Genomic DNA, 52884 nt, shown 5'->3' with positions numbered 1-52884 from the left:
CCGGGTGGTGACGTACGACGCCCGAGGCCACGGAGCGAGCACGCGCCGACCGCCGGATATGACGCGGGCGGCGTGCGTACGGGACGCGGTGGCCGTGATCCGCGCACTGGACCTCGCCCCGGTGACGCTGCTCGGCCAGTCCCTGGGCGGCCACACGGCCCTGCTCACCGCGGCCGCGCACCCGGACCTGGTCCACGCCCTGATCCTGGTGGAGGCGGGCCCGGGCGGCCCGAACCCGGAGCTCCCGAAGCAGATCGGCGACTGGCTGGACGGCTGGCCGACTCCCTTCAAGTCCTTCGCCGAGGCGGAACAGTTCTTCGGCAACGAGGCCTGGGCGCGAGGCCTGGACGAGCGCCCCGACGGCTGGCACGCGCGCGTGGACCGCGACGTCATGGTCGCGGCCGTCGCCGAACTCGCCACGCACGCGTACTGGGACGAATGGGAGCGGGTGCGGTGCCCGACGCTCGTCATACGGGGCGCGCAGGGCACGATGCCGGAGGCGGAGACGGCCGAGATGCGGGAGCGCCGCCCGGGGATGACACAGCTCGCGGTTATCCCGGACGCGGCCCACGACGTACACCTGGACCAGCCGGCGCGGCTGCGCGCCGCGGTTACGGTTTTCCTGCCCGGTGCCGAAGGCGCCAAGGCACGAGACGGTGCGCGAAGGAGTGGCAGTGAGTGGGAATCCTGAGACGGCGGCGCTCGCCGAGATCGTGCCGACGGCACAAGGGGTGGACGAGCAGATCGATTGGGGTGAGCTTGAGGAGATATGGGGGACCCGCTTTCCGACCGACTACGTCGCCTTCATGGAGACGTACGGGGCAGGCCTGCTCAGCGAGGAAATCGTCATACTGCTGCCAGTTCCTCGCCCCGATTCGTATTCGGACGGGACCGGCCTACGGAACGAGACCCTCAACGCCCGCGGCACCTGGGAGATGCTCGGCGGGAGAGTGGCCCTCGACGTAGACCCCGATTCCCTCCTGGCCTGGGGCGTAACCAGCGGCGCCGACATCTACTGCTGGCTGACCACGGACGACGACCCCGACCGATGGCCCGTCCTGATCTGCGGGCGGCACACGGATCCGACTTTCCAGATCCACCCTTTCGGCATGGCGGAGTTCCTGCGCAGAGTGCTCACCGATGAGGAATTCCAGGAGGAGACGATCAGCGTCGTCCTTCCGGAAGAACACTCCTTCATCAACTGGCGTGAGCAGAAACGGCGATTGGATGCCGACCTGAACCCCTCTACGGGTAAGCCCTGGTATTAGCAGCTTCAGGAGCCGTGGGGTACGTCTGCGTGGCGGACTGACCGATGGCGTAGGGCAACCGTTCAACCGACCTAGGAGTCACTTGTGTGACCACAATCCCAACATGAGGTGAAGAGGGACGACTTGCGAAGAAGACTTCTGGCTGCCACCGCTGTGGCTGCGATGACGGCCGGCGGCCTGGCCCTGCCCCTCGCCGCTCCGGCCGCCGCCGTCGGCGCCACCGCCGACGACTTCAACGGTGACGGCTACACGGATCTGGTGGTCGCCACCCCCAAGGCCAAGGTGAACGGACAGTCACAAGCGGGGCAGTTGACGGTCCTGTACGGCTCGGCGTCCGGCGTTTCGACGAGCCGTTCCGCCCTGATCAGCCAGAACACCGCAGGAGTGCCCGGCGCGGCGGAGGCGTACGACAAGTTCGGCACGTCCTACGCCACGGGCGACCTCGACGGCGACGGCTACACCGACCTGGCTGTCGGCGTGCCGATGGAGGACTCGACCGCTTCCGACATAGGCATCGTCCAGATCCTGTGGGGCGGCTCCAGAGGACTGGTGAACGGTGGGCTGACCGTGTACGGAGCGCCGGACTCGCGTTCCGCCTACCTGTACGGCTCCAACCTCGCGGTCGGCGACTTCGACGGCGACGGCCGTGACCAGCTCGCCGTGACGGGTTACGCCGGAGTCTCGGTGTTCGACGACGGATTCACGCGGTCCACGGCTCCCGCCCGGACCGAGTTGTCCACCGGTTCCCCCAATGTGTACCGGGGCACCGGATCGATCGTGGCGGGCGACTTCGACGGCAACGGCGCCGACGATCTCGTGGTGAACGGGGACAGTGACATCGAGGACGACGACTCCACGGCCCTGTGGCTCGGCTACTACGCGGGCGGCTCCGACGGCATGACGTTCACCGAGAACCCCGCAAGCGTGCCGCTCGATGCCGCGAGCGGCACGGCTGCGGGCGACTTCGACAAGGACGGGTACGACGACCTGGTCACCTACGGGCGGGGCTCCTCCGGAGCGGGCACCATCGCCGTCCACTACGGCGGCACTGGTGGCATCCCTGGCAGCTCGCGCAGCCAGCTGATCGACCAGAGCACCTCGGGTGTCCCGGGCGTGAACGAGTCGGGCGACGCATTCGGCGCCAGCGTCTCGGTCGGCGACGTCAACGGCGACGGCTACCAGGATGCGGCAGTGGGCGCGCCCGGCGAGGATGTCGGCACCCGCGAGTACGCCGGAGCGGTCTGGCTGCTCAAGGGTTCGGCCTCCGGCCTGACCGGCAGCGGCGCCCAGTCCTTCACCCAGAACACCACGGGTGTGCCCGGCACCGCCGAGTTCATGGACCAGATGGGATCCGCTGTCCGGCTTCAGGACCTGAACGGCGACGGCCGCGCGGACCTCACCGCCGCCGCCTCCGGCGAGGACGTCTTCGACGACGACGTCCACTACCACGACGGTGCCGACTGGTTGCTGCGCGGCACCGCCTCGGGCCTCACGACGTTCGGCGCCGTGTCGTTCAGCGAGAAGGCGTTCGGCCTGACCTACCGCAACAAGTCCTTCGGATCGGTACTCGGAAGCTGACCTCGGCCGAGGCCCTCGACGAAGGTTCGCCAGGCACCGGCCCGGAAGGCGACGACCGGGCCGGCCGCCTGCTTGGAATCGCGTATGAGTGTGCCGTCGACGGTGTGCGCGCACTCCACGCATTCGCCGCCTGCGCCGTTGCTGTACGAAGACCTGAACCACAAAAGGTTGTTCCCGAAAGTCGACTCTGCACTGGTCATCGTGTGTATTCCTTCAGAACGGACTTGATCAACTGGGTGGAGCGCTGAGGGCTGAGAGCCGCGGCCCGCAGGCCGTCGAAGGCCCTGGTGTACTCGCGAACGTGGTGTTCGCCTTCCAGATAGGTAGCGTCGGTGATGCCGTCCCGGTACACGATGTCGGGGTCTTCCGGATCCGGGAAGCCGAGCATCGTGAACGAGCCCGTGGCCGGATAAGTGCCGGAGTCGAAAGGCAGAACCTGCAAAGTGACGCTCGGCAACTCGGCTGACGCCAGGACCTGCTCGAGTTGCTCGCGCATCAGTGCGTGACCCCCGATGACATTTCGGAGAGCGCCTTCGTTCACGATGAACCAGGCGTCCGGGGCGTCGGGTCGGGTGAGCATGTCCTGGCGCTCAAGGCGTACGCGAACTGCGCGATCGATGTCCTCCGCCGACATATGGGCACCGGTTGTGTGGAGCTCCCGGGCATACGCGGCTGTCTGCATGAGGCCGGGCAGCAACTCGCACTGGTATTGACGGAACGTGGAAGCGTCCTGCTCCAGACCGATGTAGATGTTGAACCACTCGGGCACGCCGGAGCCGTGGACCTGCCACCAGCCGCGCGTCTTGGCCTGCCTGGCCAGAGACTTGAGGAACTCCCGCAGCTCGGCGCTGGTGCCGTAGAAACGGCACAAGGCCTCGACGTCTGACGGCTGGACCCTTCCGCTGCCCGTCTCCATGCGGTTGACCTTGGAGCCACTCCAGTCCAGCGCCTCACCGACCTGGGCACACGTGAGGGCGTTCTTCTCACGGAGCTTCTTCAGCTCGATCGAGAGGCGACGACGGCGTGCCGTCGGTGAACCAGCCATCTCAACCTCCGTCTTGCTAGCGGGTGTTCAGTCTCCGCGCCAGGAGGTGTGCTTGCCAATCACCCGATGGTGCGAATCCCGTCGTGCACATTGCATGACGGGATGTGTCGCCATCATTCTGGCTAAGCGCTACGCACCGTATGGATAGGTAACGCTGCGCTGTCTTGCCGGGGACCTGGCGGACGTCGAGAGGAGCTGGGCGTGGTCCAACAAGCGTGCATGTCGAGGAAGCCGTGGGATCTGGCCTTCACGGCCGCACCCGCGGAGGTGTCGGCCCTGCGCCGCATCATGCGAACGCACCTGGGCCTGTGGGGTCTCCATGAGGCGGTCGAGGCCGCCCAACTCTGCGTGAGCGAGCTCGTGTCCAACGTCATCACACACGTAGGGCCGGGCACCCCGACAACCCTCGCTGTCTCCATGAGCGGCACATACGTACGGATCGAGGTGCATGACCCCGACACCCGAGCCCTGCCGACGCTCCTCAACGCGGCCACGGACTCTGAGTCAGGCCGCGGCATGGCGCTCGTCGAGGCCGTCGCTGACCGTTGGGGCGTCCAACTCCGCGCTGACCGGAAGGTGGTCTGGTGCGAGTTGGCGACCGGGCTGTGCTCGTCCGACGGCCATAGCGGCGGCGCCCGTGTGACACGGGTCGAGGCGATGCTCAGCCTCTACGAAGCGGCAAAGCTGCCTCGCCCGGCGGGACCCAACCGGAGTCCGGTGAGCGTGGTCGTAGCAGAGGCGACGGCGGTCGACGCCATCGCCGATCTACTCCACTGGCTCCGGGCACACGGCTGTGATCCGGACGAGGCATTGGATCGGGCGCAGATTCACTTCGAAGCGGAGGTGGGTCTGTCGGCCGACATGGTTCAGTCGCGTAGGTAAGCGTGGATCGCAGAGGCGATGGCCGTGCCGAGAGGGATGGGTACAGCGTTGCCAATCTGTGTGGCGATGTCCGTCTTTGAGCCACACCAGCGGAAGTCGAGGGGGAATCCTTGTATGCGGGCAGCCTCGTAGTGGGTGATCGGGCGGGAAGCCGTTGGGTGGAGGTAGCGCCCCTTTTCCGGCTTAAAGAATTCGGTGCGGATGGTGACCGAGGGCTCGCCCAGGCGTAGACGACCCATGACGTCGCCCGTACCGGTGTTGTGATTGTCCCAGCTTGTGGTCGAGAGGTATTTGACCGGTGTCCTCACGCCCGGAGGGTTCGGGGTGTCGAAGATGTGAACCTCGCCGCATTCATCGACCGTGTACCACTTGTTGCGCAGATCCTTGCGGTTTCCACCCGGAGGGATGGCGAAGTAGCGGGCTATCGAGAGGGGCGCCGGGTTGCGGCCGAAGTGGAGATCCGGAGTGGTGAAGACACCCGGGACGACAGCGTCTACCTCAAGAATGTGATCTTTGCTGTCCGGAAGTTCAGTGCCGCGGATCGCGAGCCGTGACGACTCGTCGAAAACGCTGTCCACGGCTCGCCAGTACGCGGTCCCCACATCGAGACCGTGGAGCGGCTGAGTGGGGATGCCAGTATTGCGCTTTGGGCGACGGATATGCGTTCTGGTGGGGTACGCCAATGTTCGGCCGTTGTCGACATCGCGGCGCACGCCGATGACGATAGCTCGCCTGCGCGCTTGGACCGCACCGTAGTCGGCGGCGTTAAGAAGGTACCGCTTGATTCTGATTTCCTCGGTGTCGATTGATTCGTGACCAGGAGGATCAACGAGCCGGTAGTCTGCCAGCAGACCGTTCTTTTCTACCTGGCTGAGCAGGTTGCGGAATTCGTTCGACTTGAGGAATCGGTCGACGTTTTCGATGACGAAGACCTTGGGGCGAATTGCTGCAACGATCCGCACATATTCCTCCCATAGGCGGTTGCGGTCGCTGCCCTTCTTCTCACGGTTCAAGGCCGAGAAACCTTGGCAGGGAGGTCCTCCGACTACTACGTCCGCGTGGAGGGCATCAGGAGTCGGTTTCCAATCCTCGATGTCTCCGACGTGGATGTGGGCAGGAGGGAGCGTCTTGTCCGAGCGGCCGCTGCCGAAATTCACGGCGTACGTGGCAGCAGCAGCGGGGTTGTGCTCGACGGCCGCGATGCTGTGGAAGACCGGCCCACCGTCCTTTGCCCCCTCCGGTCGGAACTCGTGAAACCCCTGGGTGAAGCCACCGCAGCCGGCGAACAAGTCGACGACTGTGATGAGCGTGGGGTCGAGCGGGCGGGGCGTGTGCATGGGGTGATCTTAGCTTCGGAGAGCGGCTGCGATGGCCCGTCCGACAGCTGCCGCGAGCGGTGGTGGCATTGCATGGCCGATCTGACGATACCTGGATGTCTTGCCGCCGAAGAAACGCCAGTCGGCGGGGATGGACTGGATCAGCGCGGCCTGATCGACAGTCAGCTTGGGTAGGCCGTCCTCCGGGAAGTCCAGGTCCGGCGGTTCGTCGCCGAGGCTGTTGCCGTTCACGCCGAGCGCGGCCCAGGCCTTCTTGCTACCAGTAGGCCCGAGGTCCGCACCGCCCCGCCGGTCAGAGCCCCCGACGAGTGCGGGCGCGATGCGGTCGGCCCTTTTAATCCAACGTTCCGCGCCGCGCCAGCCATGCGCGGACATGGATCGTCCGAGAACCTGGCCAACGGTCGGTGCCGGCTGCTTGTCCGGTTCCGGCCAGGAAAATCGAGAATGGTACGGTTCCCGCAGTGCGACCAAGAAGCCGCTGCTGCGGTTCTGCGGCACGCCGTAATCAGCGGCATTGAGGACTCGCCAGCTCGAGCGGTAGCCCGCATTGTGGAGTTGGGCTTCGATCCAGAAGCGGTCAACGTCGAAGTCCGGGCTTTCGACGAGGCCGGGGACGTTCTCCAAAAGCACGGCCTTCGGCTTGATGCTGCATGCCAAGGTGATCGCGGCTTTGAGGACTCCACGCTCTTCGACGTCCTCGGCGCGGCCGACGGTGGCCGGGGACTTCACGCGTGGCAGTCCACCGCTGAGGAGATCAACGCCCAGCGTCTCCGGGCGCATGCCCGGGTGAAAATGGACGAGATCCATACAGACGACGTCCCACTCGGGCCGGTTGAGGTCGATGGTGAAGCATGCGTCGGCCTTGCTGTCGATGAGCAGTACCGGGTCGAATCCGGCGCTTTCGAGGCCAAGAGCCTGCGCTCCGGCGCCGGCGCAGATTTCCACGGACCTGAAGCGACGGGAATCGTCCCACACAGGCGAGGCGGATCGGGGGGTTGGTACCCTCTCCTCGGCCAGCGCGACAAGAGATGAATTACCGGCAACATTGCGTCGTTCCGTGTCCTGCCCGGCCTGCACGGTCTCGTCCACGGTCGCCGAGGACGCGAAGCGTTGGGCATCGACGGATTCCTGGGCGACCGCGCGCAGTTCGTGATCCAGGGCCTCCTCTTCGATACCGTCAAAGAGCACGAACGGCGCTAGTCGCAGCAGCCTCTTCAGGAAGTCGCGGAGCGTCTCGCGTTCGTTGAGACCGCTCAGGTCGAGGTCTTTCCAAACGCGGAGGATGGCCCGGACCATGTGAGGACTTCCACCGAGGGCGGCACGGCGTGCGTAGATCTGGTCGAACGCGGCCTCACCGAGGATCTTAAGAGCGTCGTACGGCTCAGGGGCGTCCGACGAGCGCACGAGTTGTGCCCGCCACCACAGTCGGCCAAAGACGTGTCGGGTGAGGTCCGTGCCCAGGACACGGTCCTTGGGAGGCTGGGGGTAGCGCCAAAAGGCAACGTCCGGCAGCAGCACCAGCGCGAGGAAGGCCCAGACGTCACGAGAGGCGGCCTCGGCGGGCACCATGCCCATCTCGGCATGCAGCAGGGCAGCAAGCCGGAGGTCGAAGTCGGCATTGCGCGTGCGGTCGGAGTCGTCTGGGAAGCCAGAACGCTTGGCGAGGTCGACGACGCCTGAACGCAGGTCCTGGAGTTGAGAGGGGGAGACTCGGTCGCCGCCGGTGGCCACGTATACCGCCGACTCATGAGAGACGTCTACTCGACTGCCCAGTTCAGCGATTGTCAGATGCCGGTACTGCTCGAAGAGTGGCCTGGCCTGCTCGGCGAGCAATCGCGGGTAGAGGAAGCTCATCATGACACCTCGAATATCTTGACCGCCGCCTGCAGATCAGAGGCGAAAAGAGCTGGTGACTGTCGTTGGCGCAGACGGATGTCAGTGATCGACTGGCCCGGGAAGAGTTGGTCGAACAGACTCAGCATGGTGGCCCCCAGCGAGCCGTCCGGGAAGTCGGCGTCCTCGGCGAAGTCACCGTTGCCGAGCGCGTGCTCCATCATGATCCGGGCAGCGTCCGCGTACACCGCGGAGAGCACGATTCGATCCACGGGGCGGGGCTTGCCAGCGTTCTCGAATGCTGTGGCGGTGACCGTGTTCCGCTCGTTGACGAGCAGGAGCAGGGAGCCCATGGTGGCGCTCTCCAGGCCACCGCTGATCTGCAGGTGCCACGCTGCCTCGTCGGGAAAGGACGTCCGAGCGAAGTCGATCACAGCCATGGGGAACTGCGGTGCGTCGCCCTGTAGCCTCAGCGACTCACGATCGCTCCACAATACGGAGCCTGCCCGACGGGGTGAGGAGGGTCGGGCGTCGCTTCGGCGTTCGGCCAGTACGAGGGCGGTGTCGAGGAGTAGCAGGCCGCCCAGATCAGCACCCTTCAGTCGGATATCGAGCTCAACTTTTCTGGTGCCGCCCTCGACCAAGCGCACATGTTGCGCCGGCCCGCTCAGATTGGACCCCGTGGCCGTCCATACGGCCGCGAGCATGAGAGCCGCGTCGGTCGGAAGCCCCGACTGCACGCGCGCCCGATCCAGGTCGACGCTGACGGTCCTGCGCAGGTGCAGGTCCATTTGGTAGTCCCAGTCCGGCAGCGCCTCGGGCATGGTGACCTCGCCGTCCTCGGTCACCAGCAACCACTTTTGGGCGGTAAGCACGTCCTCGGACGGGATGCGGTAGGGAAGAATGCGCCGAGTCACGGGGTCTTCACCGCCTCGACCTTGATACCGATCTCCGTCATGGTGTCAGGGGCCGGACGTACGAGAGCGCGCCATATGGATTCGCCGCCCTCGATCACGTATGCCTCGGAGGAGTACAGCCGACCCGCTCCGTCTTCCCAACCGATCAGCTCGGGCATGCTTGCCCCGATGGGCGGATCTGTCTCGCGCCCGCCAGTACCGGGGAGTGTGACGGCCAGATCGATCCGGACCCGCTGTGGCCCGGACACGGGCAGCCGGAACTCCTGGACAAGTACGGAGGCGTCCCCGCGATCGTCGTAGTAGGGATCGCCCACGTACTGCACTCGCGGACGACGGCGCATTGTGCCAGTTCGGTCGGTCTCCGAAGTGTTGGCGAATGGTTGGCTGTCGGCGCTGGACCCCTCGTGTCCCGCAGTTCCGTCGGCGGCGGTCCGTGCGGTACCGGAGGCTGCCGTCCCCGGGACGCGACGGTCCAAGGCGGGACGCGTCGTATTTTCCTCCATGTCCTCCGACTTCGAGCCCCGTGGGGCAGTGCTGCCTGGCTTGGAGTAGGCGGTGGCTCCGCCGATTCCCCACACTCCGCCGACCAACCCGGAGAAGAGAGAGCTGGCCGCACCCAATGCGATGTTGCTGGCTCCTGGGCGGGCGACGCCGCCGAGGGAGAGCAGACGGTCCAGGGATTCGGTGATGCGCCGGAAGGTCGTGTGCACGAAGGTGCTCTCGGGCCTTTCGAGCGACTGGGGGTTCCAAGCGTCATGTGTGGGTGGTTCGGCCTTCGCGTAGATCTCATCCATGGCCTCGTCGGCTCGGAAGACCCCGGCATACCCCTGGTTCGCACTCGGGGGCTTCGGCCCGGGCCGATAGGTAACCACGAGCTCTGCGGGGCGCATCAAACAGACGTGATGGACGAGATCCTCGATGTCGAGCATGCGGGATGCACGGCTCGGCTCCAGCGGCGGCATGATTCTCTTCACCAAACCGAGGCGCCCGAGGTATCGCTTGGGCTTCATGCACTCCAAACCGATGCCGTCCGGCCCGGTCATCATCTCGTAGGCGGCAACGAACATGTTGAGCGGACGGGTCTCCCGCGGATCCGGTACGAGGTGTTCGACACCGTCGCAGGTGACGGAGAAGCGCATGGCGGGTGGTTTGCCGGCAGCGGAGATCATCTTCGGCCAGAGGTGCCAGGCGATGGTCTCAGCCAAGTAGTCAGCAGCGTCGGCCGACTCGAGGTCGTCAAGGTTCGGATCAACGACGACGATGGTCGTCCCTGTCTCGTGGGGACCGAAGGGCCTGAGGCCCAGACGCTGAGCTGTGCCCTCCGCCTTCTGACCGACCAGGGGTTCGACAACATCTCCCGAAGTGTCGCCCCACCAGTGTCGACCGGTGTAACGACGGTCTCCCTGCGGCTCGGCCGCCACATAGCTCTTCCAGAGGGTGCAACCGATGAGCCGGGTCTCATACCCTCCCTGCGCAGTTCGGCAGCGGGAGTGCACCAGGACGGTGCCGGACTTGGAGAGCAGGTAGAAAATGCCCTTGCCGAAGCCGTAGGTACCTCCGCCCAGCGCCGTGTCACGCGGTTCACCTATGTTGCGTATGAAGGAGACGAAGTCGCGGTCGGGCCCAACTGCGTCGTCAGCGCGGGTGGGCCCTCCGAGCCCTCGAGTACCGCGGTCGGAGATGGCGAGGACCCGAACCGAGCCACGCCTGAGGGTCTCGCGCAGCGGAAAGTTCTGCGCGCCGGCGGGTGCCCCGTCGAGCAGGAGCTCTCGCCAGGCGCCGGTGTGGGCCGGACTCACCGTCCACATATCGATGCGGTAGTCGACCGGAGCGGACGCCGGCACAAGACGGGCGTCCCAGCTGTTCTGCGCGGACTCGCGCACCAGAATGGTGAGCAAGTCGAGTTCCGGGCGCCCGAGCTGGTTGCGGATGCCCTCCGCGGCGCTCGCGCCTTCCGGAGGATAGGGCTGGGAGAACCAGCGGGGCTCCGTCACGCGTACTCCTGGATCATGCTGTCGATCATCTGGGTCACCTGGCCGGGCGCCAGAGGGACGGGCGTTTCACCCGATAGGTCGATGGTGTACTCGACGTCCAGTACCGACACCGGCACGCCGGCCGCGACGAGTGCCTGGCCCGTCAGCCCCGGGAAGCCAGGGTCGACGCGATACCACCTCTCCTCGCCAATCACGAAGCGGACATCGCGGTAGCGGTCGGCATCAGATGGGCGGTACCCGGCTTCTGCCAGCAGTTCGAGAAGGGCTCCCTCGTCATCGCACATACGCAGTGCCCGGTCGACCAACTCCACGAACGCGGGGCCAGAACCGTTCACAGTGGTGGGATGCAGGCGGAACCACGCTAGAGCAAGCGTCCCGCCCTCCGGCCCTTCAAGTTGATCGAGACCATGGATCCGTGGCTTTCGACCTTCGCGGGCGGTGCTGGACTTCACCTCGACGGCGATGGTCCCAGCCGAGAAGTCGTGGCGATGCCCCTCTGGGCCGCGCCAGAGCCGGTGGGCGCTCGAGTCCGTCTCGAGAAGCCGGTTGAGCACCATCAATTCGCCGAAAAGTCCGGCGAGTTGCTCCGGACCCAGTGGCGTTCCCTGCGTTCGGAAAAGGGCCTTCCAGCGGTCGAGAACGCGGTAGAGGGCTTTGACAGGGTTCTCGGGTAGCTCTTCGGCTGCGCCCAGCACATCCACGCATAGTTCCGTGAACAGATCGCTGAGGTCGTTGCGGAGGCAGGAGAGGTCGGCGTATTGCTGATAGGTCTCCTCATCCTCCAATGCCCTTTTACGCAGCCGGAGGACCGGCCCCTCCATGCCCGGACGTATCTTGCGATTTGCGTGGACCGGCACCAGGACATGGCGGTGCCCCTCGTAATCGATGGCCACCGCCAGCGGGCCGCCCTCGGTGATCACAGGAAGTTGCGCGACCCGTAGGCGATGCTCTCCTGTGGTCTGCTCGGCCTCCAGCGCGGTCCAGTGCTCCTCAACAAGCCTGCGGAGCGTGTCCTCGTTCATGCGTCCTCGCTGTCGAGGAGGCTGTAGTCCTCGTCCTCGATCCGTACGTTGGCCAGGTTGGCGGATATGTACTTCTTCACCGTGCTGTCCATGTCCCTGGGCTTAGGGAAGACCAGACCGACTCCGATGACGTGCTCTTCGGCGTTCAACGGGGCACGCAGCTTCTTCGTAGGATTCGGCTCGGACACCTTGTCGATCGGATAGAGAACCAGCAGGCCGGTGTCCGGAAGCTGGACGCGTCGCAGGTCCGTAATCTCCTTCTCGGTCAGCTTCGCCGTGTCACCTGTCAGGTCCACCGCGGCGTCACGACGGCTCATCAGCGTCTTGATATCGGCGAAGTCCGGGGCGGCATTGGGGATTTCGAGGCGGGCACGGACATTACGGCCGACGGTCACGCCAGAGGCAAAGGTGAAGTCCTCGCCCTTCGGATTGCCAACGATCGCGACGTTCCACCGACCCAGCGAGCCCGCCGTGGCGACTCGTTTCCGGATGTAGTCGATGATGAGGTCCGCGTCGTTCTCCGGGGACTTCTCATGAAACTTGTAAGTCGCGAGGAAGTCGGTGACGACATCGTGCGGCACGTCACGGAAGATGTACCGCCCCTCTTCGGGTCGTTCCTCGGTCCTGACCGCGCTCGCGACAGACGCCGCAACCAGAGCCCTTGAGGCGTCGATATTCCCGCGCAGCCAGTCGGCGTTAGTGTGGAAGTAATGCGTCTGGACCCGCTGCCCGCCGTAGGCCGAGGCCGCCGTAACGGCGTCGCGCATCTTTGCAGCTGCAGTCACGCGTAGGGCGGGATGTGTACGCAGTCGCACGGCGAACGTGAGGGGCGTCTCGTCCTCGGTCATGTAGATGTCGATGTCGCGACGCATCTCCGTCTCGACCGTGGCCAAGTGCCGGAACCACTCGGCCAACTCGTCTGTCATCCAGATGCGGGGCAGGTCGGCGTAGCCGTTCCGGAAGCCGAACCAACGCCCCATCTGCAGCAGAGTGTCATACGCCGAGACTGACCGGACGAAGTAGCTGACCGACAGGCCCTCAAGGGTCAGCCCCCGCGAGAGCGTATTGCCGCCCACGGCGATCGCCACAACGGGACCGTTCTCGTAGTCGAGGCGCGCCTCGCTGCTGGAGTTATCCATGATGACCCGGCAGCTGTCGAGGACTCCCGGCAGTTCGGGCACCAACCGGTCGAACGAAACTTTCGTCTCACCGAAATCTTCGGCAGCAACCCGTTCGGTTTCGCCCTCCCATAGGTCACGCAGTCGGGACAGGAAGTTGGCGTCCGACAGGGACCGCGCGGACCGGTCGCGCAGATGCGCCAGTGGCGCCTCGAAACTGTTGTGCACCGCGGTGTTGACACTGGTGTGGATCAGCATTGTGCTGTGCGGATTGCCGGTTCCGCGTACTCGCCTGGCTGCCGTGACCAGCCAGAAGTACTCGACTGCCCTGCGAAGGGTCTCGGTGATGACAGGCTCGAAGCCCTCGACGTCGGCTCTCGTCTCAGGGCGCACGCACGGCACGTCGTCCTCGGGAATCGAGCGGATCATGTCGTAGCCGTCGTCAACTTGCTCAGGGTCCTCACCGTCCAGCGCGTAGCGCCCGAAGAGAACCTCGGTACCGAAGTGCCCCATGGGTTTGGGAAGGTTGACGACGAAGTCCTTGGGGTACAGGTCCTCGGCGCTCGGGTCGATCAGCAGGTTGGCGAACGGCGAGGCCGTATAGCCGACGTAGGCGCACCTCGGCAGGCAGCTCATCATGCTGAGGATCAGAGGATTGATCGACTTCGTCGCCACGGTGGCCTGGTCGGCCTCGTCGTCGATGATGAGCGCAGGGCAGTCCTTGAGATAGTCCGATGCCTTCTCGAGCCACCGGGCTAGCTTGCGAAGGACCGTCGCATTCTTCTTCACCACGCACAGCACGTGCGTCTTGTTGTTCTTCCCGAAGTACGATGCCGGGTTCTCTTGCGGCGTGAAATCCTTGTCGAGCCCGGTCAGCTGGGACCACATGGCGGGATTCGGCTCCACGAGCTGCTGCACAAGACGCGCCTGGGTCTGGCGGCGCAAGCCATTGTGGATGCCGGCTAGGACGATGAACAGCTTGTAGCCGCGGTCCGCAGCCTTGGCCATGACCGAGGTGAAGTTGGTCGTCTTGCCGGACTGTACGTAGCCGACGACGAGGCCCCGAGTTGAGAACGCCTTCTCCTTGGGATGGTTCAGCAGCGAGACCACGCGCGTGGAGGAGTCGTCGAGGGCGCTGATCGCTGGTTCCTGTGGCCAACCGTCCTTGCGAAGCAGGTCCACGATCGCGGGCCAGCACTTGTCCTTGGCCTGTGGGCCCGTGTACCAGGTGTCGCGATTGCCTAGAATCACCGCTTGAGGTTCTTCGAGTTCCTTTATGCGGATCGTCTGCTGCTCGTGTCGCTCACGGATTCGCTGGACGACGTCCGGGCTGATGCCGAACTGCTCCAGCCGCTTGACCGATTCCGAAGGGGGAAACGCGTCCAAGAGCGCCTTGAACGTCTCGTACATGTCGTCGAATTCGTCGGTCATGGAATCGACTGCCCCCGGGCTCTCGTTCGCTGCAATCGGTCCCCAAAGCTCTTGTCATCGCTCATGGCTTCTGAGCGAGGCAGGCGCTTGCGGCACACGACGGCACGCCACTCATGTGTGCAACGCCTACACACTATTGGGTGAGTGGGGCACGGATGCACGAAAACGAGATCACGATCGGTCTTCGGGCCCCGGACTATGGAGTTCCGCGGCAGGCGTCGTCTGCCCTACTGGTCGCGCACGGAGACCGGGACGCTTGGTGTCGGGTGCAGGCGACTCGAGTCAGGAGCCGCCGAGGCCGACCGTCTGGACATCACAGTGGCAGTGATCCGGCGCGCAACGTCCTCGACCGATTCGTGCTCCCAGAACCTGAGGACTGTCCAGCCTGCGACAAGCAGGTGATCGGTCGTCTCGCGGTCCCGGGCCATGTTGCGGTCCAGCTTTTCCCGCCACCAGTCTGCGTTTGCCTTTGGGTGTGTGGCGTGTTCTGGGCAACCATGCCAGAAGCAACCGTCCAGGAAGATCGCGATTTTTGCTCCTGGGAAGGCAATGTCGATCGTCCGCCGCGGCATGCCCGGAACCCGTACGTGGAGGCGGTACCGGAGGCCGGCGGCGTGGAGCATTTTGCGCACGGCCATCTCGGGTGTGGTACCCCGACTGGTCTGCCGACTCATGCGGGCTGAGACAGTAGGGGAGGAGGGCCTCATGGTGGCCATGGTGTTCCTCCTTGTCCTCGACCCGTTTCACGGAACGCGCTAGGCGACGGTTCGAACGCAACTAGTTACCGCCACCGTGGATCGTCACGAAGTTGATGGTACGCACCCGCGTAGTCCGGATGATGTCCGGGACCGAAACGGCAGCAGCAAACGGAAGGCCGTGAGCAGTCCGATTCGCCAGGATCACCAGCGTGAGGCGGACCACGAACAGCGGGCGAGGGCCAGACGGGCCGTACCGCAGCACGACATGGAAGCTGTGGCGCAGTTCACGTCACCCGTCGGACCCGTGACACTCCCCATAAACCCGCCCCGACCCACACCAACACCCCTCATCCCCCCGCGGCGGCCAAGCCACCGCCCGGCCCCGGGCCGCCAGCGTCGTCGCGTACTGCGGGAGCAGCGACGCGTCCGACGGGGACGAGGCCTCCGAGGCGGCGAAGGCCTCGTACGACGGGACCGTGGCCGTGACGATGCCGAGGTTGGGGGTGCCGGAGGCGGCTAGTTCGCGGAGGGAGGTCTCCACTGTGGCGAGGTGTTCCTCGTGGGAGGGGTACTCCGACGTCAGGGCCGGGTATGCCGTGAGGAGTTCGGTGAGTTCGGCGGCCGGCCAGTGGAGTACCGCGACCGGGAAGGGGCGGGAGAGGGCCTCTCGGTAGGAGCCCAGCTCCGCCTGCAGGCGGGAGATCTCCGCGCGGAGCTCCGCGGGGTCCTCGGAGCCCAGGGACCATACGCGCTTGGGGTCGTGGAGTTCGTCCAGGGACACGGGGGCGGCAGCCGAGGCGGACGTGTGCGCCGTGTGCAGCTCGTCGGCCAGCGTGTCCCACTCGTCGTGCGGGGCGCCGAGCATACGGCGGACCCGGTGGCGGCCGAACAGGACCGGGTGCACGCCCTGCCGCGGCTCCGGGTCGCCCGCCAGCAGGAGGGCGACCGCCTGCGTGAACGTTTCCTGGGCCGCCTCCAGCTCGTCGTGCGACTCGAGCGCCTCGGCGACGATCACCCACGGTGCCGGGTCCTTCGGCGCCGCGGCCCGTACGCCCTCGATGATCGCCCGGGCCTCCGCCTCATGGCCGTACTCCCAGAGGTTGGCGGCCTTGAGGGCCTTCACCAGGTGGGGGTTCTCCAGGGCCGCTGGGGAGGACGACGAGAGCAGGCGGTCGTAGAGCGTCGTCGCACGTTCTCGGTCCTCGGCCAGTTCGAGGTGGGCCGCGGCCTGCAGCAGCAGGTGCTCCGCGTCCTCGGGGTAGAGCCCGGCCGTGCGCACCATGCGCTCGGCTTCGGCGATGTGGTCGACATGGTCGGCAGGCGTGTCGGGGCGCATGGGGGACACCGTACTGCGGTCAGGTGGCCGTGAAGAGGCATGTGTGCGTCAGTGTGGGCGGCGGCGCGTGATCTTTGGGCTGTCCCATGTCCCGGTCTGTGCGCCGCCTGTCCTGGTCTGTGCGCCGCCCGACCTGTCCCCGCCGCTTCGCGGCCCTGGTCACTTGAAGGCGCAGCCCCTATGGTGCGGGCCGATGCGAGCCGGTGCGGGGCGATGCGGGCCGGCGGAGGGAGAGGCCGTGCGGGTGTGGTGGCGGGCGCGGGTTCCGGTGGTCGTGCAGGGGCGGCTCCGTCGGCGTGCGGCGGCTGCCCGGGTGCTCTGGGCCGGCGCCGAAGTCGCCGTCACCGTCGGACTCGTCCTGCTCCTCCTCGTCGTACACCAGCTGTGGTGGACCAACCGGCAGGCGCAGCAGGCCGCCGACCGCACGGTGCAGGCCCTGGAGCAGGAGTGGGGGAGCGGCGGTACTCCGGGCGGTGAGGACAGCACGGGCAGCGGGGACAGCACCGGCAGCACGGACAGCGCGGAGTCCGCGGGCGGCGACGGCGGGCAGCAGGGCGCGGACGATGACGGTTCCGCCGCCGCGGGCTCGTCCTCCGGCGCCGGTACCCGAACGCGGCCCGCCGCCGCACCCCGCTGGGACCAGGCCTACGCCGTCCTCGCCATTCCCCGCCTCGGCCTCCGCGTCCCCGTGGCCGAGGGGGTCAGCAAGGGGGGCGTCCTCGACAAGGGGTACGCGGGGCACTACCCCGGTACCGCCCAGCCCGGCCGCGCCGGGAACTTCGCCCTGGCCGGGCACCGCAACACGCACGGTGAACCGTTCCGCTACATCAACCGCCTCCAGCGCGGCGACGAAATGCGCGTCGAGACGAAGACGGCCGTCTACACGTACGTCGTCGACAAGACCCTGCCGCAGACCACCGCCCGCGACGGCAGCGTGATCGCGAGCGTGCCGCGCAGCCAGGTCAGGACCGGATACGGGTACCGCGAACCCGGCTACTACCTGACGCTGACGACCTGCACTCCCGAGTACACGTCCAAGTACCGGCTGGTGGTGTGGGGAAAACTGCAGTCCATGCGGCCGCGCTGACCGGGACCGTTCCTGTATAACGGCGGGGAAGCGTATGAACGCCTGTACGGGCACATGGCGCCGCGTACGGCACATGCCGCGTACAGCGCCTGGTCCGTACGGCACACGGTGAGCGGGAGAGGAGGAAGCACCGCACATGATCGCAACGTGGTCCTGGTCGACACTGCGTCCGGCCGCCCTGCTGCTCTTCCTCCTCGTCGAGACGGTGCTGGCCGACACCGGCAGCCTCACGGCCGCCGTCGCCCTCGCCGCCACCGCCGCGGCCGGCTCCGCCTTCGCCGCGTGCTCCCTCATCGCCTCGCGCTGCGCGCCCGCCGTACCGCCCACCCGGGTGCGCACGGCCATCCGCGACCGTGAACACCGCACGGCGTTCCTGCCGCAGCGGGACCCCGACGCGTCGGGGCGCCCTCGGCCCCGGGCACCGGGCCGTTCCCTCCTGACGGCCGCGTAAGCGACCCGCTCCCGCGCACGCTGCGGGGCGCGCTTTCTCATCGCGCGGTCGTCATGCCGACCTCTCATCCCAGGCCGGCCGGCTCACCGGCCGTACCGAGCCGTACCGGCCTTTTCCCGGCACGATGAGACCCCTCGGAGGGCTCCCGCATGTCCGTCTTCTCGGTTTTCGCCGATCTCGTCGAGCAACTCGCCGACCTGCTCCAGCCGCTGTTCCACGCCTCGGCAGCCGCCGCCGCGATCGTCCTGTTCACGGCGTTCGTACGACTCCTCGTGCACCCCCTGTCGCGGGCCGCGGCGCGCGGGCAGCGCGCCCGGGCCGAACTCCAGCCCCGGATCGCCGAACTGCGCAAGAAGCACGGAAAGGACACCGAGAAACTGCAGAAGGCGATCATCGAGCTGCACAAGGAGGAGAAGGTGTCGCCGCTCTCCGGCTGCCTGCCCAGCCTGTGCCAGGTGCCCGCCTTCTTCCTCCTCTACCACCTGTTCTCCAACACGACGATCGGCGGCGAGCCGAACGCGCTCCTCGGCCACGCGCTGCTCGCCGCGCCCCTCGGGGACCGGTGGGTGGACGCGCTCGCGCACGGCGGGATGTTCGGCGCGCGGGGTCTGGTGTACGTCGGGCTCTTCGCGGTCGTCGCGGCGGTGGCCACGTTCAACTACCGGCGTTACCGGCAGCAGATGGCGGCCATGCCGATGCCGGTCGTCGGGGGCGGAGGGCCGGAGGCCGGCTCGGGGCAGCAGGTCCCGGGCCTGGGCGCGATGACCAAGGTCATGCCGCTGATGTCGTTCCTGACCCTGTTCACCGTGGCGGTGGTGCCGCTGGCGGCGGCGCTGTACGTGGTGACGAGCACCACCTGGAGCGCGGTCGAGCGGGCCGTCCTCTACCGGGGCATGCCGGGGATGGCGGGGACGGCGGGGACGGCGGGGGAGGCGGCGGGGACCCGGAACGCCGCCGGGGCCCGGCCCGCTTCCGAGGGGCCATTGAAGGCGCAGTCGGGTACGTGAACAGGCGCTTCGTGACGGTCCAGTACGTGAACCGGGTATTGCGGACTCCACGCCGAGATCGGAGGATCAACCAGTCCTCCGATGGCTGCGTGTGCGTACCGTCGGCTGGGCTGGCCGCAACCAAGGGAGATGGACAAGCATGAAGCTGCTGCGTGTCGGTACGGCGGGGGCGGAGCGCCCCGCACTGCTCGATGCCGACGGGACCCTGCGGGACCTGTCGGGGATCGTCCAGGACATCGACGGTGAGCTGCTGGCCGACGAAGCAGCGCTCGGCCGTGTCCGGTCCGCGGCCGGCTCCGGTGAGCTGCCCGTGCTCGACGCCGCAGGGCTGAGGGTCGGGCCGCCCCTCGCCCGTATCGGCAAGATCGTGTGTATCGGGCTGAACTACCACGACCACGCCACCGAGACCGGTGCCGAGCCGCCCGCCGAGCCGGTCGTCTTCTTCAAGGCGGCCGATACGGTCGTCGGGCCGTACGACACCGTGCTGGTGCCGCGTGGCTCCGTGAAGACCGACTGGGAGGTCGAACTGGCGGTCGTCATCGGGCGTACCGCCCGCTACCTGGAGTCGGAGGAGGAGGCGCTCGCGCACGTCGCGGGGTACGCGGTGGCGCACGACGTGTCCGAGCGGGAGTTCCAGATCGAGCGCGGCGGCACCTGGGACAAGGGCAAGAACTGCGAGACGTTCAATCCGCTGGGGCCCTGGCTGGTGACGGCCGACGAGGTCCCGGACCCGCAGGCGCTCGGCCTGCGGCTCTGGGTCAACGGCGAGCTGAGGCAGGACGGGAACACGTCCGACCAGATCTTCTCGGTCGCGGAAGTCGTCCGGTACGTCAGCCAGTTCATGACGCTGTACCCGGGCGACGTCATCAACACCGGTACGCCGGCGGGGGTTGCGCTCGGGATGCCCGAGCCGAAGCCGTTCCTTCGGGCGGGGGATGTCGTGGAGCTGGAGATTGAGGGGCTGGGGCGGCAGCGGCAGGAGTTCAAGAACGCGTAGTGCCTCCGGCGGAGAGCGGGGGTGACGGGCCCGGCCACTCGGGGGGTGCCCCCCCGGTTGGCCGGGCCACTGTCATGTGAGGCGGTGCCCGCCGTCGTGGGGCTGTGCCCACCCTCCCCCAGCTACCGCTGGGAGGTGCCCCCAGCCCTGCGGAACGATTGCCCACAGCCGCGCCGGTTAGCTTTTGAAGCGTTCCAGGGCTTCCACCACCAGGGCGTGGTCCTCGATCTGTGGCAGGCCCGAGACCACCACCGTGCCGATGACGCCTGCGCCCTCGATCGTGATCGGGAAGGCGCCGCCGTGGGCCGCGTACACGTCGGGGTCCAGGCGGGAGGAGTCCTCGAAGGTCGTGCCCTTGGCGCGGAAGCGGGAGCCGACCAGGTAGGAGGAGCAGCCGTAGCGCTCCACGACGCGGCGCTTGCGGTCGATCCAGGCGTCGTTGTCGGGGGTCGAGCCGGGCAGCGCGGCGTGGAACAGCTGCTGGCCGCCGCGGCGGATGTCGATCGCGACCGGCGCGTTCCTCGAGCGGGCCAGCTCCACCAGCAGCGTGCCGAGGGCCCATGCGTCGTCGTACGTGAACTGCTTCAGGACCAGGCGGCGTTCCTGGTCCTCGAGTTCCGCGATGTCCGGGGCGCCGTTGCTCGCGGTGCTCACAGGCTCACCGCCACACCGTCGCGGGCCGAGCGGCGCGCCGCCTCCAGCACGTCCAGGGCCGCCGCGGCCTCGTGCGCGGTGACCGGGTTGGGGCCCTCGCCGCGCAGGGCTGCGGCCACCGCCGCGTAGTACGCCGGGTAGTCGCCGTTCAGCGTCGGCACGGGGTTTCCGCCGCCGGTCACCGGGGACTCACCGGAGCCCAGCCGGCCCCACAGCGACTGCGGTTCGGCGCCCCACTCCGTCTCCGTGGCCGGGCGCTTGCCCTCGCGCAGCGCGGCCTCCTGCGGGTCGAGGCCGTACTTGACGTAGCCGGCTGACGAGCCGAGGACCCGGAAGCGCGGGCCGAGCTGGGCCGCGGTCGCGGACACGTACAGATGCGAGCGCACGCCGCTCACGTGCGTGACCGCGATGAACGTGTCGTCGTCGGTCTCGGCGCCCGGCCGCCGCACGTCCGCCTCGGCGTACACCTGCACCGCGGGGCCGAAGAGCACCAGGGCCTGGTCGACGACGTGGCTGCCCAGGTCGTACAGGAGACCTCCGATCTCTTCGGGGTCGCCGGACTCGCGCCAGCCGCCCTTGGGGTGCGGCCGCCACCGCTCGAAGCGCGACTCGAAGCGCCATACGTCGCCCAGCTCGCCCTCGGTCAGGAGCTTCTGGACCGTACGGAAGTCGTTGTCCCAGCGGCGGTTCTGGAAGACGGACAGCAGCAGGCCGCGGTCCTCGGCGAGCGTGGCGAGCTCGCGCGCCTCGGCCGCCGTACCGGCGACCGGCTTGTCCACGACGACCGGCAGTCCCGCCTCGAGGGCGGCGGTCGCGAGCGGGACGTGTGTCTTGTTCGGCGATGCGATCACGATCAGGTCGAGCTCGCCGGAGCGGGCCCACAGCTCGTCGGCCGCGGCCGCGAGGCGCACCTCGGGGAAGGCGGCGGCGGCCTGCTTCTGCCGGTCGGGGTTGGAGGTGACGACCGTGTCGAGGACCAGGCCGTCGGTCGCGGCGATCAGCGGGGCGTGGAAGACGGAACCCGCGAGGCCGTAGCCGATGAGGCCGACGCGCAGGGGGGAGGTGCCATTCATGCCCTCCACTAAAGCAAAGGGGGGCGGGGGCCGCGTTGCCCGGGCCGTCCCCGGCTCACGGCAGCGGGATCTGCCCACCCCCCGCAGCGGGGTCTGCCCGGCCCTCGGCAGCGGGATCTCTCCAGCCCCCGACAGCGGGACGCCCGGCCCCCGGCAGCGGGATGCCCGGGGCGTATCGCTTTCGTCTGATTTCCGGCTGATCGGGCGGACTTTGGCGGCCGATCGGCCCTGGCGGCCGGTGTCGGTGCACGGGCCGCGGTCGAATGGCAGGACTCCAGCCGTTGCTCGTCCCGCGATCAGCAAAGGCCCTCCATGCGACTGTGCAGGTCCCTCGCGTCCGGCGGCCGTGCCGCCACCGCTGCCCTCGCCGCCACCGCGGTCATGCTCACGCCCGCCACCACGCTCACGCTCCTCTCCGCCAGCCCCGTGGCGGCGGCCACGAACGACAGCTCCGTCGCCCTGCAGCCCACCTGCGCCACCGCGAACAGCGGCGACTTCCCGATCGACACCCGCATCCACGGCGGCCCCGCCACCTACCAGGCCGGCGGCGGCCGGCAGGAATGGCTGATCGACCTCACCAACACCACCGGCGAGTCCTGCGGCAACATCCACCCCGTCGTCGTCCTCGTCGACGAGCGGAGGTCGCTGCAGCCGGGGCAGGTGCGGCTGGAGTTCGAGGACAGTACGCGGCAGAGGGCCGTCACTTTCGAACACACTGATGCCGACGAGAACGTCGGCGTCTTCGGCGACGACTTCGCCGGATTCACGGTCGCCCCCGGCGCGACCGTCACCGTCAAGGTCCGGCTGTCCTTCACCGCCGACGCCCAGCCCGGCGGCGTCGTCGCCAATGCCGCGATCGTCCAGCGCCAGGACGACGACGGCGACTGGGTCGGCGAGTCCAACGACTACGCGTTCACCATCGACCCGGCCCTCGAAACGCCCAGCCCGAGCCCCAGCACCGCGCACCCCGATCCCAGCCCCAGCACGGCCACACCGGACCCGGACAGCTCACCGTCCGCCCGCGAGCCGCAGGGCAAGGAGAAGGACGTCGACGACGAACTGGCCGGAACGGGGCGGCGCCAGCGCGCCCTCATCACCCTGGGCGTCACCGCGGGCGCCCTGCTCCTCGGCGGCATCGCACTCGTGCTCACCGTCCGCAGCGTCGTCCGGCTGCGCAGGCGCTGAACCGGCTGGCGCGTCTGGCTGCGCAGGCGCTGAACGGGCCGCCGCGTCTGGCTGCGCAGGAGCTGAACGGGCCGGCGCCTCCGGCCGCGCACGCGCTGAACCGGCCGGCGCGGCCGCTGGCTACTCTGGGCGAGATCGGACAGAGCAGGCAGAATCACACCCGCTGGCACATCGCGCAGCACCGCGTACGGCAGGAGACGGCATGGCAGAGCGCAAGCCCATCGAATCGTGGCTCACCGACATGGACGGTGTCCTCATACACGAGGGTGTGCCGATTCCCGGCGCCGACGCGTTCATCAAGAAACTCCGGGAATCCGGCAGACCCTTCCTCGTCCTCACCAACAACTCGATCTACACCCCGCGTGACCTGCACGCCCGCCTCGCCCGCATGGGCCTGGACGTACCGGTCGAGAACATCTGGACGTCCGCGCTGGCCACCGCCAAGTTCCTGGACGACCAGCGTCCGCGCGGCACCGCGTACGTCATAGGCGAGGCCGGCCTCACGACGGCGCTGCACGACATCGGATACGTCCTGACGGACCACGACCCGGACTACGTGGTACTGGGCGAGACCCGGACGTACTCCTTCGAGGCCATGACGAAGGCGGTCCGGCTGATCAACGCGGGCGCCCGCTTCATCTGCACCAACCCCGACGAGACCGGCCCGTCGACCGAGGGGCCGCTGCCGGCCACCGGCGCGGTCGCCGCGCTGATCACCAAGGCGACCGGCAAGGAGCCGTACTTCGCGGGCAAGCCGAATCCGCTGATGATGCGCACCGGGCTCAACGCGATCGGGGCGCACTCGGAGAGCAGCGCGATGATCGGCGACCGCATGGACACCGACGTGCTCGCCGGTCTCGAGGCCGGGATGGAGACCATCCTCGTCCTGACCGGCCTGACGACTCCCGAACAGATCGAGAGGTACCCGTTCCGGCCCTCCTCGGTCGTGGACTCGATCGCGGATCTCGTCGACCGCATCTGAGCTCGTCACCTCCCGGCCCGATGACGCTCCGTAACCCCTCGTTCGGCGCAATCGTGCGCCCGCTGCGGATGCGTGGCGGGCGCGCGCGGAGGACCCTCCTGTTACAGGAGGTTCACCATGGGCTCACTGCGACTCACTCTCAGTGCCGGGGCGGTGGTCGCTGCCGCCGCGACGCCGATAGTCGCCGGGGCGGCACATCCGGCACACGCAGAGGACACGGCCGCCGGTGTCTCCGTCAGCCCGTCGGGCCCGGTGCCCGGCAGTGACATCGAGCTGCAGGCGCGGGGATGCACGGGCAGGACGGCCGTCGCCCGGTCTGCCGTGTTCGTCGCCGATGCCCAGCTGACCGTGCGGGAGGGCGTCGCGAGCGGCGACGGCAGCCTGCTCTACGGCGAGACCACGATCAGGTCGACGGTGACCGCCGGGACGTACGAGATCAAGATCGCCTGCGACGGGCGCGAGGACAAGGCCAAGGGTTCGGTCACGGTGGCGGAGCGCTCGGCCGCGACCACGGGCCCCGCGGCCCCCAGCGTGCCTCCGTCGCCGACCGCGCCGGTCAGTGCCGGCGGTGGCGGTGCCGCGGCGCAGCTCGCGGCCTCCCACCCGGACGTCGAGGAGGCCGCCGGACCCGGCAAGGTGCAGGCGGTGGTCGGCCTGGTGCTCGCCGCCGTCGCGGCGGTCGCCGTGGCGTTCCGCAGCGTCCGGCGCCGCCGCTCGGAGTAGGGGCGCACCGCCATGGCGGGCGAAGAGCGTTCTTCCTCTGGCACCGGACGCCTGTTCACCGGAGTCGCCTGGGTGGTACTGCTGCTCGGACTCTGGCTGTGGGGCCGTGAGATCACCGATGTGCCCAGCGGCCTGTCGGCGCCGACCACGGGCGACGCGGCGGCGGTCGGACGGCCGCTCGGCGTCGAACTCCCGCAGGCACTGAAGCCGTTGCCGGCCGCGAAGCCCCTGCGTATCGACGTGCCGTCGATAAGGGTGCAGGCGCCGGTGGTGCCCCGCGGGCTCAGCCCGGACGGGGCGGTCGAGGCACCGTCCTACGAACAGGCCGGGGCCGTGGCCTGGTACGCGGGCGGCACGCAGCCCGGAGCCGCCGGTGCCGCGGTGTTCGTCGGCCATGTCGACACCGAGTCGCGGCCCGCGGTCTTCTTCGACCTCAGTGCGATGCGGCCGGGGGACAAGATCTGGGTGAGCCGGGACGACGGGACGGTGGCCGAGTTCACCGTCGACGATGTGCAGGTCCTCACGCGTGAACGGTTCGATGCGCGGCAGGCGTACGGGGTGCGTCAGGCTGGGCGGGCGGAGCTGCGGCTCATCACGTGTGGGGGTACGTTCGACAAGGCTCGGCGTACGTATACGGCGAACGTGGTGGTGTCCGCGTACCTGACGGGCCAGGGGCCCTGAGGTATACGCGGACACCCCCGTTGCACGGTGCTGGGGTTGTGCGTCGGGTTACCCGACGTCGTGGTGCTGTGCCCACCCGTTCCGCCCTGCGGAACGATTGCCCACAGCAGTAGCAAAGGCGCCAGCTACAGTCGCGGCTCGCAAGCCCAGTGCTCCGAACACCGCCCCGAACACCCCCCACAGCACCGCGTGGGACGCCAGGGACAGTACGCGGAAGTTCCACAGGAGGGTTGCGTCGACGGGGACGTCGTCCGGGTTGCCCGGGAGGGCGAACATGGCCCCCAGGACGGCGATCACGGTGAGGGCCACCGCGGTGTGGCGGACCGGCGCCGGGCGTTCGGCCAGCCGTACCGACACCTGCCAGGCCAGCAGCATGCCGAGCACACCGATCACGATCGACGCCAGCCACAGCTCCTGGCGATCGGAGACCGTGCCGGAGTCGCCGACTCCCGGCGGGTTCGCCGGATAGCGCAGTCCGGGCAGCAGCGACACCGCGAGGAACGCGGCCGCCGAGAAGACCAGCGCGCGCCGCCACGGTGCCGCCTGCGGAGTACGGCGGTGGACGAGGGCGTACGCGATGGCGAAGAGGACGCCGAGCGCCAGCCCGGCGATGATCCCGGTGACGACGAGGCCCGCGTGCTGCGTGGAGCGCGAGAAGAGCTCCTCGTGGTGCTGCACGGCGGCGGCACCCTCATGCGAGTGTGCCGAGCGCGCCTCCTCGTCGCGGATCGCACGGTCCATCAGGGGCTCGGCGGCCAGCAGCGAGAAGAGGCCGGCCGCCAGACCCGCCGCCCCTCCCGCCGCCAGCCCGCGCCCGAGCAGGGCGAGTACAGGATTGGACATGGTGGATACGGCCGATCAGTGGCAGGGAGCGCCGAAGAGGTGCCGGCCGTCGTGCGCGAACTCGTGCAGGTAGTTGCCCGTCGCCGCGATCACGGTGCCGTGGTCCATGAAGACCGCGTAGAGCGCGATCAGCGCGACGATCGCCGCGGCGGACGCGATGAGCCAGTCGCGGGTGCTGGTCGCCGCGGACGTGACCGCGGTGGTGTCGGTGGTCGGTGCGCTGTGCAGAGACATACCGGTGGGCCTCCTTCTGGGGTTTCCACGCCCCATGGCAGGAGGACGACGGGTCAGTTCCTGACTTCCGCGCGCGGGATGCGCGCGGTCACAGTGGCGGGACCGTCCCGGAGTCGCACCGGGTTCCTGTCAACCGTCGCCTCTTTGTATGGACTTGTCGTCCCGGAGAGTCCCAGTTGCGCAGGGACCCTGTCAACGGCGCCTATGTCACACGCTCAGCCGCATGCCTGTGGCGGTACAGGCTCCTGCCGCCACCCGGCCCGGCCGGCGGCCCGCTCCCCCATGGAGCCGCCGACCGGGCTGGTCCTCGACCGCGCGCGCTCGGGCCGCGGGAGAAACCCGGCGCCGGCGCGGGAGGTTCAATGGCCGGTCCCGGACACCCGATGATCAGCGCCCCGGACACCGGGTGATCACGGTCCCGGGCACCCGGTGATCACCGCCCCGGACACCGGGTGATCACGGTCCCGGGCACCGATGATCGCGACCGGTCCAGACCTGAGCCGACTCTAGAACGAACCGCGGGCTGGGACAGAGACGATTTGACGCCAAGTCGCTTAACCGTCTCTCTCCGTACACAGGCGACCGGCGACCGGCGCGGCCGAGGTCCGATATCGGCACACCGCGGCCCCGTAACAGCTCTCCGACGATGCCGGAGCGATCTCGTGGGCCGTGGGGCACCTATGTCACGATTGAGAGCCAGACTGTGCACCCAAGGGGGAGTGGATGTACCGCAATGCAGGCATTTTCCGGGGGAGTTCGGGGAGCTCTCCGGAAGCCCGCGGATCGTGGCTCGGGGCCGGGGTTCCCAGGGGGGTGAGGGCGTCGGCGGCCGTGGCGGGGGCGGCACTGCTGCTGGCGGGGTGCTTCTCCTCCGGTGGCGAAGAGCCGAAGAAGGGCGCGGCGAAGACGCCGGTCCAGCAGCAGCCGAAGGACGAGGACCCGTTCTGGGTCAATCCGGAGGGCAATGCCGCGAAGCAGGTGGCGGCGTACGAGAAGGAGGGCAAGGACGAAGAGGCCGAGCAGATCCGGAAGATAGCCGAGCAGCCCACGGGCCAGTGGATCGGCACGGAGAGCCCGGAGCAGGAGGCGCGCGGTTTCACCGAGGCCGCCGAGAAGGCCGACCGGGACGCGATCCTCGTCCTCTACAACATCCCGCACCGCGACTGCGGCAACTACTCCGGCGGCGGTGCCGCCGACGGCAACGCGTACCGTGCCTGGATCGACGGGGTCGCCAGAGGCATCGGCGACCGGGGCGCCACGGTGATCCTGGAGCCGGACGCGGTGCTGCACCTGGTCGACGGCTGCACGCCCGGCGAGTTCCACGAGGAGCGGTACGACCTCCTCAAGGGCGCCATCGCGAAGCTGAAGTCGCTGAAGAACACCAAGGTGTACCTGGACGCGGGCAACGCGGGCTGGGGCAAGCCGGACCAGATCTTCGAGCCGCTGAAGTGGGCGGGCGTCGAGCAGGCCGACGGCTTCTCGGTGAACGTCTCCAACTTCTACACGACCCAGGACAGCATCGCGTACGGCAAGGAGCTGTCCGCGAAGGTCGGCAACAAGCCGTTCGTGATCGACACCAGCCGCAACGGCAAGGGCCCGTACACGGAGGGCGCGGCGGACGAGCGCTGGTGCAACCCGCCGGGCCGCGCGCTCGGCGAGGCACCCACGACCAAGACCGGCGACGACCTCGTCGACGCGTATCTGTGGGTCAAGCGCCCAGGCGAGTCCGACGGCACATGCAAGGGCGGCCCGAAGGCGGGCGAGTGGTGGCCGGAGTACGCGTTGGATCTGGCCAAGGCCTCCGAATAGCAGCGATCCCCGCGCCCCAAAAGGGGCGCGGGGAACTGCGCGACCAGCCACAACGGACCCGCACCCGAACACGAACGGCGCGGAGCGCTACGGCACCCGGACCCACACCGCCTTGCTCGGCGTCCCCTGGTCATCCGTCACAAACAGCATGTACCACCCGGACTGAACCAGATTCCGGTTCTTCGGAATCGTCACCGTCACCCCGTCCGCCGTCTTCTTCAGATCCAGCGCGATGGAGCGCTGGTCGACATCGGTGACGTGTGTGGAGGCGCTCGGCCGGATCAGCCGTGCCGTCTTGATGGACGACGCGTGCTTGGACGCGAAGGTCGCCGACTCACCGCGCGCGATGGTCTCCTGACCGCCACTCAGCGACGGCCGCGAGTCCCGGTACAGATACGGCGGCGTGTAGATCTCGATGCGCTGCTCGAACGTGCCCGGCTTGGTGTTGGCCTTGTCGGCGTAGAGCGAGTCCGAGCCGAAGAACATCACGCGACCGTCGGGCAGCAGAAGCGAGCCGGAGTGATAGTTGCGGCCGACCAGCGGATCGGCGACCCGCCTGAGGCTGTTGGACTTCCCGTCGTAGATCCGCGCCTCGAGGATGTTGGAGTCGCCACGCCCGCGGTAGTCCTCGGAACCGCCCGACACCAGCACGGTGTCGTCGGGCAGGATCGAGGACTGCGGGTAGCGGGTGCCCTTCTCCAGCTCGGGACCGTCCACGAACTTCGGGTCGTCGGCCAGCAGGTCGATGATGCGCGTCTTCTTGCTGGACTTCTTGGACTCGCCGACCCCGCCGCCGCCGATCACCATGTACTTCTCGTCCTGCGCGGGCGGCAGCAGCACCGTGCCTGCGGTCTCCAGCAGCTTCTTGTCGCTCATGCCGGGGACCTTGGTGAACTTGTTCGTCTTCAGGTCCCAGATGCCCGGGTCACGGCCGACGTCGTCCGGGCCGTAGCCCGCGTTCGCCCCCGAGTAGAACATCCGGCCGTCCTGCATCAGCGAGATCGCCGGATACGTCGGGAACTGCCGGACGTCCTTGGTGTACGTCCACTTCTTGGTCTTGGGGTCGAAGACCTCGTTCTTGCCGGGGACCAGCTGGCCGATCTCGTCCAGGCCGGAGAGGCTGAGGATCCTTCCGTCGCTCATCGTGGTGAGCGTCGGATACCAGCGCGCCTCGTTCATCGGGTCGACCTTGATGTACTTCTCGGCGACCGGGTCGAATTCGTAGGCGTCCTTGATCCCCTGGAAGTCCTTCTTGTCCAGGGCGAGTTTCTGTGCGATGCCGTAGGTGTTCCGTGCATCGGCGCCGGTCAGGCCCTGCACTCGGTAGTTGTCCTGGGTGCCCGTCTCGTATTTTTCGCCGCTCTTCTGTGCCTCGACATAGATACGGCCCAGGCCCGGGTCGTTGCGCAGGAACTTGCCGGTCTTCTTGTCGAAGACCTTCTTGGCGCGCGGGACGAGGATCGGGTCCTTGGAGACGAACGTCTTGCCGTTCTCCTTGCCGGTGAACCTGGTGCCCGCCGGCAGCGTGATCGGCTTGTCGGGGTTCTCGTTGTGGACGATCATCAGGCCGCCGGCCTTGGTGACGTCGCCCCTCAGTTTCTCGTACCGCTTGGTGCCGCCCGCGATCAGCAGATTGCCGTTGGCGAGCTGGGTGTGACCGGTGCAGAAAAGGTCATTGGGAGTGGGGATCTTCTTGATGGTGTTCTTCACCGGGTCCCAGAGCCGGGTGTCGAACTTCTTCGCGTCGAAGTTCTTCTGGTTGTTTCCCGACCCGGCGACCAGAAGGACCTTGCCGGTGTGCAGCAGCGCCGCGTGAATCGTGTTCTGCCGGTACTGCTTCGGGAACTCGACGATGTCCCAGTGGCCGTTCTCGGCCTTGTACTCAGGTCTGTTGATCTTGTACTGGTGGTACTGCTCCGAACCGAACCGGTAGAGGGCCGGTCCGTTCATGCCGGCCAGCGCGAGAACCACCGCCGTGCCTATCGCAATGCGGCGGGCGCGGCGGCGGCTGGAGTGGTCCTTCACTTCTTACGTCCCCCAAGGGCGATCTGCATGGTCTGATCCGGGGCGGCCGGCTGGTCGGGGCCGGTCGCCTGGCGGTCGGAGCCGGACGCCCGGTCGGCGGCGGCCCAGCTCGGCTTGTGCTGCGGCGCGTGGGGGCCGTGCGGAGCATGCGGGGCGGCCGGGGCCGCGGCGCCCGGTGCCGGGGCCTCGGCGGGCTCCACTGCTCCCGGCTCCTGCGCCGTGGTCCGCTTCTTCTTCTCCGCGCGCAGCATCCAGCGCCAGGCGAAGATCGGCGTAGCGGTGATCAGCATCGCGAACGACGCCCAGATGATCATCGCGGGGTGGGAGTGGCCGAAGTAGAAGCCGGCCCCGATCGAGGCGCCGAAGATCAGGATGAAGTACCAGTGGTACCGGAAGGTCCCGAACCAGCGGTCCGGACTCGCCGAGTCGCCCTTGGGGGTGACCACGAACTTGCTCTTGCGGCGCAGTACGGAGTCGATCAGCGCCTTCGCGTACAGCGGCGCCGACAGCGCGGACATGACCATGCCGGCCACACCGCCGGAGCCCTCCGGCTCGTGCGGCGAGACGTTGTGGCGGCGGTTCCAGACGTAGAGACCGATCTGCAGGGCGGAGGCGTTGCCGTAGAGCATCAGCCAGATCGTCGGGTCGATGTTCACGCCTGAGGCACCCAGACCCAGGAACAGCGCACAACTCAGCGCCGCCAGGATCCAGTTGAGGGCCGACATCGGGTAGAAGATGATCATCATCGTGTAGTTGAAGAGCTTGGTCGGCGGCAGCGAGAACCAGCCCTTCCAGTACTGCTTGAGGATCGTCTCGTACGTCCCTCGCGACCAGCGCATCTGCTGGGTGAAGAAGTCCGTCCAGGCGCTGGGGCCCTCACCGACGGCGAGTACGTCCGGGGTGTAGACCGAGCGCCACTTCCGGCCCGTCGCCGGGTTCTTGGCGCGGTGGATCTCGAAGCCGGTCGCCATGTCCTCGGTGATCGAGTCGTACAGACCGCCGATCTGCTTGATCGCCTTGATCCGCACGGCGTTCGAGGTGCCCACGAACATCGGCGCGCCGTAGCGGTTGCCGGCGCGCTGGATCAGCGCGTGGAAGAGGAACTGCTGCGACTCGGCGGCCTTGGTGACGAAGTTGTCGTAGTTGCCGTACACCTGCGGGCCGATGACGAAGCCGACGTCCGGGTCGCGGAAGAAGCCGAGCATCCGCTCCAGGTAGTTCGGCAGCGGGACGTGGTCGGTGTCGACCGAGGCGAAGTAGTCGTAGTCGTCGCCGTGGGCGTCGAGCCAGGCGTTGTAGTTGCCGTGCTTGGTCTTGGCGCGGTGCGGGCCCTTGGCCTGGTTCCACTTGGCTATGCCCTTGCGGGAGAAGTGGTGCACGCCCAGGCGCTCGCAGACCGCCTTGACCTCCGGGTCGTCGCCCTCGTCGAGGAGCCAGATGTGCAGCAGCCCGCGGTGGCGCAGCTTGACCGCGGCCTCCAGCGTCTTCGTCACCATCTCGAGCGGCTCCTTGCCGGGCACGAACGAGGTGAGGAAGGCGACGCGGGTGCCGGTCTCGGGCACCACGGGGATCGGATCGCGGGCGACGAGCGTCGCGTGCGCGTTCGACACGACGTTCATGACGCGGAAGAACTCGATCAGGCCGATCGCGACGAGCATGACGACGTCGAGAGCCGGCAGGAAGTCGTACGCCGGATAGTCCCGTTCGGTCCAGTGCTGGGGCTGCAGCAGCCAGGCGAGCAGGACCAGGGAGAGCAGCGGAGCCGCGCCCAGCATCAGGGCCGCGCGGATGCGGTGCGGCTCCTGCGAGAGCAAAGATCGGTACCGCACCTTGTACGGCTTGGTCGGATCGGGTTGAGTAAGGGGACCGGCGAGCCTGCTGTAGTGCTCGTAGTCGTATCTCGGAAGGCTTTTCTTGAGCCGGAGAAAGCCGCCCGTCCGCTGCGACATCACCCTGAGCTGGGTGGTCTGGGACGGGTCGAACTGCTGCCGGGCGCCCGTTGGCGTCGACGTCATGAGTCATCCCCCCACACGCGAGTCACCGCGTGTTCGTTGTTCCGAACGCCCGCTCCGGTCCCCCTCGACCTTCCCGGACGCGTCAGTGGCAGGCCACCGTCACCTGAGACATGGAACAGCGACCTTCCGGTTGCATGATGCCCCCCTCGGCATCCGTTCGTGAACGGGGCCCCTTCCCCGCCCTCCCCGGCAACCGGTACGGGCCTCCAACTGGCCTGTACCTGCTGTCTCATAGGAGCCAATAGCTCGCAGCAAGGGTTCTACGCCGTTCATCATGATCGCAAGAGCACTTCTGGTCGTATCGGGCGCCCCGTGCTGACTCCGGCGCGGGCGCCCCTCTGGGCCGGGGGGCGCTGCAGGAACGTTTGCCCAGGTTGTGGGCAGAGGTACCCGCCGTCGTGGTGTTGTGCCCACCCTCCCCCAGCTACCGCTGGGAGGTGCCCCCAGCCCTGCGGAACGACTGCCCACAACGGAACAACGGAACGACTGCCCACAAGCGGCCAGGCAGCGCGAAGGCCCCTCGCTTCTGCGAGGGGCCTTGCTTGTCTGTGCGCCGCCAGGGACTCGAACCCCGGACCCGCTGATTAAGAGTCAGCTGCTCTAACCAACTGAGCTAGCGGCGCCTGCTGACCCGGAGAACTCTACCCGAGTCCGGAGCGTGCTCCCGACCACGCCGTGCCGGAGGAAAGCCAGGAAGGGCACGGTCGGCCTATCCGAAGGGGGCCCGCTCCATCATTCGGACCGTCAACATGCGGTATCTCCACACAGTTGAGAAACTGACGATCGTGCAGATGCGTGGACATTTCTTTCAGGGGTGTGAGGGAAATCTCATGGTCGCTCCGGTATTCGAGGAATTCGATCCCGCGAGCGGCTGCGACTGCCCGGGCTGCGTTCATTGGCGGCGTGTCGCGCCGCATTCCCTGCCGGTGCGGCTCGGCGGGCACCCCGCGGCTCACGGGGCACGCCGCGCCCTGGTGCTCGCGGCCGCGGCGGGCACCATGCTCGGCTCCGGTCAGCCGGTCGCGGCCGTCCCAGCCGACCTGCCCCCGGAGAGGCTGCCCGGCGTCCCGGCGGCCGACGAGCCCGGCACCCCGCAGGGCGGCAGGGCGCCGCTGTACGGCGGGAGCCGCCCCATGGGAAGCCGGGTCCCGGCGGCCACGACCCGGACGGAGATCATCAACAGGGCCAAGCAGTGGGTCGCCGCGAAGGTGCCGTACAGCATGGAGAAGTTCTGGGCGGACGGTTACCGGCAGGACTGCTCGGGCTTCGTCTCGATGGTCTGGAATCTGGGCACCAACGAATGGACGGGCAGCCTCGGCGTATACGGGGTGCGTATCAGCAAGGAGCAGCTCCAGCCCGGCGACATCCTTCTCTTCCACAACCCCGCCGACCCGGTGCACGGATCACACGTCACCGTTTTCGGCGGCTGGACGGACTACACGCACAAGTATTACGTCGCGTACGAACAGGTCCGCCCGAATACCCGGAAAAAGGCCACGCCGTACGCCTATTGGAGCCATTCGGCGGGCTATGTGCCGTACCGCTACAAGGGCCTCAGGACGGGGACGGGCGGCGGGTCCGGCGGGCCCGCGGCGACCCCCTATCCGGGGGCCGCGTACTTCGGTCCGGGCGCGAACAACAAATACGTAACGAAGCTGGGGCAGATGCTGGTCGCACGCGGCGGCGGGCGCTTCTACACCTCCGGTCCCGGGCCGCGCTGGACCGAGGCGGACCGCCGGGCGACCCAGGCGTTCCAGCTGGCGCAGGGGTGGAGGGGGAGCGGCGCCGACGGGATCCCGGGGCCGAAGACCTGGGACTACCTGGTCAACGGCAAGGGCCGGGACATCCCGAGGGCGGCCGTCTCGGGCGGGACGCCGGGCAAGGGCGGAAGCGGTACGGGTGCGGGTACGGGCGGCAGCGGCACGGGGGCAGGGAAGACGGTGCCCCCGTTCCCCGGCAAGGCGTACTTCCGGCCGGGGCAGTCCAACCAGTACGTCACCGCGCTGGGCCGGCAGCTGGTGAAGAAGGGGTTCGGCAAGTACTACACGACAGGGCCGGGGCCCCGCTGGAGCGAAAGCGACCGGCGCAACGTCGAGGCGTTCCAGCGGGCCCAGGGCTGGCGCGGCGGTGCCGCCGACGGCTACCCGGGACCCGAGACCTGGCGGCGGCTCTTCTCATGACGGAGGCACGGATGAGTACGACCACATCGGGGTCCCCCCTGCCGGAGGGGACTAAGGAGCCCGGGGCCCGGCCGCCGCGGCTTATCCAGAACGAGGCCACCACCGAGATCCCCGTTCACCTGCTGTTCCGTGACGACGCGGGGGTGGCCGCGGGCGTCGGAGCGGGAGCGGGCATGGGGGCGGGCGGAGTCGGCGTGCCGCTGGGATCCGCCGTCGTGAGCCGCGCAGCTCCGCGGCCGGGCGGTCCGCAGCAGGCCGGCGTGCGTGCCGGCGGGTCGCAGAGGGGAGGCGCGTCGGCGGAGCCGCAGCCGCGTGCCGTCCGCCGGGCCGCGGCGCGCGCCACCGGACGGGTTCAGAGGCAGGCGGGGGTGCGTCCGGCGTCCGCGGACGACCCGGAGTTCGCCGAGTGGCCCGGGCGGGCGTTGCCCGGTTCCGCCGGCGTGCTCGCCGGGGTCGTGGGCGCGGCGGGCGGCCTGGCGTCGCTGTGCTGGTCGGGCGTGCTGCCCGATCTGGTGGCGCGGGCGGTGGGGCTGCCGGGATACGCGGGGTCGGGGCTCGGAGCGGCGCAGTGGGCGGTGCTCGCCGGATCCGGTGCGCTCGCGATGTTCGGCTTCGGCGGGCTGACGCGGGGTCAGGTCGGCCGGGCGTGGGCGCTGACGCTCTTCGGCCGCTACCGCGGGACCGTCCGGCGTACCGGCCTGCTCTGGGTCAACCCGCTGCTCCTGCGCCGCCGCGTCGACGTACGGCTGCGGCACTGGCGCAGCGAGCCGATGCCCGCGGTCGACGCGGGCGGGGTCGCGCTGCGCGTCGTCGTGCTCGTCGTGTGGCGGGTGAAGGACACGGCGCGCGCCGTGCTCGGTGTGGACGACCACCAGGAGTATCTGCGCGAGTGCGTCGAGGCGGCGCTGGCCCGGGTGGCGTCCCAGCGCCCGGCCGACGCCCCGTTCTCCGGCACCGGCGCCGGGGCCCTCCTCGCGAACGTGTCCACGCTGCGCGACACGGAGGCCGTGGCCGACGCGCTGACCCGGCAGGTCGCGGCGGACGCCGAACCGGTCGGCATCGAGGTGTTCTCGGTGCAGCCGGTCAGGATCGAGTACGCCCCGGAGGTGGCGGCCGTGATGCAGCGCCGCCGGATCGCGGCGCTCGACGCACAGCACCGCGACACGGTGCTCACCTCGGTCGTCGACTCGGTCGAGGACACCGTGACCCGGCTGACCACCCGCGGCCTCGTCGAACTGGACGACTACGAGCGCAAGGCCCTGGTGAAGGACCTGACGGTGGCGTTCTACACGGGGCGGGCGGGCGACGGGGCGTGACCGGCAGTGCCTCGCCGAACGACGGCGGCGGGGCCTCGCCGACCCTCCCTCGCGATTGGTATGGACATGTTCAAGCGCCACCCATAATCTGGCCTTGGTCTAGACCTGAAATGCCAGTGGTCTACCCCGGCCTGACGTCCCGTCATGTCCGGGTGCCGCCCACTGCCCCGACCCGGGCGGACGGCGCCGTTCGGCCGTGCCCGGATCCACCGCGGTGCGCACGTGCTCACGGAACACCCCCACGTTCTCCAGGAGCGACAGCATGCGACGCAAGAAGACATACGCGGCCTTACTGGGCCTCACCACGACAGGCGCCCTCGTGCTCTCGACCGGCGGCGCCAGCAGCCACGGCTACACCGACCTCCCCATAAGCCGGCAGAAACTCTGCGCCAACGGCACCGTGACCGGCTGCGGCGCCATCCAGTACGAACCGCAGAGCGTCGAGGGGCCCAAGGGCTTCCCGGCCGCCGGTCCCGCGGACGGGCGGATCTGCTCGGCGGGCCACACCAACTTCGCGGCGCTGGACAGCCCGAAGACGCCCTCGGGCGGTGCCTGGCCGACGACCCAGGTCACGGGCGGGCAGAGCTACACCTTCCGCTGGCAGTTCACGGCGCGGCACTCCACGACCGACTTCAAGTACTTCATCACCAAGAACGGCTGGAACGACAGTCAGCCGCTGACCCGGGCGGCCCTCGAGACCACGCCGTTCCTGACCGTGCCCTACAGCGGTCAGCCGCCCGCCACGCTGTCGCACACGGGCACGCTGCCCTCGGGCAAGACCGGTCACCACGTCATCCTCGCGGTGTGGACGATCGCCGACACGGCGAACGCGTTCTACGCCTGCTCGGACGTGCGGTTCTGACAGCTCCGGCAATGCGGAGACCGCACCCCTCCCGGCCTCGGTGCGGAGGCCGGGAGGGGTGCGGCCCATGAGGGGCGGCGTATCACTCGAAGAGACCTGTTTTCATCCTTTTTCCGCCGTGCCACGCCCTGCCGCACGCAAATCCGGCGACCCACGGGCTTCATTGGGAGGGAGCCGTCATCGGATGCCGTGGTACCCCGCGCATCCGGCCGGACGGTGCCGGAGCGAGGACCGCGGAGGTTTCCGATGCGCAAGTGGCTGCCGCTGATCGCGGTGTGCTTGGGCGCGTTCATGCTGCTCGTCGACATCACGATCGTGACCGTCGCCCTGCCCGACATGGCCGCCGGACTGGACACCACCTTCGCCGACCTGCAGTGGGTGATGGACGGCTACGCCCTCGCCCTGGCCGCCCTGCTCCTCGGGGCGGGCTCGCTCGCCGACCGCGTCGGCCGGCGGGCGGTGTACGTGGGCGGACTCGTGCTGTTCGCCGCCGCCTCGCTGGCCTGCGCGCTGGCCACGGGACCGGGCGCGCTCATCGCGTTCCGCGCCGTCCAGGGCATCGGCGGGGCCGCCATGTTCGCCACCACCATGGCCCTGCTCAGCTGCGCGTACCAGGGCCGCGACCGGGGTGTCGCCTTCGGCGTGTGGGGCGCGGTCAGCGGAGCCGCCGCCGCGGCGGGACCTGTGCTCGGCGGACTGCTGACCGAGCACCTCAGCTGGCGCTGGATCTTCTACGTCAACCTGCCGCTCACCGTCGTCGCGGTGCTGGTCACCGTGCGCGCCGTCCAGGAGTCCCGCGATCCGCGGGCCGCCCGCATCGACCTACCGGGCCTGGCCACCTTCACGCTGGCCGCCGGAGCGCTGACGTACGGGCTGATCCGGGCCGGCGAGCACGGCTGGCTCGACGGGGCGACGCTCGGGCCGCTCGCGGTGAGCGCCGTGGCCGCCGTCGTCTTCGTACTGATCGAGCTGCGCACAGCCGATCCGATGCTCGACCTCTCGCTGTTCCGCAACCGGTCCTTCACCGCGATCATGATCGGCGGAGTGCTCCTCGCCCTCGCCGCGTACTCCTGCCTCGCGTACCTGTCGCTGTGGCTGCAGTCCGTACGCGGCATGGGACCCGTGGCCGCCGGTCTCGCCCTGGTGCCGATGAGCGTGGCCGCGTTCGCCGCCTCCGCGCTCACCGGGCGTTTCCTGCACGGGGTTTCGCCACGGCTCACCATCGGCGGCGGGCTGCTGCTCGTCGGCGTGGGCGCGCTGCTGCAGTCGCTCCTGGGCGCCGACTCGACATGGATCACGCTGCTGCCGGGCCTCACCGTCACGGGGATCGGCGTCGGCCTCGCCACCCCGGTGATGGCGTCCGCAGCGATGGCCCAGGTGGAGTGGCAGCGCGCCGGCATGGCGGGCGGAGCCCTCAACACGGGCCGGCAGCTGGGCAACGCCCTCGGCATCGCCCTGCTCGGCGCGGTCTTCCAGGCCGGTCTGCTGCGGGTGCTGCGGGACGGGAACGCCCTGCCGGATCCGGACCGTGCGGCCGGCGCGGTGAGCGGCGGGCGGGCGCAGAGCGTGATCGCCGGCGCCGCACCGCAGGAGCGTGCCTCCGTCGCCCACGACGTGCACGCGGCCTTCGCCGCGGGTCTGCAGGACGCCCTGCTGCTCGCCGCGTTCGCCGGCCTGCTGGGCGGCGTGATCGTACTGGCGCTGATGCGCCGCCCGGATCCGGCGTCCGAAGGCCAGGGCCCCAGGTCCGCGGCGGAGCCGGCGGCGGCCGCTCCGGCCGGCAGCGGCACCAGCTGAAACTCTTCGGGATGCCTGCTTGAAACTCCCGGGTGCCCGCTGAGCACTCGACCCAAAGAGCCGGTTTTCACCCAATCAGCCGGTCTTCGCGGTGAGTTCGGGGTCCGCGGCCTCTGGACTGCTACTGGTCCAGACCTCTTGACCCCTGGTCCAGACCTTTCTATTCTCGCGGCACTGCGGTGAGCATGTCATGAACATGCGCTCGATCCCGGGCGCGCATGTTCCTCGTGCACGCGTGCTCACGGGCGGCGCAGGCCTGGTTCAACCCCCATGTACGACCGGACCTCACCCCGAGGAGGCGCAGGATGCGCTTCAAAGACAGAGCCGTGGCAGGGCTGACCACCCTGCTGCTCCCGTTCGCAGCCCTGGTCGGTCTGGCGACCCCCGCCGAGGCCGCGACATCCGCCACGGCCACGTACGCCAAGACCCAGGACTGGGGCACCGGCTTCGAAGGCAAGTGGACGATCAAGAACACCGGCACCACGAGCATCAGCTCCTGGACCGTCGAGTGGGACTTCCCCTCCGGCACCTCGGTCACCTCCTCCTGGGACGCCGACGTCACCAATTCCGGCACCCACTGGACCGCCAAGAACAAGTCCTACAACGGCTCGCTCGCTCCCGGAGCCTCCGTCTCCTTCGGCTTCAACGGCGCCGGTTCCGGCTCGCCGAGCGGCTGCACACTCAACGGCGCCTCCTGCGACGGCGGCAGCGTCGTCCCCGGGGACAACCCGCCCTCCGCGCCCGGCACCCCCACCGCATCCGACATCACGAACACCTCGGTCAAGCTCAGCTGGACCGCGGCCACCGACGACAAAGGCATCAAGAACTACGACGTCCTGCGCGACGGCGCCAAGGTCGCGACGGTGACGGGCACCTCGTACTCCGACAGCGGGCTGACCGCGGGCACCGACTACTCGTACTCGGTGCAGGCCCGCGACAGCGCCGACCAGACCGGTCCCGCGAGCGGCTCGGTCAAGGTGCACACCACCGGCGGCACCACGGACCCGACGCCGACACCGAGCGGCGAGATCAATCTCGGGTACTTCACCGAGTGGGGCATCTACGGCCGGAACTACAACGTCAAGAACATCGTCACGTCCGGTTCCGCCTCGAAGATCACACACATCAACTACGCGTTCGGCAACGTCACGGGCGGCAAGTGCGCGATCGGCGACGCGTACGCCGACTACGACAAGGCGTTCACCGCCGAGCAGTCGGTGAGCGGCGTGGCCGACACCTGGGACCAGCCGCTGCGCGGCAACTTCAACCAGCTGCGCCAGCTGAAGGCCAAGTACCCGCACATCAAGGTGCTGTGGTCGTTCGGCGGCTGGACCTGGTCCGGCGGCTTCGCCGAGGCGGCGAAGAACCCGGCCGCGTTCGCCGCGTCCTGCTACAGCCTGGTCGAGGACCCGCGCTGGGCCGACGTGTTCGACGGCATCGACATCGACTGGGAGTACCCGAACGCCTGTGGCCTGTCCTGCGACACCAGCGGGGCCGCGGCGTACAAGAACCTGATGCAGGCTCTGCGCGCCAAGTTCGGCACGGGCAACCTGGTCACGTCGGCCGTCACCGCGGACGCCTCGTCCGGCGGCAAGATCGACGCCGCCGACTACGCGGGCGCGGCCCAGTACGTCGACTGGTACAACGTGATGACGTACGACTTCTTCGGCGCCTGGGACGCGGACGGCCCGACCGCCCCGCACTCCCCGCTCACCTCGTACAGCGGCATCCCGCAGGCCGGCTTCACCACGGCCGACGCGATCGCCAAGTACAAGGCGAAGGGCGTGCCCGCGAGCAAGCTGCTGATCGGCATCGGCTTCTACGGACGGGGCTGGACGGGCGTCACGCAGTCCGCTCCGGGCGGCAGCGCGACCGGTCCTGCGGCGGGGACGTACGAGCAGGGCATCGAGGACTACAAGGTCCTCAAGGCGTCCTGCCCTGCCACGGGCACGATCGCCGGCACGGCCTACGCGCACTGCGGCAGCAACTGGTGGAGCTACGACACCCCGTCGACGATCGCCGGGAAGATGACCTGGGCCAAGAACCAGGGCCTGGGCGGCGCGTTCTTCTGGGAGTTCAGCGGTGACACCGCGAACGGCGAGCTGGTGAGCGCCATCAGCAGCGGCCTGCGGTAACGGCGGCCTGCGGCGACGCTGCCGTAACGACGGCCTGCAGCAACGCCGGCCGGCAGCAACCGCGGCCGCATCCGGACGGACCCGGACGGACCCGGGGGAGACGGGAACGCCCCTCGTCTCCCCAGGGTCCCGTCTGTGCTCCGGGCGGCCGAAACACGACAATCGCACGGTCAAACATCTGTGCCCGTCAGGCCAGGCCCCGGTGGCCGGTTTCCAGCGCTTCACGACTGCCCGCTCGCCCTTCACGGCTGCCTGCTCGCCGGGCAATTGCCTCGTGGGCAGGACAGTGGCGTGTGGGGGCCTCTCTGCTTCCCCTCGCGCAGCTTTTCCCCGCCGCGTATCAGCATGTGAGCAAGTCGCCTACTGCGTCGCACAGTTGCGGCCAGAATGCAACACGCAAGATTTCAGCCAAAGTCCAAAAACGATCTTGGCTGTGATGGGTCGACTTGTGGACCATATTCCCGTCGGCAGCCTGGGGGACGGGGAACCGCTGCCCGACGGAGGAATCCCCGTCCCACCGGACGCGGGAAAAGCGCGGAGAAGGGTTGTCGTGGAACGCTACTTCACCACCCACAGACACGAGGATCTACGACAGCGTGTGCGTGACTTCGCCGAACGCGAAGTGCGCCCCCGCATCGAGGAGATGGAGGCACAGCGCACCGTCTCCCACGAGCTGTCCCGGCTGATAGCACGTCAAGGCTGGATCGGCGTCACCATAGACAGGGCCTACGGCGGAATGGGCGCCGGGCACCTGGCCAAGACCATCATCATCGAAGAGCTGTCGCGCGTCAGCGGAGCGATGGGGGCGATGGTCCAGGCATCGCAGCTGGGCACCGCCAAGATCATCCACTTCGGGAACGCCGTCCAGCGGCAGACCTGGCTGCCGCGCATCGCCGCCGGCGAGTGCCTGCCGACGATCGCCGTCACCGAGCCGGAATCGGGCGGCCATGTGCTGGGCATGGGCAGCACCGCGGTCCGCGACGGCGACGACTACATCCTCAACGGCCGCAAGGTCTTCGTCGGCAACTCGCACGTCGGCGACCTGCACGGCGTCGTCGTCCGCACGGGCCCCGGGTCGAAGGGTCTCTCGGCCTTCCTGGTCGAGTCCCACCGCCCCGGCTTCTCGCTCGCCGAGCACCAGCCCGCCATGGGCCTCCACGGCTTCTCCTTCGGCGAGCTGAGGTTCGACGACTGCCGGGTTCCGGCGGCCAACCTGCTCGGCACGGAAGGCCAGGGCCTCCAGGTCGCCTACAGTTCCTCGATCCTCTACGGGCGCCCCAACCTCACCGCCGTCAGTCTGGGCATCCACCAGGCCATCCTCGAAGAGACGACCGCCTTCTGCATCGAGCGCGAGCGGTACGGCAAACCGCTCGGCGAGCTCGGCAACGTCAAGCTCAAGCTGGGCAGGATCCAGTCGCGGCTGATGACGGCCCGACTGGCGGCCTACCACGCCGTGCACTCGCTGGACCGCGGGCTCCCCTGCGACGCGGAGCTCATGAACGCCAAACTCCTCAACCACGAGTACGCCATCGAATCCGCCCGCGACGCCATGGAGATCCACGCCGCAGCGGGCCTGTTCACCAACCGGCCGATCGAGCGCTATCTGCGCGACGCACAGCACATCTACGCCCCGGCCGGAACCTCCGACGTCCAGCTGCTGCGGCTGGGCGAAGTGGCCCTCGGCACAGGCAAGGGGCAGTGGTCCGAGCGCCTGGCCGACCTGGTGCGGACCATACCGGCCGAGCACCGTCCAGAGGAGCAACTGGCCGCAGCCGGCCACGCTCTGTAAAACGCAGGACTCTGTGAAACGCAGGGAGCCACGGACACAGCGCCGTGCCCGCGGCTCCCGTATCGGGATCGGGTGCCCTGCGCACAGGAGGGCACGCCCACGCCTCCCTCAGAGGCCGTCCTCGATGTCGTGGATCCGGCGGACCAGTTGCTCCGCCATCGCCTTGATCGTCTCCACGCCCTCCTGCCCCCACTCCCGGGTCTCCGTGTCCACCACGCAGATCGTCCCCAGCGTCATGCCCGTCCGCGTGTCGATCAGGGGCGTACCCAGGTACGCGCGGACACCCAGCTTGTCGATGACCGGGTTGCCCGCGAACCGGGGATAGGCGCAGACGTCACCCAGCGGCATCGCCTTGCGCCGCGTGACGACGTGCGGGCACCAGCCGTGGTCCTTCGGCATCTCCCGGCCGACGGACTGGTCCTGCTGCGGCAGCTCGACGCCCGCCTGGTCGGGCTCCTGGGAGTAGAGCCCGGCGAAGTACTGGCGGTGCTCGTCGATGAAGTTGACCATCGCGTAGGGGGCACCCGTTATATGGGCCAGCCGCTTGGCGAAATCGTCGAACTCGGGGACCGGGGCGTCACCGATCCCGATCTCCCGCAGCCTGGCCGCGCGGGCGGCCGCCTGGGGGTCCGGCGGGGTGGCGAGCCGGTGGCTCGGGTCATAGGGGGCGTACGGTTCGGGGGTGGTCGACATGGGGACTCCGTTCGACTGCGGTCATTCGGCTGAGCGTTCGGCTGAGCATTCGGCTGAGCTGAGATGGGATCAGCGCAGGTAGGGCTCCGCCGCCGGCGTCGCGGGAACGGAGCTGCTGAGCACGTGCTGGACGAGTTCGACGAGCACGCGGGTGCCCGAGCTGGAGATCCGGGCGTCGCACATCACGATGGGCACGTTCGCCTTGAGATCGAGGGCGGCACGCACCTCGTCGGGGCTGTAGCGGTAGGCGTTGTCCCACTCGTTGACCGCCACGACGAACGGTATGGAGCGGCGCTCGAAGTAGTCGACGGCGGCGAAGCACTGGTCGAGCCTGCGGGTGTCGGCGAGCACCACGGCGCCGAGGGCCCCGTTCGACAGCTCGTCCCACATGAACCAGAACCGCTCCTGGCCGGGCGTGCCGAACAGGTAGAGGACGGCGTTCTCGAGGGTGATGCGGCCGAAGTCCATGGCCACGGTCGTCGTCGACTTGTCCTCGATGCCGTCCAGGCTGTCCGTCGCCGCGCTGACGGCGGTCAGCAGCTCCTCGGTGCTCAGCGGGGTGATCTCGCTGACCGCTCCGACGAAGGTGGTCTTGCCCACCCCGAAGCCACCCGCGATCAGGATCTTCAGCGCTGTGGGGAAGGGGTCAGAGCCGCTTGCGAAGCCCACGCAGCACCGCCTCCAGGGTCTCTCGGTCGGTTGGGATTGCCGCCTCGATGGCATGCGGCGCCCGTGTGATGAGCGCCTTGTGCTCAGCGAGGTCGCTGATCAGGACTTTCGTGATGACGGCCGGCTGCCCGATGTGGGCGGCCAGCTCGGCCACCGAGACGGGGTTGGCATGGCACAGGTCGAGGATCTGGTCGTGGTCGGGCCCGAGGTAGATCTTGGGCCTGCTGCCCGTGGCCATCACGAGGGTGAGAAGATCGAAGTGCGCCGAGGGCCGGGTGCGCCCGCCGCTGACGGTGTAGGGCCGTACTAAGCGGCCCGCCTCATCGTCCAGCCACATCCCGTCCCGCGCGTCCGCGTCCTCAGAACCCCGCATCGAGGGGCACGTTCGTCGCTCGGCGGGCGGGCGTGGCAAGGTGCGGGCGGGCCTTCTTGACCAGCATCCCCATCTCGTATCCCAGGACGTCGGGAAGGGTCTCGGGCCCGGCGAGGACCGCCAGGACCGCGCCTGAACCCGCCGAGGACACGAACAGCAACGCGGTGTCGACCTCCACGACGACCTGGCGCACCTGGCCGCCGCCGCCGAACCGGCCCGCGACGCCCTTGCCGAGCGAGGACAGCCCCGAAGCGATGGCGGCCAGGCTGTCGGCGTCGTCGTCGGTGAGTCCGACGGCGGCCTTCTTCAGCCCGTCAGAGGACAGCAGCAGCGCATGTCGCGTGCCTGGCACCGTGGCAAGCAGGTTCTGCAGGAGCCAGTCGAGTTCCTGGCCGGTGGAACGGAATTCGCTCATTGGTGACGTTCTTCTCCTGGTAGTGACGGTGCCTGCGGCTAGCGAGAGCCGTCCGACGGAGTCTCGCCCGCGTCCTCGGCACGATTGAAGCCCCCCGTGAAAGCGGTCCAGTTGCGCATGCTGGGCTCCACGTCCTGCTCCTCCCCGGTCGTGGGAGTGCCGGGTTCCTCCCGGAGTTGCGGCACCAGGTGCTGCTGGGCGTGGCGCTTGGGCAGCTCCGGCCGCCCTTCCTGGTCTTCGACGTGGTAGTCCGAACCGTAGTCCCGCTGCCGGGCCGGCTCGGCGGCCGGCGCATGCTGCTGCGGTACGGGCGCCGACGTGGTCACGTGACGCACCTCGGGCAGCGGCTGCGCCACCGCCGGGTGAGCGGCCAGAGGCTGTGCCGCGGGCGCCGCCTGAACGACAGTCCGCTGGACGGGGACTGCCGCTGCGGGGCGGGGCATGTCGGCTGCCGCCTGCCGCGGCGCCTCGTCAGGCTCGTCACCGAGCAGCCGGTGGGGGATGACGACGACGGCCTGGACGCCGCCATAGATGTTCCGACGCAGCTGTACGGCGATGCCGTGCCGACGGGCCAGTTCGGCGACCACGAACAGTCCGATGCGGCCGTCTGCGAGGAGCTTGCTGATGTCGACGTCGTGCGGGTTGGTGAGCAGCGCGTTGAACCGCATCTGGTCCTCGTGCTGCATGCCGAGGCCGCGGTCCTCGACCTCCACGGCAAGCCCGGCTGTGACCTTCTGCGAGCTCAGGAGCACGTTCGTGTGCGGCTTGGAGAACACCGTGGCGTTCTCGACCAGTTCGGCCAGCAGGTGGATCACGTCGGCGACGGCGTGGCCGTGGAGGGTTCCCTCGATCTCCGGCACGAGCTTGACCCTGGAGTACTGCTCGACCTCGGCGATCGAGGACCTGAGCACCTCCATCAGGCTCACCGGCTTGCTCCACTGGCGGCGGGAGACGGCGCCGCCGAGCACCGCGAGATTCTCCGCGTAGCGCCGGTTGCGGGTGAGCAGGTGATCGACCTGGAAGAGGCGCTTGAGCAACTCGGGGTCCTCGACCTCGTGCTCGAGCTCGTCGATCTCCCCGATCGCGCGATGGACGAGAGACTGCAGCCGTCGGGCGAGATTGGCGAAGACCTCGGCCTTCTCCTTGCCCTCGCCCTCCGGCTTGGGCGGCGCGGCGGGCAGGGCCACCTCGATGAGGGCTGCGGCGGCGCTCCACCGCAGGACGGCGATCTCGTGCGCGAGACGGTCCAGTGCGCTCGCTTCAGGCGGGGTGTGACGGGCGAAGGGCGGCTGCTCCAGCTGCTCACCGCGCTCCACACGGCGCACCATGTCCTTGAGCTCCGCCTGGCCACCGGCGACCAGCTGGTGCAGGGCCGCGTACCGGCGCGACGCCGCGCGGGCCTCGGCGTTGGCGGCGATCACGGCGCCGGCCAGGCAGCTGCAGCCGAGAACGACGGCCGCGGCCAGCACGCCCCAGATGGCGGCGCCGGCGGTGCCCTCCTGGAGGAGCAGCACGATGACGACGGCAGCGAAGACCACCGCGAGGGCGGCTACGGGGAGGAGGGCGAGTCGAAGGAGACGGGATCGGGTGGCGGAGTCCAGCGGGGGATCCTGGGCCGGAGACCTGCTGTGTCTCTTGCGTGGCCGTGTCGGGGCCGCGGCCGCCGGGTGACCGGCGGTCGGGCGCGCTGCATAGGTCGGTTCAGGCATCGGAGTCCTCTCGATCAGCCAGTACGGACACACACACCGACGCACCGCAGGCTGCCTGACAACACGCTTACGTGATCGGGCAGTTAAATGCGTCGACACCCTACGCCACTCTCATTCAGGTGACGTAATCGCACCGACGTACCAGGTACGTTGTGAAATCCTGCCGAACCAGCTGCGGAAGGGAGCGCCCGCCGGGGTCTCAGAAGGGCTCGGGCAGGGGCGCCCGGTCGGCGCCGGCATGGATCTGTTCGATGAGGTGGGCGTAGGCGGCGATCATCCTGGTCCGGCTGAACCGCTCCCGGCTGCGGGCCAGGGCCGGCGCGAAGCGGGCGCGCTGGGCCGCCGCCTCGTCCCAGGCCAGGGCGATGGCGTTGGGGTCGTGCGGGGTGAGGTGTCCGCGTCCGGCCACGAGCGCGGCGCAGTCGCCGACGTCGGTGGCCACCGGTACGGCGCCGCACATCATGCCCTCGATGAGGCTGAGCGGTGCCGCCTCGCCGGAGGAGGAGGTCAGGGTCACCACGTCGGCGGCGGCGTACAGGGTTTCCATGTCGCGCCGCACCCCCAGCAGGGCGATCCGCTCCGCCAGCCGCGGCTCGTCACCGAGGGCGGCCTCGATGTCGGTACGCAGACCGGGGTTGGCCGCGGTCATGCCGGCGCCGCACATCAGGACGTGGCCGCCCCTCTCACGGCCCAGCCAGGCCCGGGCCGCACGCAGGAACAGCGGGACGTTCTTCATGGCGGCGTAGCGCGCCGCGAAGACGACGACGGGCGCGTCCTGCGGGATGCCGAGCGCCGTCCGCAGCAGGGCCCGGCGCGCCGGGTCGGGGCGGAACCGCAGCAGGTCCACGCCGTTGGGTATGACGTGCAGCAGCCCGGCCGGGACGCCTGCGGCCTCATACGCCGCCCGGGTCGATTCCGCGCAGCAGATCGCTGCCGCGATCCTGCCGTCGGCGACCGCCCGCCTGAGGTCGTCCAGGGCCGGTCCCTGGTTCTCCGGGTCGGAGCGGTGCAGGCACACCACGACGGGTCTGCGCGGCAGGCCCGCCTGGTTGAGCAGCCCGAGCGGCTGCTCCTTCAGCGACAGGACGACGTCGGCGCCGGCCGCGGCGCGGGCCGTCGCCGCCAGCTCGGGTCCGGTGAACGCCCCCGGGGCGGCGCCGAGGCCCCGCCCCAGCGTGCTGACCTGCACTCCGGCCGCCGTCAGCGACCGGTAGCAGGCATCGTCCTCCATACGCTGCGTGGTGGCCTCGCGGTGCATCTCGCCGTTGATACTCAGCACCGCATGCCGCTGCCCGCCCTCGTGGAGCCCCATCACGACATCGCTGTGAACGATCCGGGCTCCTCCGGAGAAGAAGCCCTCGTAGACCGACAGCACACGGAGTTCGGCCATCGCGTGCACCTCTTGCTTGTCCCGCATCAACGGGAAGTCGTACGCCCGTGATCTGCGGGTTGCCCGCTATGAGGAGCCACGAAGCTTGCGCGCTTGTGAACTCGACGTTTCGACTTCGGGCACGGTCGGTTACGCGATTCTCGAGGGGAGCGCAGCCGTGCAAACTAATGGCCGCATCCAGCCCCATACGCGATCAAGAAAGCGAAAAGGGCTTCTCGGAAAACCGAGAAGCCCCAGGTCAGCGACTTGATCGCTAGTGCGCCGCCAGGGACTCGAACCCCGGACCCGCTGATTAAGAGTCAGCTGCTCTAACCAACTGAGCTAGCGGCGCCTGCTGACGAAGAAAATACTACCTGGTCCCGAGGGGTGCTCGTGACCACCTGCGGGCACCGGGACGATCCCGCCCCGTCAGGGCCCTGTAATCCCGGGGTCACCGAGGCGTGGTGCCCAGTGATTCTTGTAATTCCAGGACATGCGAGAGCCCCGGGCGTGCCGCACGCCCGGGGCTCTCGGCAGGACTCCGACCCCCTAGATCGCCAGCGACAGCACCACCGGTGCCGCCTCCCGGTTGAGCGTGTCCGCCGCCTGGCGCAGGCGGTAGGCGTGCTCGATCGGGAGGGAGAGGGCGAGGCAGCCGACGGCGGCGCCAGCCGTGACCGGGACGGCCGCGCAGACCGTGCCCACCGCGTATTCCTGCAGGTCGAGCACCGGCACCGTGGGCGGCTGGGCGTCGAGCCTGTTGAGCAGGACACGCTCGTTGGTGATCGTCCGCGAGGTGAGCCGGGCCATCTTGTGGCGGGAGAGGTGATCGCGGCGGCCGTTCAGGTCGAGCTGGCCGAGTAGGCTCTTGCCGATCGCGCTGGCGTGCGCGGCGGAGCGGAAGTCCACCCACTCGTTGACCTTCGGGGTGCGCGGGCTGTCGGCGTACTGTGTGACGCGGATCTCGCCGTCGACGTACCGGCTGAAATAGACCGCGGCGCCGACCGAGTCGCGCAGCTTGTCGAGGGTGTGCTGGAGTTTTTCACGCAGGGCCTGGTCGCGGCCCTGGGCGGAGCTCAGCCTGGTCAGGGCATTGCCCGCGATGTACGCGCCGTCGGCCAGCCGCTCGATGTACCCCTCGCGGCGCAGTATTCGCAGCATCGGGGCCAGTCGCTCCGCGGGCAGCCCCGTGTCCCGTGCGAGCTCGGCGGCGGTCGCGCCGGTGCTCCGCCGGGAGATGATCTCCAGGAGACGCAAGGTTTGCTGCACCGAGTGGTGCGGCACGGTCGGTTCGTGCTTCAGCGCCACGGCTTCCCCCTGCTATGGGCCTGTTCCGGACAGCTGGGCTCCGTACCACGATAGCCGCCAACCAGCCCTTGCGGACCGGTTGTTGACGAGTTAGGTGGCGCGTTCCATGGCCCTCAGCAGGAACGCGCCACCCTGGCATATGCCACAGTCATGCTCCGGCGCCACTGCCTCGGAGATTGCCGTCGGCGATCACCGGGCCTCACAGGACGGCGCTGAGAAATTCCCTCGTCCTGTCCTGCTCCGGATCACCGAAGATCTTTTCGGGTGTCCCGGATTCGATGACACGGCCGGAGTCGAACATCAACACCTGGTCCGAAATGTCCCGGGCGAAGTTCATCTCGTGGGTCACGCAGAGCATGGTGATGTCCGTGGAGCGGGCGATGTCGCGCAGGACGTCCAGGACTCCGGCGACGAGCTCGGGGTCGAGGGCCGAGGTCACCTCGTCGAGCAGCAGTACCTGCGGGCGCATCGCGAGCGCGCGGGCGATCGCGACGCGCTGCTGCTGCCCGCCGGACAGCTGGGTCGGGTACGCGTCGCAGCGGTCGGCGAGGCCGACCATGTCGAGCAGCTCGCGGGCCCGCTCCTCCGCCTCGTCCTTCGACATGCCGAGGACGGTGACGGGCGCCTCGGTGATGTTGCGCAGCACCTTCATGTTCGGGAAGAGGTTGAACTGCTGGAAGACCATCCCGATGTTCTTGCGGACCTCGCGGATGTGCTTCTCGCCGGCCGGGACCAGCCTGCCGTTCTTCTCCTCGTGCGTGAGGTAGTCGCCGTTCACCTTGATCGTGCCCTCGTCGGGGCGGGTCAGGGTCATCAGCAGCCGCAGGATCGTCGTCTTGCCGGAGCCCGACGGGCCGATCAGCGTGACGTGCTTGCCGGAGGCGACCGAGAAGTCGAGCTCGTCGAGCACCGTGGTGGCGCCGAACCGCTTGGTGACCTTGTCGAAGCGGATCAGCTCGCTGCCGTCCACGGGCGGGTTGGCCAGGTCTTTTGCGAGGGGGTTGGTGTCAGCGGACAAGGCGTCGCTCCAGGGATCGCAGGAGAAGGGAAGCCGGGTAGGCGATGACGATGAAGGCGATGCCGACGACGGTCAGCGGCTCGGTGTACTGGAAGGTCGCCGCGCCCTCCAGACGCGCCTGCTGCAGCAGCTCGAGCACGCCGATGGACATCAGCAGCGGGGTGTCCTTCAGCATCGCGACCACGTAGTTGCCCAGCGCCGGGACCACGCGGCGGAAGGCCTGCGGCAGGATCACCGCGAACCAGGTGCGGCGCGCGGGCAGGCTGAGCGCCGTCGCGGCCTCCCACTGGCCGGCCGGCACCGCGTCGATGCCCGCGCGGTAGACCTGCGCGGTGTACGTCGAGTAGTGCAGGCCGATCGCGATGACGCCGGTGGTGAGGGCCGAGAACTGGATGCCCCACTCCGGCAGCACGAAGTACAGGAAGAACAGCTGCACCAGCAGCGGGGTGTTGCGGATGAACTCCGTGATCAGGCCCACCGGCCACCGTATGAAGCGGGTGGGTGCGCGGAAGGCGATCGCCCAGACCAGGCCCAGGGTGAAGGAGATGAGGGAGCCGAGCACCAGGGCCTGCAGCGTCGTGAGGACGCCGTCCCAGAACTTCGGCAGGAAATCGGCGACGGCCGACCAGTCCCAGTTCATGAAGCACCTCCGGTACCGGCGTTCATCGAGGCGCCTCCGCCGCGGGTCATGGGCTCGAGTTCACGCGCGCGCCCGGCCGGGCGGCGCAGCGACAGGCCCTTGAACACGGGCTCGGACTTCTGCCCGATCCCGGCCTTGGCCTTGCGCTCCAGGGCGCGCATGCCGCGCGTGAGCAGGAACGCGAGGACGAAGTAGATGACGAGCGAGATCGTGTAGATCTGCGCGCTGTCCTGCGTGGCCAGGCGCACCAGGTACGCGGCGAAGGAGACGTCCCCGATCCCCAGCAGGGACACCAGCGCGGTGCCCTTGAGCAGCTCGATCAGCAGGTTGCTGAACGGCGGGATCATCTCCGGCACGGCCTGCGGCAGCAGGATCAGCCGCATCCGCTGCCACGGCGTGAAGCTGAGCGCGACCCCCGCCTCGCGCTGAGCCGGCGACACCGCGTTCAGCGCGCCGCGCACGATCTCCGCGCCGTACGCCCCGTACGACAGGCCGAGCGCGAGGACGGCCGCCCACATCGGGACCAGCTGCCAGCCCGCGAGCGGCGGCAGCACGAAGAACATCCAGAACATCAGCACCAGGGCCGACGTGCCGCGGAAGATCTCCGTGTAGAAACCCGCGAGGAAGCGGACGGCCTTCGAGCGGTGCGTGCGGGCGGCGCCGACGGCGAAGGCGACCACGGCGGCCAGCGCCGCGCTGTAGAGGGTCAGCTGGATGGTGATCCAGATGCCCGGAAGGACCCAGTGTTCCCACAGTCCGGTGGTCATACGGCGCAGAGCTCCTTCGCCGTCATCGTGGTCATCTCCTTCTCGGTGAACCCGAAGGGCCGCAGGATCCGCAGGAGTTCGCCACTCGCCTTCATCTTGTGGATCTCCCGGTTGAAGGCGTCGCGCAGCTCGGTGTCCACGGGACGGAAGGCGAAGCCGCCGCCGTCGATCTTCTTCTTTCCGTCGACGATCGGCGCGAAAGGCGCGGTCACCTCGGCCTTCCGGCTCTTCTTGACCACTTCGCGGGTGGTGAGCGCCGTGCCCGCGAAGACGTCGACGCGGCCCGACTCGACGGCGTTCAGCCCGGCCACCTGGTCCTGCAGGATGACGATGTCCTTCTCCGGGTAACCGGCGGAGACGGCGTAGTCGATCTCGGCGTATCCGGTGCCGGTGGCGAACTTCGCCTTGGCCTTCACCACGTCCTCGTAGCTGTGCAGGTTCTTCGGGTTGCCCTTGCGCACGATGAACGCGTCGAGCATCTGGTACTCGGGGTCGGAGAAGATGACCTGCTGGCAGCGCTCCTTGTTGATGTACATGCCGGCCGACACGACATCGAACTGCTGCGAGTTGAGGCCCGGTATGAGGGAGCCGAACTCTGTGGCCACGGGCTGGACGCTGTCGATGCCGAGCCGCTTGAAGATCACTTTGGCGAGTTCCGGTGCCTCGCCGGTGAACTCACCGTCCGTGCCGATGTATCCGAACGGGATCTCTCCCGCGATACCGAGCCGCACGGTGCCCTGCGACCGCAGCCGCGCGAGCGCGTCACCCTCCTGCACCCGGCTGCAGCCCGCGGCACCTCCCACGGCGGCCGCGGCACCGAGCGCGGCGGCACCCGTCAGCAGGGTCCGCCGTCCCACGTGCCGTGGTTCACCCCGTGGCACACCTCGTCGTTCCTGTTGGTCTCGTCTTGTCGGAGCCATGGGCGCGCGGCTACCCGAGAACATACAAAGTATTCGGACGAGTTTGCGCCCGTGATCTTTGCCCAGAGCTTGTGCGTGCCGTATGGGGCGGTCTTGACCTCATGGGGACGATGGGTCCATGACGAATCGTACGGACGGGATGAATCGCACGGACCGGTTCGTGGATGGCACGGACCGCTTCATCGAAGTCGCCCTCACCAAACGGGGAGTGCACTGCACAGCGAAGCTGCTCGACGACCGGGCTCCGCTCACCTGCGCGGCGGTGTGGGACGCGCTGCCGCTCGGCGGCGACGTCTACCACGCGAAGTACGCCAGGAACGAGATCTACGCCCTCTTCCCGGCCTTCGCCGCCCAGGAACCCCCTCTCGAGAACCCGACGGTCACCCCCATCCCCGGCGACCTCTGCTACTTCTCCTTCTCCGGCACCGAGTTGGGCACCCAGGCGTATGGCTACGAGCCGGCGGCCGACGTCCGGGCGGGCACGACGGTCGTCGACCTGGCCCTGTTCTACGAGCGGAACAACCTGCTGCTCAACGGTGATGTGGGCTGGGTGCCGGGGATCGTGTGGGGGCAGGTCGTGGACGGCCTGGACCGGATGGCGGAGGCGTGCAACGACTTGTGGAGGGCGGGAGCGTTGGGGGAGACGTTGAGCTTCCGGCGGGCTTAACGCCAGGGAGGCGGCCGCGGTGGCTTCCACCG

General features: G+C 68.7%; 47 protein-coding genes, 2 tRNA genes and 1 riboswitch. Of the genes, 20 read left to right on the top strand and 29 right to left on the bottom strand.

The genetic code is table 11. The features are described 5' to 3' along the window. The 3 genes from STSP_RS16155 to STSP_RS16145 all read left to right on the top strand — a co-directional run. A partial coding sequence (locus tag STSP_RS16155) for an alpha/beta fold hydrolase (RefSeq protein ID WP_078067230.1) occupies window positions 1-691 on the top strand: 691 nt, incomplete at its 5' end. After that, window positions 675-1268 (top strand): SMI1/KNR4 family protein, encoded by a 594-nt coding sequence (locus STSP_RS16150; protein WP_078067226.1) that lies wholly within the window; start codon window positions 675-677, stop codon window positions 1266-1268. The genes STSP_RS16155 and STSP_RS16150, both read left to right, overlap by 17 nt. Window positions 1269-1391: 123 nt before the next feature. Then, entirely contained in the window at window positions 1392-2846 is a 1455-nt protein-coding gene (locus STSP_RS16145; protein WP_198547359.1) for an FG-GAP-like repeat-containing protein, read from the top strand. On the opposite strand, the gene STSP_RS37135 is transcribed toward STSP_RS16145, so the two are convergent. Further along, a complete protein-coding gene (locus STSP_RS37135; RefSeq protein ID WP_078067225.1) occupies window positions 2807-3046 on the bottom strand; it encodes a DUF397 domain-containing protein in 240 nt (79 codons plus the stop codon). The genes STSP_RS16145 and STSP_RS37135 overlap by 40 nt on opposite strands. Beyond that, window positions 3043-3891 (bottom strand): helix-turn-helix domain-containing protein, encoded by an 849-nt coding sequence (locus STSP_RS16140; protein WP_067277962.1) that lies wholly within the window; start codon window positions 3889-3891, stop codon window positions 3043-3045. The genes STSP_RS37135 and STSP_RS16140 overlap by 4 nt, the downstream gene beginning before the upstream one ends. Before the next feature lie 219 nt (window positions 3892-4110). Between STSP_RS16140 and STSP_RS16135 the strand changes: the two genes are divergently transcribed. Beyond that, window positions 4111-4773: an ATP-binding protein gene (locus STSP_RS16135; protein ID WP_067277983.1), complete on the top strand. Its 663-nt coding sequence runs from the start codon at window positions 4111-4113 to the stop codon at window positions 4771-4773. Here STSP_RS16135 and STSP_RS16130 read toward each other — a convergent pair. From STSP_RS16130 to STSP_RS16095, 8 genes are all read right to left on the bottom strand, one after another. Next, on the bottom strand, window positions 4758-6110 hold the full coding sequence (locus tag STSP_RS16130; RefSeq protein WP_067277960.1) for a DNA cytosine methyltransferase: 1353 nt from the start codon (window positions 6108-6110) through the stop codon (window positions 4758-4760). The genes STSP_RS16135 and STSP_RS16130 overlap by 16 nt on opposite strands. 9 nt (window positions 6111-6119) lie before the next feature. Further along, window positions 6120-7967 (bottom strand): DNA cytosine methyltransferase, encoded by a 1848-nt coding sequence (locus STSP_RS40990; RefSeq protein WP_332835374.1) that lies wholly within the window; start codon window positions 7965-7967, stop codon window positions 6120-6122. Continuing rightward, window positions 7964-8860, bottom strand: coding sequence for a hypothetical protein (locus STSP_RS39640; RefSeq protein ID WP_198547358.1), 897 nt, complete (start codon window positions 8858-8860; stop codon window positions 7964-7966). The genes STSP_RS40990 and STSP_RS39640 overlap by 4 nt, the downstream gene beginning before the upstream one ends. Beyond that, window positions 8857-10854, bottom strand: coding sequence for a hypothetical protein (locus tag STSP_RS16115; RefSeq protein WP_067277958.1), 1998 nt, complete (start codon window positions 10852-10854; stop codon window positions 8857-8859). The genes STSP_RS39640 and STSP_RS16115 overlap by 4 nt, the downstream gene beginning before the upstream one ends. Next, complete coding sequence (locus tag STSP_RS16110) at window positions 10851-11876, bottom strand: PD-(D/E)XK motif protein (RefSeq protein ID WP_067277956.1); 1026 nt, start codon at window positions 11874-11876, stop codon at window positions 10851-10853. The genes STSP_RS16115 and STSP_RS16110 overlap by 4 nt, the downstream gene beginning before the upstream one ends. Then, entirely contained in the window at window positions 11873-14425 is a 2553-nt protein-coding gene (locus tag STSP_RS16105; protein ID WP_067277954.1) for a Z1 domain-containing protein, read from the bottom strand. The genes STSP_RS16110 and STSP_RS16105 overlap by 4 nt, the downstream gene beginning before the upstream one ends. A 227-nt stretch (window positions 14426-14652) precedes the next feature. Next, on the bottom strand, window positions 14653-15141 hold the full coding sequence (locus STSP_RS37130) for a very short patch repair endonuclease (RefSeq protein ID WP_232789663.1): 489 nt from the start codon (window positions 15139-15141) through the stop codon (window positions 14653-14655). A gap of 271 nt (window positions 15142-15412) precedes the next feature. Beyond that, window positions 15413-16459 (bottom strand): SEC-C domain-containing protein, encoded by a 1047-nt coding sequence (locus STSP_RS16095; RefSeq protein WP_067277949.1) that lies wholly within the window; start codon window positions 16457-16459, stop codon window positions 15413-15415. Window positions 16460-16697: 238 nt separating this feature from the next. Here STSP_RS16095 and STSP_RS16090 point away from each other — a divergent pair, with 238 nt between their 5' ends. The 4 genes from STSP_RS16090 (at window position 16698) to STSP_RS16075 (ending at window position 20001) form a co-directional block, all read left to right on the top strand. Then, on the top strand, window positions 16698-17546 hold the full coding sequence (locus STSP_RS16090) for a class E sortase (RefSeq protein ID WP_232789662.1): 849 nt from the start codon (window positions 16698-16700) through the stop codon (window positions 17544-17546). 136 nt (window positions 17547-17682) lie between these two features. After that, on the top strand, window positions 17683-17997 hold the full coding sequence (locus tag STSP_RS16085; RefSeq protein ID WP_067277946.1) for a DUF6412 domain-containing protein: 315 nt from the start codon (window positions 17683-17685) through the stop codon (window positions 17995-17997). A 149-nt stretch (window positions 17998-18146) separates the two neighbouring features. After that, the gene (locus STSP_RS16080; protein WP_067277943.1) at window positions 18147-19004 is read left to right on the top strand and encodes a YidC/Oxa1 family membrane protein insertase; all 858 of its coding nucleotides are present in this window, start codon (window positions 18147-18149) and stop codon (window positions 19002-19004) included. A gap of 139 nt (window positions 19005-19143) precedes the next feature. Continuing rightward, window positions 19144-20001 (top strand): fumarylacetoacetate hydrolase family protein, encoded by an 858-nt coding sequence (locus STSP_RS16075; protein ID WP_067277940.1) that lies wholly within the window; start codon window positions 19144-19146, stop codon window positions 19999-20001. A gap of 177 nt (window positions 20002-20178) precedes the next feature. Here STSP_RS16075 and STSP_RS16070 read toward each other — a convergent pair whose 3' ends face one another. Next, a complete protein-coding gene (locus STSP_RS16070; protein ID WP_067277937.1) occupies window positions 20179-20655 on the bottom strand; it encodes a heme-degrading domain-containing protein in 477 nt (158 codons plus the stop codon). Then, a complete protein-coding gene (locus STSP_RS16065; protein ID WP_067277935.1) occupies window positions 20652-21728 on the bottom strand; it encodes a Gfo/Idh/MocA family oxidoreductase in 1077 nt (358 codons plus the stop codon). The genes STSP_RS16070 and STSP_RS16065 overlap by 4 nt, the downstream gene beginning before the upstream one ends. Window positions 21729-22040: 312 nt before the next feature. On the opposite strand from STSP_RS16065, the gene STSP_RS16060 reads away from it, so the two are divergent. From STSP_RS16060 to STSP_RS16045, 4 genes are all read left to right on the top strand, one after another. Beyond that, window positions 22041-22913 carry a hypothetical protein gene (locus STSP_RS16060; protein WP_232789661.1) on the top strand — a complete coding sequence of 291 codons (873 nt, stop codon included), beginning with the start codon at window positions 22041-22043 and terminating at the stop codon, window positions 22911-22913. 202 nt (window positions 22914-23115) lie between these two features. Then, complete coding sequence (locus STSP_RS16055) at window positions 23116-23895, top strand: HAD-IIA family hydrolase (RefSeq protein WP_067277932.1); 780 nt, start codon at window positions 23116-23118, stop codon at window positions 23893-23895. Window positions 23896-24012: 117 nt separating this feature from the next. Continuing rightward, window positions 24013-24618: a hypothetical protein gene (locus STSP_RS16050; RefSeq protein WP_067277930.1), complete on the top strand. Its 606-nt coding sequence runs from the start codon at window positions 24013-24015 to the stop codon at window positions 24616-24618. Window positions 24619-24630: 12 nt separating this feature from the next. After that, the gene (locus STSP_RS16045) at window positions 24631-25299 is read left to right on the top strand and encodes a class F sortase (RefSeq protein ID WP_067277927.1); all 669 of its coding nucleotides are present in this window, start codon (window positions 24631-24633) and stop codon (window positions 25297-25299) included. 48 nt (window positions 25300-25347) lie between these two features. Here the strand turns inward: STSP_RS16045 and STSP_RS16040 are convergent, their stop codons facing one another. Then, the gene (locus STSP_RS16040; RefSeq protein WP_078067223.1) at window positions 25348-26142 is read right to left on the bottom strand and encodes a CbtA family protein; all 795 of its coding nucleotides are present in this window, start codon (window positions 26140-26142) and stop codon (window positions 25348-25350) included. 15 nt (window positions 26143-26157) lie between these two features. Continuing rightward, entirely contained in the window at window positions 26158-26376 is a 219-nt protein-coding gene (locus STSP_RS16035) for a CbtB domain-containing protein (protein ID WP_067277925.1), read from the bottom strand. A gap of 34 nt (window positions 26377-26410) precedes the next feature. Further along, a riboswitch (cobalamin riboswitch) is annotated at window positions 26411-26549 on the bottom strand. A 658-nt stretch (window positions 26550-27207) separates the two neighbouring features. On the opposite strand from STSP_RS16035, the gene STSP_RS16030 reads away from it, so the two are divergent. Next, complete coding sequence (locus STSP_RS16030) at window positions 27208-28185, top strand: glycoside hydrolase family 6 protein (RefSeq protein ID WP_067277923.1); 978 nt, start codon at window positions 27208-27210, stop codon at window positions 28183-28185. 87 nt (window positions 28186-28272) lie between these two features. Here STSP_RS16030 and glxA read toward each other — a convergent pair whose 3' ends face one another. The 3 genes from glxA to STSP_RS16015 form a co-directional block, all read right to left on the bottom strand. Then, window positions 28273-30210, bottom strand: coding sequence for a radical copper oxidase GlxA (gene glxA / locus STSP_RS16025; RefSeq protein ID WP_067277920.1), 1938 nt, complete (start codon window positions 30208-30210; stop codon window positions 28273-28275). Continuing rightward, entirely contained in the window at window positions 30207-32225 is a 2019-nt protein-coding gene (locus STSP_RS16020; RefSeq protein WP_067277918.1) for a glycosyltransferase family 2 protein, read from the bottom strand. The genes glxA and STSP_RS16020 overlap by 4 nt, the downstream gene beginning before the upstream one ends. A gap of 549 nt (window positions 32226-32774) precedes the next feature. Next, window positions 32775-32848 (bottom strand) — tRNA-Lys (locus STSP_RS16015). Between the two features lie 207 nt (window positions 32849-33055). Here STSP_RS16015 and STSP_RS16010 point away from each other — a divergent pair. The 6 genes from STSP_RS16010 (at window position 33056) to STSP_RS15985 (ending at window position 42304) form a co-directional block, all read left to right on the top strand. Continuing rightward, window positions 33056-34405 (top strand): peptidoglycan-binding protein, encoded by a 1350-nt coding sequence (locus STSP_RS16010; protein WP_067277916.1) that lies wholly within the window; start codon window positions 33056-33058, stop codon window positions 34403-34405. An 11-nt stretch (window positions 34406-34416) separates the two neighbouring features. Beyond that, a complete protein-coding gene (locus STSP_RS16005; protein WP_067277913.1) occupies window positions 34417-35721 on the top strand; it encodes an SPFH domain-containing protein in 1305 nt (434 codons plus the stop codon). A 262-nt stretch (window positions 35722-35983) separates the two neighbouring features. After that, window positions 35984-36583, top strand: coding sequence for a lytic polysaccharide monooxygenase auxiliary activity family 9 protein (locus STSP_RS16000; protein ID WP_067277911.1), 600 nt, complete (start codon window positions 35984-35986; stop codon window positions 36581-36583). A gap of 246 nt (window positions 36584-36829) precedes the next feature. After that, complete coding sequence (locus tag STSP_RS15995) at window positions 36830-38380, top strand: MFS transporter (protein WP_067277894.1); 1551 nt, start codon at window positions 36830-36832, stop codon at window positions 38378-38380. Between the two features lie 305 nt (window positions 38381-38685). Next, window positions 38686-40515: a glycoside hydrolase family 18 chitinase gene (locus STSP_RS15990; protein WP_067277892.1), complete on the top strand. Its 1830-nt coding sequence runs from the start codon at window positions 38686-38688 to the stop codon at window positions 40513-40515. Window positions 40516-41065: 550 nt separating this feature from the next. Continuing rightward, a complete protein-coding gene (locus STSP_RS15985) occupies window positions 41066-42304 on the top strand; it encodes an acyl-CoA dehydrogenase family protein (RefSeq protein WP_067277890.1) in 1239 nt (412 codons plus the stop codon). Window positions 42305-42412: 108 nt separating this feature from the next. Here the strand turns inward: STSP_RS15985 and STSP_RS15980 are convergent, their stop codons facing one another. The 12 genes from STSP_RS15980 to ehuB all read right to left on the bottom strand — a co-directional run bounded on the left by STSP_RS15980 (window position 42413) and on the right by ehuB (window position 52185). Continuing rightward, window positions 42413-42997 carry a GAF domain-containing protein gene (locus STSP_RS15980; protein ID WP_067277887.1) on the bottom strand — a complete coding sequence of 195 codons (585 nt, stop codon included), beginning with the start codon at window positions 42995-42997 and terminating at the stop codon, window positions 42413-42415. 69 nt (window positions 42998-43066) lie between these two features. Beyond that, window positions 43067-43666, bottom strand: coding sequence for a GTP-binding protein (locus tag STSP_RS15975; protein ID WP_067277884.1), 600 nt, complete (start codon window positions 43664-43666; stop codon window positions 43067-43069). Next, window positions 43644-44039: a DUF742 domain-containing protein gene (locus tag STSP_RS15970; RefSeq protein WP_067277882.1), complete on the bottom strand. Its 396-nt coding sequence runs from the start codon at window positions 44037-44039 to the stop codon at window positions 43644-43646. The genes STSP_RS15975 and STSP_RS15970 overlap by 23 nt, the downstream gene beginning before the upstream one ends. Continuing rightward, window positions 44026-44454, bottom strand: coding sequence for a roadblock/LC7 domain-containing protein (locus STSP_RS15965; RefSeq protein WP_067277879.1), 429 nt, complete (start codon window positions 44452-44454; stop codon window positions 44026-44028). The genes STSP_RS15970 and STSP_RS15965 overlap by 14 nt, the downstream gene beginning before the upstream one ends. Window positions 44455-44492: 38 nt before the next feature. Then, window positions 44493-45992, bottom strand: coding sequence for a sensor histidine kinase (locus tag STSP_RS15960; protein WP_107441309.1), 1500 nt, complete (start codon window positions 45990-45992; stop codon window positions 44493-44495). Between the two features lie 370 nt (window positions 45993-46362). Beyond that, the gene (locus STSP_RS15955) at window positions 46363-47538 is read right to left on the bottom strand and encodes a glycosyltransferase (RefSeq protein WP_078067227.1); all 1176 of its coding nucleotides are present in this window, start codon (window positions 47536-47538) and stop codon (window positions 46363-46365) included. A gap of 272 nt (window positions 47539-47810) precedes the next feature. Then, a tRNA-Lys gene (locus STSP_RS15950) sits at window positions 47811-47884 on the bottom strand. A 197-nt stretch (window positions 47885-48081) separates the two neighbouring features. Then, window positions 48082-48840, bottom strand: a complete 759-nt coding sequence (locus tag STSP_RS15945; RefSeq protein ID WP_067277874.1) for an IclR family transcriptional regulator — start codon at window positions 48838-48840, stop codon at window positions 48082-48084. A 199-nt stretch (window positions 48841-49039) separates the two neighbouring features. Further along, window positions 49040-49858, bottom strand: coding sequence for an ectoine/hydroxyectoine ABC transporter ATP-binding protein EhuA (gene ehuA / locus STSP_RS15940; RefSeq protein WP_067277872.1), 819 nt, complete (start codon window positions 49856-49858; stop codon window positions 49040-49042). Next, complete coding sequence (ehuD, locus tag STSP_RS15935; protein ID WP_067277869.1) at window positions 49848-50498, bottom strand: ectoine/hydroxyectoine ABC transporter permease subunit EhuD; 651 nt, start codon at window positions 50496-50498, stop codon at window positions 49848-49850. The genes ehuA and ehuD overlap by 11 nt, the downstream gene beginning before the upstream one ends. Then, complete coding sequence (gene ehuC, locus STSP_RS15930) at window positions 50495-51265, bottom strand: ectoine/hydroxyectoine ABC transporter permease subunit EhuC (protein ID WP_067277866.1); 771 nt, start codon at window positions 51263-51265, stop codon at window positions 50495-50497. The genes ehuD and ehuC overlap by 4 nt, the downstream gene beginning before the upstream one ends. After that, entirely contained in the window at window positions 51262-52185 is a 924-nt protein-coding gene (ehuB, locus tag STSP_RS15925; protein WP_078067220.1) for an ectoine/hydroxyectoine ABC transporter substrate-binding protein EhuB, read from the bottom strand. The genes ehuC and ehuB overlap by 4 nt, the downstream gene beginning before the upstream one ends. Before the next feature lie 118 nt (window positions 52186-52303). Between ehuB and STSP_RS15920 the strand changes: the two genes are divergently transcribed. Further along, window positions 52304-52852, top strand: a complete 549-nt coding sequence (locus tag STSP_RS15920; RefSeq protein ID WP_232789658.1) for a DUF3830 family protein — start codon at window positions 52304-52306, stop codon at window positions 52850-52852. The last annotated feature ends 32 nt before the right edge of the window (window positions 52853-52884 follow it).

This window comes from Streptomyces jeddahensis (assembly GCF_001642995.1).
Lineage (GTDB): Bacteria > Actinomycetota > Actinomycetes > Streptomycetales > Streptomycetaceae > Streptomyces > Streptomyces jeddahensis.
The sequence above is the reverse complement of the archived record's forward strand: the minus strand, read 5'-3'. Positions and strand labels throughout refer to the sequence as shown.

Coding starts and splice junctions, on each gene's coding strand:
- STSP_RS16075 (WP_067277940.1), top strand. CDS start 19,144: ATGAAGCTGCTGCGTGTCGGTACGGCGGGGGCGGAGCGCCCCGCACTG.
- STSP_RS37130 (WP_232789663.1), bottom strand. CDS start 15,141: ATGGCCACCATGAGGCCCTCCTCCCCTACTGTCTCAGCCCGCATGAGT.
- STSP_RS16080 (WP_067277943.1), top strand. CDS start 18,147: ATGTCCGTCTTCTCGGTTTTCGCCGATCTCGTCGAGCAACTCGCCGAC.
- ehuB (WP_078067220.1), bottom strand. CDS start 52,185: ATGGCTCCGACAAGACGAGACCAACAGGAACGACGAGGTGTGCCACGG.
- STSP_RS16110 (WP_067277956.1), bottom strand. CDS start 11,876: ATGAACGAGGACACGCTCCGCAGGCTTGTTGAGGAGCACTGGACCGCG.
- STSP_RS16045 (WP_067277927.1), top strand. CDS start 24,631: ATGGCGGGCGAAGAGCGTTCTTCCTCTGGCACCGGACGCCTGTTCACC.
- STSP_RS15995 (WP_067277894.1), top strand. CDS start 36,830: ATGCGCAAGTGGCTGCCGCTGATCGCGGTGTGCTTGGGCGCGTTCATG.
- STSP_RS16035 (WP_067277925.1), bottom strand. CDS start 26,376: ATGTCTCTGCACAGCGCACCGACCACCGACACCACCGCGGTCACGTCC.
- STSP_RS16005 (WP_067277913.1), top strand. CDS start 34,417: ATGAGTACGACCACATCGGGGTCCCCCCTGCCGGAGGGGACTAAGGAG.
- STSP_RS16140 (WP_067277962.1), bottom strand. CDS start 3,891: ATGGCTGGTTCACCGACGGCACGCCGTCGTCGCCTCTCGATCGAGCTG.
- STSP_RS40990 (WP_332835374.1), bottom strand. CDS start 7,967: ATGATGAGCTTCCTCTACCCGCGATTGCTCGCCGAGCAGGCCAGGCCA.
- STSP_RS15990 (WP_067277892.1), top strand. CDS start 38,686: ATGCGCTTCAAAGACAGAGCCGTGGCAGGGCTGACCACCCTGCTGCTC.
- STSP_RS16060 (WP_232789661.1), top strand. CDS start 22,041: ATGCGACTGTGCAGGTCCCTCGCGTCCGGCGGCCGTGCCGCCACCGCT.
- STSP_RS16040 (WP_078067223.1), bottom strand. CDS start 26,142: ATGTCCAATCCTGTACTCGCCCTGCTCGGGCGCGGGCTGGCGGCGGGA.
- STSP_RS16050 (WP_067277930.1), top strand. CDS start 24,013: ATGGGCTCACTGCGACTCACTCTCAGTGCCGGGGCGGTGGTCGCTGCC.
- STSP_RS37135 (WP_078067225.1), bottom strand. CDS start 3,046: ATGACCAGTGCAGAGTCGACTTTCGGGAACAACCTTTTGTGGTTCAGG.
- STSP_RS16130 (WP_067277960.1), bottom strand. CDS start 6,110: ATGCACACGCCCCGCCCGCTCGACCCCACGCTCATCACAGTCGTCGAC.
- ehuD (WP_067277869.1), bottom strand. CDS start 50,498: ATGAACTGGGACTGGTCGGCCGTCGCCGATTTCCTGCCGAAGTTCTGG.
- STSP_RS16055 (WP_067277932.1), top strand. CDS start 23,116: ATGGCAGAGCGCAAGCCCATCGAATCGTGGCTCACCGACATGGACGGT.
- STSP_RS15970 (WP_067277882.1), bottom strand. CDS start 44,039: ATGCGGGGTTCTGAGGACGCGGACGCGCGGGACGGGATGTGGCTGGAC.
- STSP_RS16105 (WP_067277954.1), bottom strand. CDS start 14,425: ATGACCGACGAATTCGACGACATGTACGAGACGTTCAAGGCGCTCTTG.
- STSP_RS15980 (WP_067277887.1), bottom strand. CDS start 42,997: ATGTCGACCACCCCCGAACCGTACGCCCCCTATGACCCGAGCCACCGG.
- STSP_RS16095 (WP_067277949.1), bottom strand. CDS start 16,459: ATGCGCCCCGACACGCCTGCCGACCATGTCGACCACATCGCCGAAGCC.
- STSP_RS15920 (WP_232789658.1), top strand. CDS start 52,304: ATGACGAATCGTACGGACGGGATGAATCGCACGGACCGGTTCGTGGAT.
- STSP_RS16085 (WP_067277946.1), top strand. CDS start 17,683: ATGATCGCAACGTGGTCCTGGTCGACACTGCGTCCGGCCGCCCTGCTG.
- ehuC (WP_067277866.1), bottom strand. CDS start 51,265: ATGACCACCGGACTGTGGGAACACTGGGTCCTTCCGGGCATCTGGATC.
- STSP_RS16135 (WP_067277983.1), top strand. CDS start 4,111: ATGTCGAGGAAGCCGTGGGATCTGGCCTTCACGGCCGCACCCGCGGAG.
- STSP_RS16020 (WP_067277918.1), bottom strand. CDS start 32,225: ATGACGTCGACGCCAACGGGCGCCCGGCAGCAGTTCGACCCGTCCCAG.
- STSP_RS16010 (WP_067277916.1), top strand. CDS start 33,056: ATGGTCGCTCCGGTATTCGAGGAATTCGATCCCGCGAGCGGCTGCGAC.
- STSP_RS16065 (WP_067277935.1), bottom strand. CDS start 21,728: ATGAATGGCACCTCCCCCCTGCGCGTCGGCCTCATCGGCTACGGCCTC.
- STSP_RS15965 (WP_067277879.1), bottom strand. CDS start 44,454: ATGAGCGAATTCCGTTCCACCGGCCAGGAACTCGACTGGCTCCTGCAG.
- STSP_RS16000 (WP_067277911.1), top strand. CDS start 35,984: ATGCGACGCAAGAAGACATACGCGGCCTTACTGGGCCTCACCACGACA.